65 protein-coding genes and 1 pseudogene (1 of these 66 running past the window's edge) are annotated in these 53568 nt (G+C 70.0%); 36 read left to right on the top strand and 30 right to left on the bottom strand.

Annotated features, from left to right (window positions below):
- Together HQQ78_RS15080 and HQQ78_RS15075 are read right to left on the bottom strand one after the other, a co-directional pair.
- A protein-coding gene (locus tag HQQ78_RS15080) for a PTS glucose transporter subunit IIA (protein ID WP_173154547.1) crosses the window boundary here: on the bottom strand, nt 1–363 show its 5' portion. 96 nt of this gene lie to the left of the window's left edge; 363 of the gene's 459 nt are visible here — the first part of the coding sequence; its start codon is at nt 361–363; the stop codon falls past the left edge of the window.
- Nucleotides 360–593, bottom strand: a complete 234-nt coding sequence (locus HQQ78_RS15075) for a glucose PTS transporter subunit EIIB (protein ID WP_054145886.1) — start codon at nt 591–593, stop codon at nt 360–362. The genes HQQ78_RS15080 and HQQ78_RS15075 overlap by 4 nt, the downstream gene beginning before the upstream one ends.
- A 217-nt stretch (nt 594–810) precedes the next feature.
- Between HQQ78_RS15075 and HQQ78_RS15070 the strand changes: the two genes are divergently transcribed.
- The 10 genes from HQQ78_RS15070 to HQQ78_RS15025 all read left to right on the top strand — a co-directional run bounded on the left by HQQ78_RS15070 (nt 811) and on the right by HQQ78_RS15025 (nt 9087).
- On the top strand, nt 811–2070 hold the full coding sequence (locus HQQ78_RS15070) for a PTS transporter subunit EIIC (RefSeq protein ID WP_056049777.1): 1260 nt from the start codon (nt 811–813) through the stop codon (nt 2068–2070).
- 159 nt (nt 2071–2229) lie between these two features.
- Nucleotides 2230–3231 carry a metal ABC transporter solute-binding protein, Zn/Mn family gene (locus HQQ78_RS15065; RefSeq protein WP_173154523.1) on the top strand — a complete coding sequence of 334 codons (1002 nt, stop codon included), beginning with the start codon at nt 2230–2232 and terminating at the stop codon, nt 3229–3231.
- A complete protein-coding gene (locus HQQ78_RS15060) occupies nt 3228–4109 on the top strand; it encodes a metal ABC transporter ATP-binding protein (protein WP_369794407.1) in 882 nt (293 codons plus the stop codon). Before HQQ78_RS15065 ends, HQQ78_RS15060 begins: the two co-directional genes overlap by 4 nt.
- Nucleotides 4106–4996 carry a metal ABC transporter permease gene (locus HQQ78_RS15055; RefSeq protein WP_056049779.1) on the top strand — a complete coding sequence of 297 codons (891 nt, stop codon included), beginning with the start codon at nt 4106–4108 and terminating at the stop codon, nt 4994–4996. Before HQQ78_RS15060 ends, HQQ78_RS15055 begins: the two co-directional genes overlap by 4 nt.
- Before the next feature lie 101 nt (nt 4997–5097).
- Entirely contained in the window at nt 5098–5511 is a 414-nt protein-coding gene (locus tag HQQ78_RS15050; RefSeq protein ID WP_054145907.1) for a Fur family transcriptional regulator, read from the top strand.
- Nucleotides 5512–5795: 284 nt separating this feature from the next.
- Nucleotides 5796–6032, top strand: coding sequence for a 50S ribosomal protein L28 (rpmB, locus tag HQQ78_RS15045; RefSeq protein WP_043595945.1), 237 nt, complete (start codon nt 5796–5798; stop codon nt 6030–6032).
- Entirely contained in the window at nt 6032–6199 is a 168-nt protein-coding gene (rpmG, locus tag HQQ78_RS15040; RefSeq protein WP_043595944.1) for a 50S ribosomal protein L33, read from the top strand. The genes rpmB and rpmG overlap by 1 nt, the downstream gene beginning before the upstream one ends.
- Nucleotides 6200–6201: 2 nt before the next feature.
- Entirely contained in the window at nt 6202–6507 is a 306-nt protein-coding gene (rpsN, locus tag HQQ78_RS15035; protein WP_043595941.1) for a 30S ribosomal protein S14, read from the top strand.
- A 105-nt stretch (nt 6508–6612) separates the two neighbouring features.
- Nucleotides 6613–6900 (top strand): HU family DNA-binding protein, encoded by a 288-nt coding sequence (locus HQQ78_RS15030; protein ID WP_043595940.1) that lies wholly within the window; start codon nt 6613–6615, stop codon nt 6898–6900.
- 201 nt (nt 6901–7101) lie between these two features.
- Complete coding sequence (locus tag HQQ78_RS15025; protein WP_173154520.1) at nt 7102–9087, top strand: cytochrome c oxidase assembly protein; 1986 nt, start codon at nt 7102–7104, stop codon at nt 9085–9087.
- A 170-nt stretch (nt 9088–9257) separates the two neighbouring features.
- Here HQQ78_RS15025 and HQQ78_RS15020 read toward each other — a convergent pair whose 3' ends face one another.
- Complete coding sequence (locus tag HQQ78_RS15020) at nt 9258–10292, bottom strand: LLM class flavin-dependent oxidoreductase (RefSeq protein WP_056049785.1); 1035 nt, start codon at nt 10290–10292, stop codon at nt 9258–9260.
- A gap of 206 nt (nt 10293–10498) precedes the next feature.
- Nucleotides 10499–11257 carry an HD domain-containing protein gene (locus tag HQQ78_RS15015; RefSeq protein ID WP_173154517.1) on the bottom strand — a complete coding sequence of 253 codons (759 nt, stop codon included), beginning with the start codon at nt 11255–11257 and terminating at the stop codon, nt 10499–10501.
- Between the two features lie 228 nt (nt 11258–11485).
- On the opposite strand from HQQ78_RS15015, the gene HQQ78_RS15010 reads away from it, so the two are divergent.
- The 4 genes from HQQ78_RS15010 (at nt 11486) to HQQ78_RS14995 (ending at nt 14523) form a co-directional block, all read left to right on the top strand.
- Entirely contained in the window at nt 11486–12493 is a 1008-nt protein-coding gene (locus HQQ78_RS15010) for a GlxA family transcriptional regulator (RefSeq protein WP_173154514.1), read from the top strand.
- Nucleotides 12494–12566: 73 nt separating this feature from the next.
- Nucleotides 12567–12926 carry a GntR family transcriptional regulator gene (locus HQQ78_RS15005; protein ID WP_173154511.1) on the top strand — a complete coding sequence of 120 codons (360 nt, stop codon included), beginning with the start codon at nt 12567–12569 and terminating at the stop codon, nt 12924–12926.
- Nucleotides 12923–13816, top strand: coding sequence for an ATP-binding cassette domain-containing protein (locus tag HQQ78_RS15000; RefSeq protein WP_173154509.1), 894 nt, complete (start codon nt 12923–12925; stop codon nt 13814–13816). The genes HQQ78_RS15005 and HQQ78_RS15000 overlap by 4 nt, the downstream gene beginning before the upstream one ends.
- A complete protein-coding gene (locus HQQ78_RS14995) occupies nt 13813–14523 on the top strand; it encodes a hypothetical protein (RefSeq protein WP_173154507.1) in 711 nt (236 codons plus the stop codon). The genes HQQ78_RS15000 and HQQ78_RS14995 overlap by 4 nt, the downstream gene beginning before the upstream one ends.
- A gap of 10 nt (nt 14524–14533) precedes the next feature.
- On the opposite strand, the gene HQQ78_RS14990 is transcribed toward HQQ78_RS14995, so the two are convergent.
- Nucleotides 14534–15547 (bottom strand): hypothetical protein, encoded by a 1014-nt coding sequence (locus HQQ78_RS14990; protein WP_157485563.1) that lies wholly within the window; start codon nt 15545–15547, stop codon nt 14534–14536.
- 103 nt (nt 15548–15650) lie between these two features.
- Here HQQ78_RS14990 and HQQ78_RS14985 point away from each other — a divergent pair, with 103 nt between their 5' ends.
- A complete protein-coding gene (locus tag HQQ78_RS14985) occupies nt 15651–16985 on the top strand; it encodes an ATP-dependent RecD-like DNA helicase (protein ID WP_371740493.1) in 1335 nt (444 codons plus the stop codon).
- A gap of 90 nt (nt 16986–17075) precedes the next feature.
- Here the strand turns inward: HQQ78_RS14985 and HQQ78_RS14980 are convergent, their stop codons facing one another.
- Both HQQ78_RS14980 and HQQ78_RS14975 read right to left on the bottom strand, forming a co-directional pair.
- Entirely contained in the window at nt 17076–17720 is a 645-nt protein-coding gene (locus tag HQQ78_RS14980) for a heme oxygenase (biliverdin-producing) (protein ID WP_173154504.1), read from the bottom strand.
- A 142-nt stretch (nt 17721–17862) separates the two neighbouring features.
- Entirely contained in the window at nt 17863–18315 is a 453-nt protein-coding gene (locus HQQ78_RS14975; protein WP_159825625.1) for a DUF4383 domain-containing protein, read from the bottom strand.
- 183 nt (nt 18316–18498) lie between these two features.
- Here HQQ78_RS14975 and HQQ78_RS14970 point away from each other — a divergent pair, with 183 nt between their 5' ends.
- Entirely contained in the window at nt 18499–19428 is a 930-nt protein-coding gene (locus tag HQQ78_RS14970; RefSeq protein WP_043595950.1) for a diacylglycerol kinase family protein, read from the top strand.
- A 96-nt stretch (nt 19429–19524) separates the two neighbouring features.
- Here the strand turns inward: HQQ78_RS14970 and HQQ78_RS14965 are convergent, their stop codons facing one another.
- Nucleotides 19525–20484, bottom strand: a complete 960-nt coding sequence (locus HQQ78_RS14965) for a helix-turn-helix domain-containing protein (RefSeq protein ID WP_056049799.1) — start codon at nt 20482–20484, stop codon at nt 19525–19527.
- Between the two features lie 118 nt (nt 20485–20602).
- Between HQQ78_RS14965 and HQQ78_RS14960 the strand changes: the two genes are divergently transcribed.
- The gene (locus HQQ78_RS14960) at nt 20603–21085 is read left to right on the top strand and encodes a glutathione peroxidase (RefSeq protein ID WP_056049801.1); all 483 of its coding nucleotides are present in this window, start codon (nt 20603–20605) and stop codon (nt 21083–21085) included.
- 19 nt (nt 21086–21104) lie between these two features.
- On the opposite strand, the gene HQQ78_RS14955 is transcribed toward HQQ78_RS14960, so the two are convergent.
- Nucleotides 21105–22583, bottom strand: coding sequence for a signal peptidase I (locus HQQ78_RS14955; protein ID WP_173154502.1), 1479 nt, complete (start codon nt 22581–22583; stop codon nt 21105–21107).
- 114 nt (nt 22584–22697) lie between these two features.
- The gene (locus HQQ78_RS14950) at nt 22698–23297 is read right to left on the bottom strand and encodes a hypothetical protein (RefSeq protein WP_056049806.1); all 600 of its coding nucleotides are present in this window, start codon (nt 23295–23297) and stop codon (nt 22698–22700) included.
- 277 nt (nt 23298–23574) lie between these two features.
- Between HQQ78_RS14950 and HQQ78_RS14945 the strand changes: the two genes are divergently transcribed.
- Nucleotides 23575–24105: a MarR family winged helix-turn-helix transcriptional regulator gene (locus HQQ78_RS14945; RefSeq protein WP_159825878.1), complete on the top strand. Its 531-nt coding sequence runs from the start codon at nt 23575–23577 to the stop codon at nt 24103–24105.
- A 54-nt stretch (nt 24106–24159) separates the two neighbouring features.
- Here HQQ78_RS14945 and HQQ78_RS14940 read toward each other — a convergent pair whose 3' ends face one another.
- The 3 genes from HQQ78_RS14940 to HQQ78_RS14930 are packed head-to-tail and all read right to left on the bottom strand — an operon-like array spanning nt 24160 to nt 27642.
- Nucleotides 24160–24999 carry a hypothetical protein gene (locus HQQ78_RS14940; protein WP_371740412.1) on the bottom strand — a complete coding sequence of 280 codons (840 nt, stop codon included), beginning with the start codon at nt 24997–24999 and terminating at the stop codon, nt 24160–24162.
- The gene (locus HQQ78_RS14935; protein ID WP_371740413.1) at nt 24996–26171 is read right to left on the bottom strand and encodes a DNA adenine methylase; all 1176 of its coding nucleotides are present in this window, start codon (nt 26169–26171) and stop codon (nt 24996–24998) included. Before HQQ78_RS14935 ends, HQQ78_RS14940 begins: the two co-directional genes overlap by 4 nt.
- Nucleotides 26172–26190: 19 nt before the next feature.
- Nucleotides 26191–27642, bottom strand: coding sequence for a GAF domain-containing serine/threonine-protein kinase (locus tag HQQ78_RS14930; RefSeq protein WP_082460653.1), 1452 nt, complete (start codon nt 27640–27642; stop codon nt 26191–26193).
- A gap of 141 nt (nt 27643–27783) precedes the next feature.
- Here HQQ78_RS14930 and HQQ78_RS14925 point away from each other — a divergent pair, with 141 nt between their 5' ends.
- Entirely contained in the window at nt 27784–28494 is a 711-nt protein-coding gene (locus HQQ78_RS14925; RefSeq protein WP_256415794.1) for an NADPH-dependent F420 reductase, read from the top strand.
- 85 nt (nt 28495–28579) lie between these two features.
- Here HQQ78_RS14925 and HQQ78_RS14920 read toward each other — a convergent pair whose 3' ends face one another.
- A complete protein-coding gene (locus tag HQQ78_RS14920) occupies nt 28580–29005 on the bottom strand; it encodes a DUF4307 domain-containing protein (protein WP_056049814.1) in 426 nt (141 codons plus the stop codon).
- Nucleotides 29006–29209: 204 nt separating this feature from the next.
- Nucleotides 29210–29380: a hypothetical protein gene (locus HQQ78_RS14915; RefSeq protein WP_173154500.1), complete on the bottom strand. Its 171-nt coding sequence runs from the start codon at nt 29378–29380 to the stop codon at nt 29210–29212.
- 343 nt (nt 29381–29723) lie between these two features.
- Here HQQ78_RS14915 and HQQ78_RS14910 point away from each other — a divergent pair, with 343 nt between their 5' ends.
- The gene (locus tag HQQ78_RS14910) at nt 29724–30524 is read left to right on the top strand and encodes a GDSL-type esterase/lipase family protein (RefSeq protein ID WP_173154498.1); all 801 of its coding nucleotides are present in this window, start codon (nt 29724–29726) and stop codon (nt 30522–30524) included.
- Here HQQ78_RS14910 and HQQ78_RS16540 read toward each other — a convergent pair.
- Nucleotides 30521–31366 carry a septum formation family protein gene (locus tag HQQ78_RS16540; protein WP_173154496.1) on the bottom strand — a complete coding sequence of 282 codons (846 nt, stop codon included), beginning with the start codon at nt 31364–31366 and terminating at the stop codon, nt 30521–30523. The genes HQQ78_RS14910 and HQQ78_RS16540 overlap by 4 nt on opposite strands.
- 179 nt (nt 31367–31545) lie before the next feature.
- On the opposite strand from HQQ78_RS16540, the gene HQQ78_RS14900 reads away from it, so the two are divergent.
- A complete protein-coding gene (locus HQQ78_RS14900) occupies nt 31546–31818 on the top strand; it encodes a hypothetical protein (protein ID WP_148053659.1) in 273 nt (90 codons plus the stop codon).
- A gap of 24 nt (nt 31819–31842) precedes the next feature.
- Here the strand turns inward: HQQ78_RS14900 and kdpC are convergent, their stop codons facing one another.
- Genes kdpC through HQQ78_RS16530 form a run of 5 tightly spaced genes read right to left on the bottom strand, consistent with a single transcriptional unit; the run spans nt 31843 to nt 36541 of the window.
- Nucleotides 31843–32448, bottom strand: coding sequence for a potassium-transporting ATPase subunit KdpC (gene kdpC, locus HQQ78_RS14895; protein ID WP_173154493.1), 606 nt, complete (start codon nt 32446–32448; stop codon nt 31843–31845).
- Between the two features lie 31 nt (nt 32449–32479).
- Nucleotides 32480–34639, bottom strand: coding sequence for a potassium-transporting ATPase subunit KdpB (gene kdpB / locus HQQ78_RS14890; RefSeq protein WP_173154490.1), 2160 nt, complete (start codon nt 34637–34639; stop codon nt 32480–32482).
- A 2-nt stretch (nt 34640–34641) separates the two neighbouring features.
- Entirely contained in the window at nt 34642–36315 is a 1674-nt protein-coding gene (gene kdpA, locus HQQ78_RS14885; RefSeq protein ID WP_173154487.1) for a potassium-transporting ATPase subunit KdpA, read from the bottom strand.
- Nucleotides 36315–36404 (bottom strand): K(+)-transporting ATPase subunit F, encoded by a 90-nt coding sequence (gene kdpF / locus HQQ78_RS16535; protein WP_071257733.1) that lies wholly within the window; start codon nt 36402–36404, stop codon nt 36315–36317. Before kdpF ends, kdpA begins: the two co-directional genes overlap by 1 nt.
- The gene (locus tag HQQ78_RS16530; RefSeq protein WP_156155567.1) at nt 36401–36541 is read right to left on the bottom strand and encodes a hypothetical protein; all 141 of its coding nucleotides are present in this window, start codon (nt 36539–36541) and stop codon (nt 36401–36403) included. Before HQQ78_RS16530 ends, kdpF begins: the two co-directional genes overlap by 4 nt.
- 210 nt (nt 36542–36751) lie before the next feature.
- Here HQQ78_RS16530 and HQQ78_RS14870 point away from each other — a divergent pair, with 210 nt between their 5' ends.
- The 10 genes from HQQ78_RS14870 (at nt 36752) to HQQ78_RS14825 (ending at nt 44119) form a co-directional block, all read left to right on the top strand.
- Complete coding sequence (locus HQQ78_RS14870) at nt 36752–38062, top strand: cytochrome P450 (protein ID WP_173154484.1); 1311 nt, start codon at nt 36752–36754, stop codon at nt 38060–38062.
- Nucleotides 38063–38368: 306 nt separating this feature from the next.
- Nucleotides 38369–38575, top strand: a complete 207-nt coding sequence (locus HQQ78_RS14865; RefSeq protein ID WP_173154481.1) for a hypothetical protein — start codon at nt 38369–38371, stop codon at nt 38573–38575.
- Between the two features lie 109 nt (nt 38576–38684).
- On the top strand, nt 38685–38957 hold the full coding sequence (locus HQQ78_RS14860) for a hypothetical protein (RefSeq protein WP_173154478.1): 273 nt from the start codon (nt 38685–38687) through the stop codon (nt 38955–38957).
- A 237-nt stretch (nt 38958–39194) separates the two neighbouring features.
- Nucleotides 39195–39842, top strand: coding sequence for a LysE family translocator (locus tag HQQ78_RS14855; protein WP_173154475.1), 648 nt, complete (start codon nt 39195–39197; stop codon nt 39840–39842).
- Between the two features lie 207 nt (nt 39843–40049).
- Entirely contained in the window at nt 40050–40520 is a 471-nt protein-coding gene (locus HQQ78_RS14850; RefSeq protein ID WP_173154472.1) for a universal stress protein, read from the top strand.
- On the top strand, nt 40517–41257 hold the full coding sequence (locus HQQ78_RS14845) for a 2,3-bisphosphoglycerate-dependent phosphoglycerate mutase (protein ID WP_173154469.1): 741 nt from the start codon (nt 40517–40519) through the stop codon (nt 41255–41257). Before HQQ78_RS14850 ends, HQQ78_RS14845 begins: the two co-directional genes overlap by 4 nt.
- Nucleotide 41258: 1 nt before the next feature.
- Nucleotides 41259–42611 (top strand): phosphopyruvate hydratase, encoded by a 1353-nt coding sequence (gene eno / locus HQQ78_RS14840; RefSeq protein WP_173154466.1) that lies wholly within the window; start codon nt 41259–41261, stop codon nt 42609–42611.
- A complete protein-coding gene (locus tag HQQ78_RS14835; RefSeq protein WP_082452596.1) occupies nt 42608–43144 on the top strand; it encodes a CrcB family protein in 537 nt (178 codons plus the stop codon). The genes eno and HQQ78_RS14835 overlap by 4 nt, the downstream gene beginning before the upstream one ends.
- Complete coding sequence (locus HQQ78_RS14830; RefSeq protein WP_307785063.1) at nt 43141–43518, top strand: CrcB family protein; 378 nt, start codon at nt 43141–43143, stop codon at nt 43516–43518. The genes HQQ78_RS14835 and HQQ78_RS14830 overlap by 4 nt, the downstream gene beginning before the upstream one ends.
- A gap of 157 nt (nt 43519–43675) precedes the next feature.
- Nucleotides 43676–44119: a hypothetical protein gene (locus HQQ78_RS14825; RefSeq protein ID WP_056228989.1), complete on the top strand. Its 444-nt coding sequence runs from the start codon at nt 43676–43678 to the stop codon at nt 44117–44119.
- 32 nt (nt 44120–44151) lie between these two features.
- On the opposite strand, the gene HQQ78_RS14820 is transcribed toward HQQ78_RS14825, so the two are convergent.
- A complete protein-coding gene (locus tag HQQ78_RS14820) occupies nt 44152–45300 on the bottom strand; it encodes a TDT family transporter (RefSeq protein WP_123570949.1) in 1149 nt (382 codons plus the stop codon).
- A 42-nt stretch (nt 45301–45342) separates the two neighbouring features.
- Here HQQ78_RS14820 and HQQ78_RS16525 point away from each other — a divergent pair.
- Together HQQ78_RS16525 and HQQ78_RS16075 are read left to right on the top strand one after the other, a co-directional pair.
- Nucleotides 45343–45555: pseudogene (locus HQQ78_RS16525) on the top strand (LysR family transcriptional regulator); the annotation flags it as partial.
- Nucleotides 45556–45639: 84 nt separating this feature from the next.
- Complete coding sequence (locus HQQ78_RS16075) at nt 45640–46278, top strand: LysR substrate-binding domain-containing protein (RefSeq protein ID WP_254065136.1); 639 nt, start codon at nt 45640–45642, stop codon at nt 46276–46278.
- On the opposite strand, the gene HQQ78_RS14810 is transcribed toward HQQ78_RS16075, so the two are convergent.
- Together HQQ78_RS14810 and HQQ78_RS14805 are read right to left on the bottom strand one after the other, a co-directional pair.
- A complete protein-coding gene (locus HQQ78_RS14810; RefSeq protein ID WP_173154464.1) occupies nt 46279–46824 on the bottom strand; it encodes a uracil-DNA glycosylase family protein in 546 nt (181 codons plus the stop codon).
- A gap of 180 nt (nt 46825–47004) precedes the next feature.
- Nucleotides 47005–47613, bottom strand: coding sequence for a DUF6226 family protein (locus HQQ78_RS14805; RefSeq protein WP_173154461.1), 609 nt, complete (start codon nt 47611–47613; stop codon nt 47005–47007).
- A gap of 231 nt (nt 47614–47844) precedes the next feature.
- Between HQQ78_RS14805 and HQQ78_RS14800 the strand changes: the two genes are divergently transcribed.
- Nucleotides 47845–48285 (top strand): hypothetical protein, encoded by a 441-nt coding sequence (locus tag HQQ78_RS14800; protein WP_173154457.1) that lies wholly within the window; start codon nt 47845–47847, stop codon nt 48283–48285.
- 22 nt (nt 48286–48307) lie between these two features.
- On the opposite strand, the gene HQQ78_RS14795 is transcribed toward HQQ78_RS14800, so the two are convergent.
- The 3 genes from HQQ78_RS14795 to HQQ78_RS14785 form a co-directional block, all read right to left on the bottom strand.
- The gene (locus HQQ78_RS14795) at nt 48308–49210 is read right to left on the bottom strand and encodes a hypothetical protein (protein WP_173154454.1); all 903 of its coding nucleotides are present in this window, start codon (nt 49208–49210) and stop codon (nt 48308–48310) included.
- Nucleotides 49211–49285: 75 nt separating this feature from the next.
- On the bottom strand, nt 49286–49528 hold the full coding sequence (locus tag HQQ78_RS14790) for a hypothetical protein (protein ID WP_173154451.1): 243 nt from the start codon (nt 49526–49528) through the stop codon (nt 49286–49288).
- 59 nt (nt 49529–49587) lie between these two features.
- A complete protein-coding gene (locus tag HQQ78_RS14785; RefSeq protein ID WP_173154448.1) occupies nt 49588–49968 on the bottom strand; it encodes a hypothetical protein in 381 nt (126 codons plus the stop codon).
- A gap of 205 nt (nt 49969–50173) precedes the next feature.
- Between HQQ78_RS14785 and HQQ78_RS14780 the strand changes: the two genes are divergently transcribed.
- Entirely contained in the window at nt 50174–50518 is a 345-nt protein-coding gene (locus HQQ78_RS14780) for a hypothetical protein (protein ID WP_173154445.1), read from the top strand.
- Nucleotides 50519–50670: 152 nt separating this feature from the next.
- Nucleotides 50671–51012 carry a hypothetical protein gene (locus HQQ78_RS14775; RefSeq protein ID WP_173154442.1) on the top strand — a complete coding sequence of 114 codons (342 nt, stop codon included), beginning with the start codon at nt 50671–50673 and terminating at the stop codon, nt 51010–51012.
- Between the two features lie 64 nt (nt 51013–51076).
- Here the strand turns inward: HQQ78_RS14775 and HQQ78_RS14770 are convergent, their stop codons facing one another.
- The 3 genes from HQQ78_RS14770 to HQQ78_RS14760 all read right to left on the bottom strand — a co-directional run bounded on the left by HQQ78_RS14770 (nt 51077) and on the right by HQQ78_RS14760 (nt 52638).
- Nucleotides 51077–51577 (bottom strand): GNAT family N-acetyltransferase, encoded by a 501-nt coding sequence (locus HQQ78_RS14770; RefSeq protein WP_173154439.1) that lies wholly within the window; start codon nt 51575–51577, stop codon nt 51077–51079.
- A 117-nt stretch (nt 51578–51694) separates the two neighbouring features.
- Nucleotides 51695–52072, bottom strand: coding sequence for a hypothetical protein (locus tag HQQ78_RS14765; RefSeq protein ID WP_173154436.1), 378 nt, complete (start codon nt 52070–52072; stop codon nt 51695–51697).
- Entirely contained in the window at nt 52069–52638 is a 570-nt protein-coding gene (locus tag HQQ78_RS14760) for a recombinase family protein (RefSeq protein WP_173154433.1), read from the bottom strand. Before HQQ78_RS14760 ends, HQQ78_RS14765 begins: the two co-directional genes overlap by 4 nt.
- Nucleotides 52639–53568: the final 930 nt, after the last annotated feature.

Raw genomic sequence — 53568 nt, 5'->3', positions numbered from 1 at the left:
GACGGCCGAGTAGCCCGCCTCGGCCACGACGGCCGGGTCGAAGCGGACGACGAGGTCGCCCGCCGCGACGGTCGCCCCCTCGGCCACGACGAGCTCGAAGCCCTCGCCGCCGAGCTTGACCGTGTCGATGCCGACGTGCACGAGCAGGCCGGTGCCCGACTCGTCCACGACCACGAACGCGTGCGGGTGCAGCTTGACGATCTCGCCGGCGACCGGCGAGACGACGGAGACCACACCCCCTCCAGGAGGCGCGTTCGGCTCGACCGCGACGCCCGCGCCCACGAGCTGCCCGGCGAAGACGGCGTCGGGCACCTCGGCGAGCGCCGTCACCCGGCCGGTGACGGGCGAGACGACCGTGGTCACGGCAGCAGGTCGTTGATGTCTTCGGCGAGCGAGTCGGCGATCGTGCCGACGATCACCTGGACGCTGCCCCCCGCGTGGACGACGGCGGTGGCTCCCGCGGCCTTGAGGGCGGCGTCGTCGACGAGCGAGATGTCCCGCACGTCGGTGCGGAGGCGCGTGATGCAGCCCTCGATCTCCTCGATGTTGTCGGCGCCGCCGAGTCCGTCGATCATGGCCTGTGCTTTCGACATGAGCTGTTCTCCTCCGTGGGTCGGTCGCTCGCGGCGACGAGGGTGTCGTCCTAGTTGACACCACGCGTCGGCCTGAGGAAACTACCACTCACTGGTCATGACCGGACAGGACCGGGGGCTCCGCGCTCGTCGCGTCCCGCGCCTCCGGAACCGCCCCACCCGCACGACACCCGACCCACCCCGCACCACGGCTGCTCACCGACGAGAGGACCACCTGATGACGACGACGACCGAGTCGGCCCCGACCAAGAAGAGGGGCTCGGCCGCCTTCGCGGTGCTGCAGCGCCTCGGGCGCAGCCTCATGCTGCCGATCGCGGTGCTCCCGGCGGCGGGCATCCTGCTGCGACTCGGGCAGGCCGACCTCCTCGGCGCGATCCCCGGCTTCGAGACGGGCGCCTCGGTGATCGGCGCCGCCGGGCAGGCGGTCTTCACCTGGCTGCCGCTGATCTTCGCGGTCGGCATCGCGATCGGCTGGGCGAAGAAGTCGGACGGTTCGACGGCCCTCGCCGCGGTCGTCGGCTACATGGTGATCGACGGCGTCTTCAAGGCCATGTCGCCGGTCGTGCTCGCGGGCCGCGAGACCCCGACGGGCGACCCCGAGGTCATCAACTACGGCGTGCTGGCCGGCATCGTGATGGGCATCCTCTCGGCGATGATCTGGCAGCGCTTCTACCGCACGAAGCTGCCCGACTTCCTCGGGTTCTTCTCGGGCCGTCGCATGGTGCCGATCCTCACCGCCGTCACGGGCCTGGTCGTCGGCGTCGTCATGTCGTTCATCTACCCCCTGTTCAACAACGCCCTCACCGGCATCGGCCAGGCGGTCGCGTCGAACGACGTGGTCGGCAGCGGCATCTACGGCGTCGCCAACCGCCTGCTGATCCCCACCGGCCTGCACCACATCCTCAACTCGGTCGTCTGGTTCCTGGTCGGCGACTACACCAACGCCAGCGGCGAGATCGTCCGGGGCGACCTGAACCGCTTCTTCGCCGGCGACCCGAGCGCCGGCGTGTTCATGACCGGGTTCTTCCCGATCTTCATGTTCGCCCTGCCCGCCGCGGCCCTGGCGATCTGGCGTCACGCCCGCCCCGAGAAGAAGAAGCTGATCGGCGGCATCATGCTGTCGACCGCGCTGACGGCGTTCATCACGGGCATCACCGAGCCGCTCGAGTTCTCGTTCATGTTCGTCGCCTGGCCGCTGTACGTGATCCACGCGGTGCTGACCGGCACGTCGATGATGCTGGTCAACGCACTCGACATCCACACCGGGTTCACCTTCTCGGCGGGGTTGATCGACTACGTGCTGAACTTCAACATCTCGCAGAACTCGATCTGGCTCATCCCGATCGGGCTCGGCTACGCGGTCGTCTACTACGTCCTCTTCAGCTTCGTCATCAAGAAGTGGAACCTCAAGACGCCCGGGCGCGAGGACGACGACGCCGCCGGCGCCGAGTCCGTCGAGGCCGCCACGAAGGCCTAGGCGCGCTGCGACACCCCCTGTCCGGCATCACACCCTCGGAACAGGGGGTGTCGTGCCGAGCAGGGGGTGTCGCGCTGTCTCGAGACGCGGGAGGCGCGCTCGGCCGACCCGCGCCTCCTCGTTTTGACAATCATTATCAGTAGCAATAGCGTGGCGACCATGAAGATGCGCTCGCTGCCGACCCTGCTCGTCCTGCCCGCCGCCGCGGCCCTCGTGCTGAGCGGTTGCGCCACGGGCGCCTCGGGCTCGACCGACTCCACCGACGGAGGCGCGATCTCGGTGGTCACGTCGACCAACGTCTACGGCGACATCGCCGAGACGGTCGGAGGCGACCTGGTCGACGTCACCAGCATCATCAGCGACCCCTCGCAGGACCCGCACTCGTACGAGGCCGACGCCCGCACGCAGCTGGCCGTCTCGAAGGCCGACGTGGTCGTCGAGAACGGCGGCGGCTACGACTCGTTCGTCGACACGATGGTCGACGCGAGCGGAACCGACGCCACCGTGGTCAACGCCGTCGACGTCTCGGGGCTCGACCCCGAGGCCGGGCACGACGACCACGCCGACGAGGCCACCGACGCCGCGAGCGACGACGCCACCGCAGAGGCCGACGGGCACGACGACCACGACCACACCGCGTTCAACGAGCACGTGTTCTACAGCCTGCCGAGCATGGCGAAGCTCGCCACGGCCCTGGCCGACGAGTTCGGCCGGGTCGACACCGCGAACGCCGACACCTTCACCGCGAACGCCGAGGCCTTCGGCACGAAGATCGCCGACCTGGAGGCGCAGGCCGCCTCGATCAAGACGGCCCACGACGGCGACCCGGTCGCCTACACCGAACCCGTGCCCGGCTACCTCTTCGACGCGATGGGCCTGGTCAACGTGACGCCCGAGGCCTTCTCCGAGGCGATCGAGGAGGGCGACGACGTGTCGCCCGCCGTGCTCAACGACACCCTGAAGCTCTTCACCGACGGGAAGGTCGACCTGCTCGCCTACAACGAGCAGACCTCGAGTCCCGAGACCGAGCAGGTCGAGAAGGCCGCGACCGACGCTGGCGTCGCCATCGTGCCGGTCACCGAGCTGCTGCCCGAGGGGGAAGACTACGTGGCATGGCAACAGAGCAACATCGACGCGATCTCGGCGGCCCTCGGCGAGTGACCGACCCGTCCGGCGCGACCTCCGTCGCCGCCGCCACCCGCGCCTCCTCGGCCGGTGGCGGCGGCGACGCCGTGCTGCGCCTCCGCGACGCCGGGGTCTCGTTCGGCGCCCGCACGCTCTGGTCGGGTCTCGACCTCGACGTGCGGCCGGGCGAGTTCATCGCGGTGCTCGGGCCGAACGGTGCGGGCAAGACGACGATGCTGCGCACGATCCTCGGGCAGCAGCACCTGACCGAGGGCAGCATCGAGTTCCTCGGCCGGCCGGTCGGGCGCGGGCACCGCCGCATCGGCTACGTGCCGCAGCAACGACTGATGGAGTCCGGCACCCCGCTGCGTGCCCGTGACATGATCGCGCTGGGCGTCACGGGCCACCGCTGGGGGCCGCGCCGTGAGACCCCCACCGAACGGGCCCGCATCGACGCCCTGGTCGACGAGGTCGGCGCCACCTCGTTCGCGACCTCTCCGGTCGCGAGCCTCAGCGGCGGCGAGCAGCAGCGCACCCGGGTCGGCCAGGCGCTGGCCGCCGAACCGGCCCTGCTGCTCTGCGACGAGCCCCTCATCTCGCTCGACCTGCGCCACCAGCGCGAGGTCACCCGCCTGATCGACGAGCAGCGGCGGGCCCGCAACGCCGCGGTCGTGTTCGTCACGCACGACGTCAACCCCATCCTCGACGTCGTCGACCGGGTGCTCTACCTCGCCGGAGGCCGGTTCCGCATCGGAACACCCGACGAGGTGCTGCGCGCCGACGTGCTGAGCGACCTCTACGGCACCCCGGTCGACGTGATCCGCACCATGGGGCGCATCGTGATCGTCGGCAGCCACGACGGGCACGACCACCACGTCGACGAACACCTCGACGACGAAGGACTCGTCCGATGACCGACCTGTGGTCGCAGCTGTTCAGCTTCCAGGACTTCGGCGAGCTGCTCGTGCTGGTGCGCAACAGCGTCGTCGCGGGCGCCGTGCTCGGCCTGGTGGGCGGCCTGATCGGGCCCTTCGTGATCACGCGCAACATGCCCTTCGCGGTTCACGGCATCAGCGAGCTCTCGTTCGCCGGCGCCGCCGCCGCCCTGCTGCTCGGCGTGAACGTCGTCAGCGGCTCGCTCGTCGGCAGCCTGATCGCCGCCCTGCTGATCGGGCTGCTGGGCACCCGGGCGCGGGAGCGCAACTCGATCATCGCGGTGCTCATGCCGTTCGGCCTGGGCCTCGGCATCCTCTTCCTGGCGCTCTACCGAGGGCGGTCGGCCAACAAGTTCGGGCTGCTGACCGGCCAGATCGTGTCGGTGGACAACCCACAGCTCGGCTGGCTCGTCGCCATCTCGGCCGTGGTGATCGTCACGCTGATCGTCATCTGGCGTCCGCTGACCTTCGCCAGCGTCGACCCCGACGTCGCCGCGGCGGCCGGCGTCCCCGTGCGCACGCTCGGCATCGTCTTCATGCTCGTGTTGGGCCTGTCGGTCGCGGTGTCGGTGCAGATCATCGGGGCGCTGCTCGTGCTCTCGCTGCTCGTCACGCCCGCCGCGGCCGCGCTGAGGCTCACCGTCAACCCCCGGCTCGTGCCCGTGCTGAGCGTGACCTTCGCCGTCGTCTCGGTCGTCGGCGGCATCCTGCTCGCCCTGGGCGGCGGCCTGCCGATCAGCCCCTACGTCACCACGATCTCGTTCACGATCTGGCTCGTCTGCCGCCTGGTCGGCTGGCGTCGCACGGCCGCCGCCGTGAAGCCGCGCAGGGGCCCGCGGGTACCCTTGGCACCGACCGGCGTCTGAGGCAGACCGGGGTCCGACACACCTGGTCCCGGTGCACCGGGACCCGACGCACCGAGGTCCGACACACAGAGGTCCGACACACAGAGAGGCAGGACGCCGTGGTGGTCCGACGCAACACGTGGCAACGCGAGGCCGTGCGAGAAGCACTCGGCACGAGCGAGGGGTTCGTCAGTGCGCAGGCGCTGCACGCCCACCTGCGCGAGACCGGCATCGGCCTGGCCACGGTCTACCGGGCACTCGCCGACCTCGCCGCCGACGGCTCGGCCGACTCGCTGCAGCAAGAAGGCGAGAGCCTCTACCGCGCCTGCACCCCGGGCACCCACCACCACCACCTGATCTGCCGCAACTGCGGCACCACCGTCGAGATCGAGGCCGACGAGGTCGAGACCTGGGCCCAGCACGTCGCCGCGACGCACGGGTTCACCGAGGCACAGCACGTGGTCGACGTGTTCGGCCTGTGCCCCGCGTGCACGGCCGAGGCCCGCGCGGCCGCCGACGCCTCCGCGATCCGCTGAGCCGCGCCTCCTCGATCCGTCGGCGCGCGCCGACGCGATCGCGTGGCCGCAGCCCCGGGTTCCGAGCGCCGAGCCCCGAGCCCCGACCCCCAGTCGGGGAAACGCGGGTTGCGTGGGTCCGGGCGTGTCGCGTAAGCTCTCCCTTTGGTTGGGCGCTCTCTGCGCCCATGTGCACCGCCTCCCGGCTTCATCGCCCGATCCCTCGATCGGGCAGGGGGACCGGCGCGCCGACAAGTGACCTTGGGTGAGGGCTCCGGCCCTCACGGTATCTACGGAGGAAAACCATGGCAGCAACCTGCCAGGTGACCGGAGCCGTTCCCGGCTTCGGACACAACATCTCGCACTCGCACCGACGCACCAAGCGTCGTTTCGACCCGAACATCCAGAAGAAGACGTACTACGTGCCGTCGCTTCGTCGTAACGTGACCCTTCAGCTCAGCGCCAAGGGCATCAAGGTCATCGACGCTCGTGGCATCGAGTCGGTCGTCAAGGACCTGCTCGCTCGTGGGGAGAAGATCTAATGGCTCGTCAGCAGGACGTCCGTCCCATCATCAAGCTCCGCTCGACGGCGGGCACCGGTTTCACGTACGTGACCAAGAAGAACCGTCGTAACAACCCCGACCGTCTCGTGCTGAAGAAGTACGACCCGGTGATTCGCAAGCACGTCGAATTCCGCGAGGAGCGCTAAAAATGGCCAAGAAGAGCATGATCGCCAAGAACAACCAGCGCGCCGAGATCGTGGCCCGCTACGCCGAGAAGCGTCTCGAGCTGAAGAAGGCCCTGATCGATCCGAACGGTTCCGACGAGAGCCGCGAGGCCGCTCGCCTCGGTCTGCAGAAGCTGCCGCGCAACGCGTCGCCGGTCCGCCTCCGCAACCGCGACTCGGTCGACGGCCGCCCCCGCGGTCACCTCAAGGCCTACGGCATCAGCCGCGTGCGTTTCCGCGACATGGCCCACCGTGGCGAGTTGCCGGGCATCACGAAGTCTTCCTGGTAGGTTTCAACCGGTTCCACAGGGCCCTCGGCTCTCTGGTCTCGACCGCACAGGCATGGTGAACGCCGTGTCTCGTCACACCGAATGAAGTCCGAGGAGGACATTTACATGGCTGACAAGTCACTGAACCGTACCGAGCTCGTCGCAGCTGTCGCATCCGAGTCCGGCCAGAGCCAGGCCGCCGTCAGCGGCGTCGTCGACGCGTTCTTCTCCGTCGTCTCGAAGTCGGTCGCCGACGGCACGAAGGTCACCATCCCCGGGTGGATCGCTTTCGAGAAGACGCACCGCGCCGCTCGTACCGGCCGCAACCCGCAGACGGGTGAGGCCCTCGAGATCGCCGCCAGCGACAGCGTCAAGGTCAGCGCCGGCAGCAAGCTCAAGGCTGCGGTCAAGTAGTCCTCGCTCTCACGAGCACCCGAGAAGGGGCGTGACGACCATCGGTCGTCACGCCCCTTCTCTCGTTCCCCCTCGTCTCGTCCCGCCCCGCCGACAGGCTCGGTCGTGCGTGCGCCGGTCGCCCGGACGGATCACTCGACGTCGAGCGACGCCCCCCACCCGCACCCGTTCACCAGGCGATCCGACTTACCCTGGTAGACGATGCCCAGACTCGCCCGCACCACGGCGCCCGCACTGCTCGTGCTGGTGGCGTTCGCGTCCCTCCTCGCCGCTCTGAAGTTCGGCGGGGCGGCCGACGCGCCCCTCGTCGTCGACCCCGGCGAGGTCGTCCGCTACGGGCTGCCCATGGCCAAGATGCTGGGCAACGTCGGCGCCGCCCTCACCATCGGCACGCTCTTCCTGACCTGCTTCGCACTCACCCGACGCGAAGCGGAATACGACCGCGCCATGGACGTCGCCGCCGCTGCGGCGGGGTTCTGGGCCGTCGCCTCGGCGATCACCACCTTCTTCACCTTCCTCAGCGTCGCCAACGTGCCGGTCACCTTCGACGACCAGTTCGGGCGGACGCTCGCGTTCTTCCTGACGAACACCGAGCTCGGCATCGCCTGGCTGATCACGACGCTGATCGCGGCGACCGTCACGGTGCTCTGCTTCATCGTCCGCAACATCTGGTTGATCGTCGCCGTCACGGTGCTCGCCGCCGGCGGGCTCATCCCCATCGCCGAGCAGGGCCATGCGGCCGGCACGAGTGGCCACGACGCCGCCGTCACCGACCTCGCCCTGCACCTGGTCGGGGCGTCGGTCTGGCTGGGCGGCCTGCTCGCCATCGTGCTGCTGCGCGGGCACCTCTCGAGCGGGCGGCTGGCGATCGTGCTCGCCCGCTACTCGAGCGTGGCGATCGTCTGCTTCGTGGTCGTCGCGGTGTCGGGCATCGGCAGCGCGGCCATCCGCATCGGCGACTGGTCGGCCCTGACGTCGGGCTACGGCGTGCTCGTGCTCGTCAAGACGTTCGCCCTCGTCGCGCTGGGGTTGTTCGGCGTCGTGCAACGCCGCTGGCTCGTCGGCCGCCTCACGACCCACCCCAAGGCGACGACGAAGGCCTTCTGGTGGTTCGTCACCGCCGAGCTCGCGTTCATGGGGCTCGCCTCCGGCGTCGCCGCCGCACTCGCCCGGACGGCCACCCCGGTCGAGCAGGTCGCCGCGGCCGACCTGGCCGACCCGACCCCCGCGGTCATCCTCACCGAAGAGGCGCTGCCACCCGAGTTGACGCCGCTGCGCTACCTCACCGAATGGAACGTCGACCTGCTCTGGGGGCTGCTCTGCGCCTTCGGCGTCTTCTTCTACCTGGCCGGCGTCGTCCGCCTGCACCGCCGCGGCGACCGCTGGCCGGTCGGCCGCACCGTGTCGTGGGTGGCGGGCCTGGCCGTGTTGTTCTACATCACGTGCGGCGCCCCGAACGTGTACGAGGAGTACCTCTTCAGCACCCACATGCTCGCGCACATGGCACTGGGAATGCTCGTGCCCGTGCTGCTCGTGCCGGGCGCGCCCGTGACGCTCGCGTTGCGCACCATCAAGAAGCGCAGCGACGGCACCCGCGGTGGCCGCGAGTGGATCATGATCCTCGTGCACTCCCGGTTCGCGACCTTCGTCAGCAACCCGATCATCTCGGCGGTGCTTTTCGCGGGCTCGCTGTGGGCGTTCTACTACACGCCGTTGTTCAGCTGGGCGACGACCACGCACATCGGCCACTACTGGATGATCGTGCACTTCCTGATCACCGGCTACCTCTTCGTGCAGTCGATGATCGGCATCGACCCCGTCAAGGGTCGACTGCCCTACCCCGCCCGACTCGTCGTGCTGCTCGGGACCATGGCGTTCCACGCGTTCTTCGGCCTGGGCATCATGAGTGCTACCGGGCTCTTCCTCGCCGACTGGTACGGCGCCATGGGGCGCACCTGGGGCCCGACGCCGATGCAGGACCAGTACGTGGCCGGCGGCATCGCCTGGAGCGTCGGCGAGATCCCCACGATCGTCATGGCCATCGCCGTCGCCATCATGTGGAGCCGCAGCGACGGCCGAGAAGCCGTCCGCAAGGACCGCCAGGCCGAGCGCGACGACGACGCCGAGCTCCGGGCGTACAACGAACAGCTCGAGGCGCTGTCCCACCAGCGCGAGCGCACCCGCTGACGCGAGCCGTGAGCCGCGGGCCGCGAGCCGCGAGCCGCGAGCCGCGAGCCGCGAAACAGCAACGCACCGTGTTTCGTGCAGGGCACCGCGACTAGTCGGGGTGCGGTGCACGAAACGCGGTGCGCTGGTCGGGGTCGTCGGGCACGAGCCCCGAGGAGGCGCGGGTCGCGTCAGGCGAGCATCTCGCGCACCAGCGGGACGACCTTCGTGCCGTACAGCTCGATGCTGCGCATCATGAGCTCGTGCGGCAGGCGGCCCATGCTGTACCGCATGTCGAAACGCGTCGCGCCGAGCAGGCGCATGTTCTGCGCGATCTTCGTGGCGACGGTCTCGGGCGAGCCCACGTAGAGCGCGCCGGTCGAGCTGGCGCTGGCCTCGTACTGCGCGCGGCTGTAGGGGGGCCAGCCGCGTTCGCGACCGAGCTGGTTCGTCTGCTCCTCTTGGTAGGGGAACAGCGCCTCCTTGGCTTCGGCGTCGGTCTCGGCCACGAAACCGGGCGAGTGCATCGCGATCGGCTGGGAGTCGTGGCCGAACTCGCCGAGGGCGCGTCGGTAGAGGTCGGCGTACGGCGCGAACTGCGCCGGCTGGCCTCCGATGATCGCGAGGAAGAGCGGGAAGCCGTAGTGCGCGGCCCGGATGACCGACTGCGGCGATCCGCCGACGCCGACCCAGGTGCGGATGGAGCCGCCTTCGGTCTTGGGGTAGACCTCTTGCGCGTCGAGGCCGGCGCGGACGGTGCCCGACCAGGTCGTCGGGCCCTCCTTCAGCAGTTCGGCGAAGAGCTGGATCTTCTCCTCGAAGAGCACCTCGTAGTCCTGCAGGTCGAGGCCGAAGAGCGGGAACGACTCGGTGAACGAGCCGCGGCCCAGGATGACCTCGGCACGGCCGTTCGAGATCGCGTCGACCGTGGCGAAGCGCTGGAACACGCGCACGGGATCGTCCGAGCTGAGGACGGTGACGGCCGAGCCCAGGCGGATGGTCTTCGTGCGGGCGGCGATCGCGGCGAGAACGACCTCGGGGGCCGAGACGGCGAAGTCCTTGCGGTGGTGCTCGCCGACGCCGATGAAGTCGAGACCGACCTCGTCGGCCAGGACGGCCTGGTCGACCAGGTTGCGGATGGCCTGGGCGTGCGTGACGGGGCTGCCGTCGAGGCGGTCGGTGATGTCGCCGAAGGTGTCGAGACCGAACTCGAGGGGGTGTGCCATGCGGGTGCTCTCCTGATTCATACGTTCGCATCATTCTAACCGATGGAGCGCGATCGCGGGAGGGGGCCCGGCGCACGTGGCCGTGGCCCACCCGGTGCTCGGGCGGCGGGTGCTCGTGCGCGGGATGCCCGGGCGGCGGGTGCTCGTGCGCGGGATGCCCGGGCGCCGGGTGCCGGTGCGCGGGCGGCGGGTGCTCGGCGCCGGGGTCAGAGGCGGTCGAGCGGGTTCGCGGCGATCCGGTCGCGCATGCCGCCCCGAATCGTGCGGGCCGCCTCGGACCCGGGCTTCCGGTGCGCCTGCGTCGACATCAGCCCGCCAAACTCGGCACCGAAGCCGTCACGGGGCAGCCGCTCGACCAGGGCGGCGACCAGTTCGGCCGGCCAGTCCTCACCGCCCACCCCCGACACGTCGAGGCTCGTCGCCCGCTCGAGCAGGTGACCCTCGACGTCGAGGTCGGCCGAGACCGCGGGCCACATGTGCCGCACGATGACGTCCGCCAGCCGCTGGGCGCGTGCGGCCGACCAGCCCGCCCCCGCGGCGAACACCCGGGCGACCTCGCCCCCCGCTCGCTCGAACGGCTCGGTGTGGCTGTCGAACGGCGACGCCAGCCCCACGTCGTGCAGGGCCGCCGCGACGAACAGCAGCTCGTGGTCGAAGGCCAGCCCCTCGCGTCGCCCGAGGTCGACGGCGAGCGCCGCCGAGCGACGGCTGTGCGCGAGCAGGGCCGGGCTCGACACGGCGGCGGCGGCCTCGAGGGCCCGGGCGGCGACGAGCGAGGGAGGCGCGAGCAGCTCGTCGAGGACGGCGGCGGCGGCGGTCGATTGCGGCTCGGGCGTCGGGCGGGGCTCGGCGGTCGATCGCGGCTCAGGCGTCGGGCGGGGCTCGGCGGTCGATCGCGGCTCGGGCGTCGGGCGGGGCTCGGGCGTCGGGCGGGACTCGGGCGTCGGGCGGGGCTCGGTGGTCATGGCAGGAAACCTACGGGTGGACAGGTCCTGCCACGAGTGGCAGTGTTGCCACCACTCGTCGACATCCCGCCACCCCGCCCTCCCGCCACACCGCCAGCCCGCCAGCCCGCCAGCCCGCCAGCCCGCCAGCCCGCCAGCCCGCCACGATGTGATCACCACGCCACGAGAAAAGATGGCGCGGTGACCACTTCGTGGCGGCGTGCGGCTCGACCCACCCCAGGAGTCCCGATGCCCCCGTTCCGCACCGTCGCCACGATCGTCGCCGACGGCGTCGCGCCGTTCGAGTTCGGCGTGCTCTGCGAGGTGTTCGGCCTCGACCGGACCGACGAGGGCGCGCCTCCGTTCGAGCACCGCATCGTGACCGAGCACCCGGGGCTCGTGCGCACGAACCAGGGCTTCTCGATCACGGTCGACCTCGACCTGGGCGCCGCGGCCGACGCCGACGTCGTGTGCGTGCCGGCCCTGTGGAACCGTCCCGACCAGGCCGAGCTCGTCTCCCCGGCGGTGCGCGAGCTGCTCGTCGCGGCCGAGGCCCGGGGGGCGTGGCTGCTCAGCGTCTGCAGCGGGGCGTTCGTCCTGGCCGAGGCAGGGCTGCTCGACGGCCGCCGGGCGACGACGCACTGGCGGTACTCCGACGCCCTGCAGCGCGAGCACCCCGCGATCGAGGTCGACGCCGACGTGCTCTTCGTCGAGGACCGCCGGATCATCACGAGCGCGGGCACGGCCGCCGGCATCGACGCCTGCCTACACCTCGTCCGCCGCGAGCACGGCGCCGCCGCGGCGAACGTGATCGCCCGCCGGATGGTCGTGCCGCCGCACCGCGACGGCGGTCAGAGCCAGTTCATCAAGACGCCCCTGCCGGTCGAGGTCGACGACTCGCTCGCGCCCCTGACCGACTGGATGCTCGGACACCTCCGCGACGACCTGAGCATCGAGGGGTTGGCCGCGAGGGCGCACATGTCGCCGCGCACCTTCGCCCGACGGTTCAAGGCCGAGCTGGGGGCGACGCCGGGGGCGTGGCTCACCCGCCAGCGCCTCCTGCGGTCGCAGGAGCTGCTCGAGGCGACGGGGCTCGGCATCGACGCGATCGCCGACGAGGTCGGCTTCGGTTCGGCAGCCGTCCTGCGACACCACTTCGCCCGCGTCCTCGGCACCACCCCGCGGGCCTACCGAGCGACCTTCGGCGGCGTCGACGACCTGCGCGACTTCGAGCGGGCCGGGGCGGCCACCGCCTGACCAGGACGGACCTTGACAGGCCGATCCGCGCCTCCTAGGTTAACTACTCAAGTAGCTAACCAGAGGAGCTTTCGTGCTCGACGACGGGACGCCGATCTTCCAGCAACTCGCTGCGCAGATCGAGAAGGACGTGCTCGACGGCACCTATGCCGACGAGGCACCGGTGGCGTCGACCACCGAGCTCGCCGCGTTCTACCGGATCAACCCGGCCACGGCCGGCAAAGCCGTCAACCTGTTGGTCGACCGCGGCATCCTCTACAAGCGCCGAGGCGTCGGCATGTTCGTCACGACCGGCGCCCGCGAGCGCCTGGCCGAACACCGACGGGCCCGCTTCGCCGACGAGTACGTGCGCCCCCTGGTGGCCGAGGCTCGCGCGCTGGGCATCGACGTCGCCGCCCTCCACCACCTGATCGAACAAGAGGACCAGTCATGAGCCCCGTGATCGAGATCACCGACCTGAGCCGTCGTTACGGCTCCTCCCTCGCCCTGGACGGCGTCGACCTCCACGTCGACGAAGGCGTCATCTGCGGCCTCCTCGGCCGCAACGGCGCCGGCAAGACCACGTTGATGGCCTGCGTCGCCGGGCAGGAACGACCATCAGGAGGCGCGGTGAGGGTCTTCCGCCGAGAGCCCGCCGACCACGCCGACGTCCTGTCGCGGGTGTCGTTCGTGCGCGACAGTCAGCGGTACCCGGACGGTTTCCGGCTCAAGCACGTGCTGTCGGTGGCGCCGGCCTTCCACCGCGGGTGGGACGCCGCGCTCGCCCGCGACCTGGCCGCCGAACTGCGGGTGCCCGACAAGACCGACCTGAAGAAGATGTCCCGCGGGCAGCTGTCCGCCGCGTCGATCGTGATCGGCATGGCATCCCGGGCCCCGTTGACGATCTTCGACGAGCCCTACCTCGGCCTGGACGCCACGGCCCGGCAGCTCTTCTACGACCGCCTGCTCGCCGACTACTCGGCCCACCCCCGCACGATCCTGCTCTCGACCCACCTGATCGACGAGATGGAGGCCCTGCTCGAACGGGTGGTCGTGCTCGACGAGGGCCGGGTGCGGCTCGACTCCGACGTCGACCAGGCGCGGGCCTCCGCCTACCAGGTCGCCGGTACGGCATCCACCGTCGACCGGTTCACGAGTGGGCGCCGCCTCCTGTCGCAGCACGCGGTGGGCGGGCTGAAGACGGCGGTCGTGGACGGCGTCGCCGACGGCACCGCGCGCGCCGAGGCCGCCACCGCGGGCGTCGAGCTCTCGGGGGTCTCACTGCAACAGGTCGTCGCGGCGCTCGGGTCGCGCGACACCGAACTCGAAGGAGCCGCCTCGTGAACCGCATCCTGCCCGTCGTCCGCCTGCAGTTGGCCCGTCGACGCAGCGTCCTGCTCGTACCGTTGCTCATCGTGGCCATCACGGTCGCCGTCACCGTGGTGATCCAGGTCACCCTCCAACGCTCGGGCGCCTACGACGACGGCACCTCGTACGCCACCGGCGCGCGCTTCAACCCGGGGGTCGTGTGGGCCCAGTCCGGGTACCTCGTCGCCATGGGCGTCGCCTCGGTCGCCTCGACGTTCCCCCTCGCCGCCTCGTTCGGGGCGACGCGGCGCGCGTTCGCGTTGGGCACGGCCGTGACGCACACCCTCGTCGCGCTCTACCTGACCGGCGTTGCCGCCGCCCTGCTCGCGCTCGAGATCCTGACCGGCCACTGGTTCGGCGGCTTCTACGTCTTCGACGTCAACGTCCTCGGTGCCGGCGACCTGGGCGCGCTCGTCCCGATCGTGTTCCTCGGCGCCCTCGTCGCCCAGACGGCCGGTGGGGTGTTCGGAGCGGCCTGGCTGCGGTTCGGGCCGCGCGGTCCGCTCGGCATCTCGATCGGCGTCGTCCTCGTGCTGGCCGTCGCGCTCCTCGCCTCCGGCCCCTCGCTGCCCACCGTGTTCGCGAACTACCAGAGCTGGTGGTCGGCCCTCACGGCGGCGCTGCTCGCGGCGGCCGCGATCGCGGGGACGTACGCGTTCCTGCGCCGCGCCTCCGTCCGTTGACCGGGCGGGCCTAGTCGAACGTCAGCTCGTCGGACGTGCTGATGCGCATCAGGTACGTGACGGTGAACGGGACGTCCTCGTCGATCGTGTATCGCTTCCCGTCGAAGAGCGACTGGGCGCCGACGACGAGGTGGGCGGTGCCGGCCACGCCGGGCACCTGCCACTGCCCCGACGGGCCGGGGACGATCGAGACGACCGGGTGGACGGGCACGGTCCACGTCGGGTCGTCGGTGACCCGGTCGTCGACCTGGCGGCCGAAGGGGCACCCGGCCGGCAGCAGCACCTGCTGCGGGACGCACTGCTCGTCGAGCTGCTGGTCGACCATGTCCTGCACGGCCTCGACGAACTCGTCCCGGGGCTGCACCTCGATCGACACCCCCGACGTCGCCCCCACGCTGAGCACGTCGGCCTCGACGGTCGGCGCCTCGAGGTAGCGCGACGCGTGGTCGAGCTCGAACCGCGAGGGGGCGAGCACCGTGAACCGGGTCGCGACGTCGGGCGCGTCGGTCGTGACGTCGCGGCCGTCCACCGTGAAGCGGGAGTCGTGCTGGGGCGTCACGTCGAGCTGCGCGGTGGGTGCCTGCACGAAGCGCCAGGCGTGGAACAGCCCGAACCGGGTGCCGGCCCGCTGGACGACGAACTGTGACTGCGCGGGCGCCTCGGCCGTGGCCGACGTGCCCTGCATCGAGTACGAGAGCGTGATCGCGTGCGTGTCGTCGCCGAGGTCGACGTCGCCCACCTCGGTCACGTCGTCGACGCCGCCGAGCGAGGGCACCTCGAGCAGGGCGTCGGCCAGCTGGTCGGTCGGCGTGACGCCGGCGAGGGTCAACGCGCTCGACGTGTCGCCGCGGTCGACCGCCGCCACGTAGCCGCGGACGAAACCGGCGCCGCTGTAGACGGTGGCGTTCAGGGCCACGACGGTGACCCAGAAACCGATCAGCACGAAGAGCAGCGCCCCGCCCCAGATCGCGACGAAGGGCCAGCCGAGCGGTGGGCGCGTCTCCTCCCCCACAGACGACGACATGACGACAACAATAGGAGGCGCGGGTCACGAAGAACCGAGCGTCACGCCCGTCACGGGTAGATTGGTGGCCTCCCCCGCCCCCTCCCGAAAGGTGCTCGTCGTCGTGAGCGTGGCCCTCTCCGCCGAACAGCAGGCGCTGTACGACGCGATCGAGAACACCCGCGAGCACATCTTCGTCACGGGTCGGGCCGGCACGGGCAAGTCGACGCTGCTGAACCACCTGTCGTGGAACACCTCGAAGCAGATCGTCATCTGCGCCCCCACGGGCGTCGCCGCCCTCAACGTCGGCGGCCAGACGATCCACTCGCTGTTCCGCCTCTCGGTGGGGCTCATCGCCGACCACGACATCGAGCAGAACGCCGAGCTGCGCAAGCTGCTGAACACCATCGACACGCTCGTCATCGACGAGGTCTCGATGGTCAACGCCGACCTGATGGACGCCATCGACCGCTCGCTGCGGCAGGCGCGGCAGCGCAAGCACGAGCCGTTCGGCGGCGTCCAGGTCGTGCTGTTCGGCGACCCGTACCAGCTGCCGCCGGTGCCGGGCGACGCCGAAGAGCGCGAGTACTTCCGCGACAACTACCGCTCGATGTGGTTCTTCGACGCCAAGGTCTGGGCCGAGGCGAGCCTGCGCATCTACGAACTGGCCTTCATCCACCGCCAGACCGAGGGCGACTTCAAAGAGATGCTCAACGCCGTGCGGCACGGTCGGGTCACGGCCGAGATCGCCGGGGCCCTCAACGGCGCCGGGGCACGCCCCGTGCCGACCGACGGCGGGGCCATCACCCTGGCCACGCGCAACGACACCGTCAACCGCATCAACAAGGTCGAGCTCGATCGCCTGTCGGGCAAGGTGATGACCGCCAAGGCCGAGGTCAGCGGCGAGTTCGGCGGCCGGGCCTACCCGGCCGACGAGGCCCTCGAGCTCAAGGTCGGGGCCCGGGTGATGTTCCTCCGCAACGACCCCGAGCAACGCTGGGTGAACGGCACGACGGGCGTCGTCACCCGGGTGCGCGACACGGTCTTCGTCGAGGTCGACGGCGAGGTCCACGAGGTGCAGCCCGTCGTGTGGGAGAAGCACAAGTACTCGTACTCGGCGACCACCAAGCAGCTCAAGAAGGACGTCGTGGCCGAGTTCACGCAGTTCCCGCTGCGCCTCGCCTGGGCCGTCACGATCCACAAGTCCCAGGGCAAGACCTACGACCGGGCCATCGTCGACCTCGGCTCACGGGTGTTCAGCGCGGGGCAGACCTACGTCGCCCTCAGCCGCATCACCTCGCTCGAGGGTCTGTACCTGTCGCGCCCGCTGCGACCGGCCGACATCATCGTCGACCTCGACGTGCGCCGCTTCATGAGCGAGGCGTCACGCGTGCCGGCCATCGAGGCAGCCGCCGACGCCGGCGTGGGCGACGACGCGACGACGGCCGCCACGGGCTGACGACCCGGTCCGACCACGCGGTGGCCCGGGACCCACCCCGTCGGCGAACGTCTAGGCCGCGGCCTTCGCGGCGGCGAGGTCGGCGAACAGCTAGGCCGCGGCCTTCGCGGCGGCGAGGTCGGCGAACAGCTCGGTGCTGAAGCGGTACGCGGCGCACACCTCGTCGAGCACGTGCTCGCGCTCGTCGGCCGACCAGGCGACGGCGTCGAGCTGGCGGCGGTAGGTCGTCTTGAACGACTTCGGCTCGGCGATCTCGGCGAACAGGAAGAACCCGACGCCGTTCGTGTCGAATCCGAACCGACGCTGCAGGATGCTGCGGATCAGGTGCCCGCCCGACAGGTCACCGAGGCAGCGCGTGTAGTGGTGCGCGATGAAGCCGCCGGCCCAGGTCGACGCCTGCTCGATCCGATCGACGTACGCCTGCGTGGTCGGCAGCGGTGAGACCCGGGCCCGCCAGTCGGCACCGAGCAGGAACGCCAGGTCGGCCTCGATGGCCGGCAACCGGGTCAGCCCCGGGGCGAGGAACGGAGCCACCACCGGGTCGCCGGACCACCCCGCGGCGGCGTCCTCGAGGGCGGCGTAGACGAAGTAGTGCTGAGCGAGCAGCTGCACGTAGTCGTCCCGCGTGCCCCGGCCGATCAGCAGATCGGTCATGAACGAGCAGCCGACGTCGGCGGGGACCCGCTCGGCCGTACGCTCGCGCACCGCCTCGGAGAAGGGGATGACGACGGTCATGGTGCGCACCTCCTGGTCACCTGGGTTAGGTGACCCTAACCCTAGCCAGGGAGGCGCGGCGCCGGTAGCCCCCGGGGCCGATCCCGGCGGACGTGCAGCCGGATCGCAGCGCGTCGAGAGGTGCGGCGCCCTGCGGCAGGGGTCAGCGGCGGCGGCGCTCGGCACCCACGGCGGTCGCGAGCAGCAGCAGGCCGCCGACGAGGTGCGTGACGTTGTCGCCGAGGTTGAACGCCAGGAAGTTGACGTCGGTGCCCTCGAGGAAGAATCCGGCGACGCCGAAGATGACGAAGATCAGGCCGATCCAGGTGTTGATGTACCGCGCGCTCGCTCGCGACGACGCGCCGGCGATGATCAGCGCGGCACCGGCCAGCACCCAGACGACGACCAGCGCGGGGTTGAGGTTCCAGACGAACCAGAGCGACGCGCCCTGCGTGGAGAAGAACGTGCCCATGTCCTCGACGAGGAACCCGATGGCGCCGAGCAGGAGGAACACCGTGCCGACGAACAGGCCGGCCCCGCGGTTGGGCGACTCGCGGATGGTCGGCTCGTAGGGGGCCGGGGTCGCGGTCGTCGTGGTGCCGTGGGTGCTGCTCATGGTGAAGATGCCTCTCGTCCGTGGGTCAGCGTCCAGTATGCCCGCCGTGCGTCGCACCCGCCTCGGCGTCACACCCCCGGCCCGGCGTGACACCCCGGGAACGCGGGGTGTCGCGCCGGAACAGGGGTGTCACGCGGCCCGCGCGGGGCGCGGGGGGCGCGCGGGGCTGGCAAGATCGACGCCATGACCCCGACGCCCCTCCGCCTGGTCGTGGCGATCAACCCCGGCGCCTCCGCCGGCGGCCGGAAGCACCTCGCCGACGGCGTGCTCGCCGGGCTCCGCGGTGCCGGCCACACGGTCGTGCCGCTCACCGAGTCGAGCTACGACGACCTCGTGGCCGCCGCCCGTCGCGAGCTCGACCCCGACCACGGCGAGCGTCCCGACGCCCTGATCGTCGTCGGCGGCGACGGCATGGTGAACCTCGGGGCCAACCTCGTCGCGGGCACCGACGTGCCGCTGGGACTGGTGCCGACCGGCACCGGCAACGACACGGCCCGGGCGTTCGGGCTGCCCCACGACGACGCCGAGGCGGCCACGCGCCTCCTGGTCCGGCTGCTCGAGGGCGAGCCGACCACGATCGACGCCGGACGCGTGCTGCAGGCCGACGGCCGGGCCACCTGGTTCGCCTGCATGGTCTCGGCCGGCTTCGACGCCGTCGTGAACGAGCGGGCCAACCGGCTGAGCTGGCCGAAGGGGCGCCGCCGCTACGACGTCGCGCTCGCCATCGAGCTGGTGCGCCTGCCGCGCATCTCGTACCGCCTCGAGCTCGACGGGGTCGCCTCGACGGTCGAGGGCACCCTGATCTCGGTCGGCAACGGCCAGTCGCTCGGCGGCGGCATGAAGGTCACGCCCGACGCCGTGCTCGACGACGGGCTGCTCGACGTGCTCGTGGTGGAGCGGCTGACGCGCTGGCAGTTCGTCCGGCTGTTCCCGAGCGTGTTCCGCGGCACCCACCTGAGCCACCCGAACGTGACCGTGCACCGCGTGCGTCGGGCCGTGATCGAGGCCGACGGGGTCGCCGCCTACGCGGACGGCGAGCGCGTCGGGCCGCTGCCCGTCACGGTCGAGGTCGTCCCGGGCGCCCTGCGCGTCTACGCCGCCATCGGTCGCTGACCGCCGGATCGAGCCCGGGAGGCGCGCTCGGCGGCGAGGCGGCCCGGGAGGCGCGCTCGGCGGCGAGGCGGCCGCACGCTCCGGGCACCCCCGACCTCAGCCGCGGTGCAGCGTCTCGCGGGGGTACTCGCCGAACCGCTGCTGGTACGCGGCCGAGAACCGGCCGAGGTGGGCGAAGGCCCAGTGTCGGGCGACGTCGGCGACGGTCGTGGCGTCCGGGGCGGCCGCCCGCAGCGCGTCGTGCACGCGCTCGAGGCGGATCTCGCGCAGGTAGGCCGTGGGCGTGGTGTCGAGGTGACGACTGAACGCCTGTTGCAGCCCGCGCGGGGTGAGCCCCGCCTCCCGGGCGATGTCCACGGCCGAGATCGGCAGGTGGGCGCTGGCGTGCATGTATTCGACGGCGAGGCGGAGGCTCGCGTTGCGCGGTGCCAGCAACGCCGCGGGCATCTGGCTCGAGGTGTGGGCGAAGGTGTCGAGCAGGGCCACCGCGGCCATCCGGGCCATCTCGGTGCGCATCAGGTCGCTGGGCTCGCCCGAGCCCAGGTAGGCGCGTCCGATCAGACGGACCGTGGCGTGCCAGGCCTGCATCGCGGCGGACGAGACGGGGGCGGCGTGGTCGAAGCGGAGCGTGCCGGGCATGATGCCGTGCTGCTCGGCCGCGACCTCGTCGACGACCGACTTGGAGAGGTGGAGCAGGCTCTGGTTGACGTCCTCGGTGGTGAACTCGAAGTCCCGCCCCTCGGGGAAGAGGATCGGTCGCCCGACGGCTCCGGCCACCTCGTCGCGACCGTTGTCGATCGTGGAACGCCCGTCGAGCAGCCAGTGGACGACGTGCTCGTCACCCGCGGCCGCCTGCCCGTCGACGCGACCCATGAACATCGTCGACCGCAGGGTCATCGCCCCGTCGCCGACGATGGTGTGGCGGAACGAGAAAGGGGCCTCGGTGGGAGCGACGCGGAAACCCCGGCCGTTGTACCCGGCCTGCAGGATGTCGACCGCCTCGTCGAGATCGCGCCCCCGCGCGTCGAAGCGCATTTTGTCGTCGCGGGCAGCCATCTCAGCGAATTGTTGCACGCACTCCAAACCCCGCACCAGTCGATCCCAGGGGGGTTGACAGTCGCTCGGCGACGTGCCTGAGGGCCGGCTCGCAGCGGGCGGGCCTACGGTCGGACCCATGACGCTCGACGACATCACCCTGACCACGATCCGCGGCGAGTCCACCACGTTCGGCGCCTACGCCGACAAGGTCGTGATGGTCGTGAACGTAGCCTCCCGCTGCGGCCTCGCGCCCCAGTACGAGAAGCTCGAGGCGCTGCAGAAGCAGTACGGCGAGCAGGGCTTCACGGTGCTGGGCTTCCCCAGCAACCAGTTCTTCCAGGAGCTCTCGAGCGGCGAGGCCATCGAGGAGTACTGCTCGGCGACCTGGGGCGTGACCTTCCCGATGATGGAGAAGGTCAAGGTCAACGGTCGGGGTGAGCACCCGCTCTACACCGAGCTGAAGAAGGCCACCGATGCCGACGGCAAGGCCGGCCGCGTCAAGTGGAACTTCGAGAAGTTCGTGATCACGCCCGGCGGCGCCGTGCACCGCTTCCGTCCCACGACCGAGCCCGACGCCCCCGAGGTCGTCGCGGTGATCGAGGAGGCGCTGGCCGGCTGAGCAGACCCGCTGCGGTCGCTCAGTGGCCGGCCGCGTACCGGGCCTGCACGGCCGAGGCGCTCTGGGCCGAGTTGTTGTAGATCGTCGTGCCGTCGACCGAGCCGACGAAGTAGCCGTTGGTCGGAGCCGACGGCAGCCCGCTGAGCGGGGCGTAGCCGACCCGCCAGTAACCGGTGGCCGTCTGCACGGTCTTGTTCGTGCTGTCGGTGACGACGGCGACGCCGTCGACGTAGACCACCGTGCTCGTGCCCGAGAGGGTGGCGACCACGTGGTGCCAGGCGCCGTCGTTGTACGAGGCGGGCGTCGTCGTCGCCTTGGTCGTGGTCGTGGTGGGGCGCACGCCGAGGACGATCTTGCCCGCCGTGGTCAGGTACAGCGCGCGGTCGGCGGTCGTGTTCGTGCCGGTCTGTGCCGTCGTGAAGGCGGCCAGGGTGCCCCCGGCCGTGCTGGTCGTGCGGAACCAGGTCTCGATCGTGAAGGCGGCCTGGCCGGTGAGGTTGACCGCGGTCGTGACCTGACCCGTGCCGTCGAGCTGCAGGTAGGGGCTCTGGTTGGTGGCGCACGAGCCGGCGACGAACGTCGCCCCGCCGCTCAGGGTGCCCACTCGGGCGAACGAGCTGCCGTCGGTGGTGGTCGTGCCGGACGTCTCGTTGTACGGGAAACCGTACGAGGTCTGCGAGTTGTAGGTGTCCTGCAGGCAGTCGTAGTTCCCGGCACCGAAGCTCGAGGTCGGGTTGGCGGTCGGGGCGGCGAACGCGGCGTGCGCGCCACCGGACACGACGAGGGTGAGTGCGAGACCGCCACCGATCGCTGCCAGGCCGATCGCGCCTCCTGCGGTCCTCAGGCGACGGAGGCGCCGCTCGCGACGACGCTGGACGCGGCGGCCGGCGGGGACGGTCACCCGAGGCGACGCGGAACGCTCGTCACGCAGCAGGTACCGGTCGTTGCGGCTGAGCAGGACGACGAGGATCAGCAGTCCGCCGGTGACCAGCAGGTGGCCGTACTGGTGGGCCGCGGCCCAGACGAAGGGCGTTCCGACGTACGGCACGCGCAGGAACCCGACGCCGATGACGGCGCTGCGCTCGATCGGCGTCGAGTCGACGCTCAGGTTGGCGTCGCCCTTGGTGACGATCTGCCCGGCCTGGCCGTTGTCGTGGTAGCGGTGCAGCCGCAGGTGCCCGGCCTGGTCGGGGTCGTCGAAGAGGAGGACCTGACCACGGTGCACGTCGGACGCCGCCACGGGCTTCGCGACGACGACGTCGCCGGGGTGGATGCGGGGCTCCATCGAGCCGGTCATCACGGTCGTGGGGCTCCAGCCGAGGGCGGCGGGGGCGGCCGCGTAGACCATCAGGCCGAGCAGCGAGTAGAGCACGACGCGTGACGCGGTGCCGAGGGCCAGGCGCGTCCAGTCGAGCCACGGGCGAGAGGCACCCAGGGGCACGGTGATCGAGGCCGCGGCCGCGGTGGTGGGCCGCAGTTTCAGGTCGATCGTGCTCATGGGTGCCTCTGCTCGGGGGTGGTGCGGATGATGCGGTCTCGGGCCGCCTGGTGCGGTGGTGCGCGGTGCTGGTGCGGTGTCGCCGTGACGCGGGGGTCAGCCGCGGGACGGGCCTCAGCTGTTCTGGGCCTCCCAGGTGAGGCCGAGGCTCGCGGTGCCGCCCTGGGTCGTGTTGGGGGCGGTGTTCGAGACGGTGTAGGTCACCTGGTAGGTGCGGGTCTCGGACGCGGTGCCGGTGGGGGCCCAGGTGCCGACGCCGTTGGAGTAGTTGGTGTAGCTGGTACCGAAGGCGGCCAGCGTGCCGTTGTAGAGGCTCGAGCCCGCGGAGAGCGGGGTGAAGCCGGTGCACGAGCCGAAGCCGCCGCCGGTGCCCTGCACGACGCTCAGCGTGATGTTCGACGCGAGGTTGTTGGTCGTGGCGGCGCCCGTCCCGTAGAGCTTGACGGCCGAGGCGAGCGAGCCCGTGCTGGTGACGGCGATGCAGTTGCTGCCGGTCTGGCCGGGCTTGAGGTTCGTGGCGGTGAAGAGCGCGGTGTTGCTGTCGTCGTCGGTCAGGGCGACGGTGCCGGCGGTCCAGTTGCTGGTGGGGTTGACCGTGGTCGACGAGAAGGCCGAGTACGACGCCGTGGAGACGACGATGCCCGAGGCGACGAGGGCGGCGGGGATGGCGATCCAGGCGGCGATGCGGGCGATGCGGGGCGTGGGACGGGACATGGTGTGCTCCAGGGCGAGAGGGTGGAAAGGGGGGATGTCGGGGGCCACCCCGGCGAGGTGATTCAGGGGCTTCGCCGGTGAGAAGCTCACCTCCCGAACCGTTCCGGTTTCGAGTGGTCGTTGTTCTCAAGTGGTACGACAATCAAATTACTTGGACTCCGAGAGGCACGCAAGGCGAACCATGTCCCCAGTGGTGGGGGTGTCACGATCGTCGAGATTCTTGTTGACTGAGCCGGTGCCATGGACGGCACGCCCACACGCGTCACGGAGGACCCCCTTGCTCATCTCCCCACCCCGGGCCGACCCCGGCCTCATCACCGGCCCCGGCCTCACGCCCGACCCCGGCCTCGCCCCCGGCGACCTCGGCCGCCTGCTCGACTCGTTCCGCCTGTTGATGCTGAACCACTCGCGGGTGCTCGACCACCAGGGCGACCTCTTCGGGCTGGGCGACACCGACATCCGGTTCCTCTTCTACGTGTGGGCCACCGGCGACCTGGTCACCCCGAAGCGGGCGGCCGAGCACCTCGACCTCTCGTCGGGCGCGATGACCAACCTCGTCGACCGCCTCGTCGACGCCGGGCACCTCGACCGGCGCCGCAACCCGGACGACCGCCGCAGCGTCATCGTCAGCCGCACGCCACGCGGCGTCGAGGTCACGACGGCCATCGCGAGCGCCTACGCCGCCGCGTTCGCCGAGGTCGTGCCGGCGTCGCGACACGGTGCCCTCGCCGACACGCTGCTCGACCTCGGCCGGGCGTTCGACCGCCACGGGGTCGGCACGCGCGACGCACCCCACGCCGCCGCCTGACCCGCCTGACCCGCCTCGGCCGCGGGCCGCGGGCCGCGGGCCGCGGGCCGCGGCCTAGGGGATGAGGCGGCGCAGGCGTGCGGCGTCGGCCAGGTCGACCCGGAAGCGGTCGAGCGTCGACAGCGTGTAGAGCCCGTCGATCTGCTGGTCGACCCAGAGCTGGTGGATGCGCTTGAGGTCGGCCTGACGGCTCTTCCAGCCGATGCCGTCGATCACGGCCATGACGGTCTGTCGGGGCAGCCGCACGTCGGCCATCTCCTCGATCTCGCGGACGGCGTCGGTCAGCTTCGAACCGGTCGAGTCGAACCCCTTCGCCGCGACCACGATGGCGGGCTCCTCCGCCGAGGGGATCACCAGGTCGCACGGCGCCGTGCGGTTCGCCCGGCCGGTGAACCGCGTCCGCGTGCCGCAGGCGAGTCCGAGGTCACGGGCGATGGCCTCGATCTCGTCCTCGAGCCGCCGACCCGACACCCCGGCGCGGATCGCCGACGCCCGGGTGCCGGCCCGGGCCGAGAGCAGGTCGCCGAAGTCGTACGTGCGGTGCCGCTGGGACGCGACGAGACGGACGAGCTCGAACTCGTCGTCGAGGTGGGCGACCAGTTCGTCGGCCCGTCCCCGCGCGAGCGTCAGCCAGCTGGGGGTGTCGAAGGCGTGCCGCAGCGAATTGCGCAGCTTCTCCTGCGACAGCCCGACGGCCAGGCCGAGGGCGGGCACCCACGCCGGGTGCTGCCGGGTCCACTCGGCGAGGTGGTCGCGGTCGACGACGGGCAGGTCGCCGAGGCTCGCCGCGGCCCGGCCGAGGTCGGTCGCCGCGGCCGACGGAGCGGTCGGGTCGACGTGCGGGGTCATGCGGCCGAGCGAGGCGACGTACTCGTCGAAGGTGGGGATCGTCACGGTCGGTCCCTCCCGACGAAGACGTACTCGGTGGCCGCCGTGCGGGTCGCCGCGCGGTGCGTGCCGAAGCTGTAGGTGTGGTCGACCACGCGCACCTCGACGTGCGGCTTGACCGTGCGCATCAGCTGCTCGATGCGCTCGCGGCTCGGCACGGCGTTCGACGAGTACGACAGCACGAGCGCTCCGGCGTCGGCGAACTGCTCGAAGGTGCGCACGAGGGCGTCGTCGACCGTGCGCGGGTAGGCGAACGGCGTGAACAGCTTGGCGATCTTCTTCGTCTTGGTCTCGGTCATGATCGTCTGCCCCCGCCAGTACACGGCCAGCCCCTGCAGGAAGTGGTACCGCTTCATGTAGTCCGTGTCGTCCCGAGGAGGCGCGTAGGGCGGATCGAGGTACACCAGGTCGGCGGGTGGTCGCCCGAGGTCGGCGACGTCGCCCTCGACGGCCTCGTGCGCGAGCCCGTCGTCGAACACGGTGGCGCCGTAGGCCCGGACGGCCGCCCGGAACTGCTCGGCCATGGTCAGCCGCAGGTCGCGGCGTCCGTCGTCGTAGCGCGCCCCGGTGAAGGTGAAGACGCCCCGGGGCTGCTTGCGCGCCGCGGCCAGCACGAGGCCCGCGATCGCGAGGTCGCGCTCGGCACCGACGAGCCGGTCGACGTGCGACCAGGCCGAGTCGAGGAACGCCCGGTCGTCGGCCGAGAAGAACACGCCGTCGAAGGTGCGGCGGACGACGTCGCGGTCGTCCGCGGGCGGGCCGCAGATCTCGTCGACGAGCTCGTCGGACAGCGTCGTCGACCCGTTGACGACGGAGGCGCGGGCGATGACCGCGGGGAACGCCAGGAAGTCGTTGCTCACGACCTGGCGACCTTCCGCCTTCATCAGGTACGAGACGACGCCGGACCCGCTGAAGGCGTCGATCGCGGTCGAGGGCCGCACCGCGCCTCCTCGGCCTCCGGGTTCGCGGCTCGACACGGGCGCGACGCTCGAGAAGACGTCGTGCAGCACGGGCAGCAGCGCGTACTTCGAGCCCATGTAGCGCAGGCGGGGGAAGGCGGCGACGCGGGCGGGCACGGGGGCGGCCCCGGTCGCCGTGGCCCCGGGGGCGGCCCCGGTCGCGGAGGGCTGCCTCGCGGTGGGCCGGCTCGCGGCGGAGGGCACGAGCTCGACGGTCACCGGGCAAGTCTGCCGCACGTCAGCGGTCGGACGGGCTCCGGGTGCGGGAGTCGAGGTCGACGCGCTCAGCGTGCGGGACGCTGCCGGTGGTCGTGCCGGCGATGCGCAGGCTCTCTTGTCGCAGCTCGAGCTGGGCGACGACGAGCGCCGCGAGGTCGGCGAGGTTAGCGACCTGCTCGTCACTGGCCGTGCCCGGCTCGCGCCCGATCACCGAGAGGGTGCCGATCGTGTGGCCGTCGCGCCGGGTGAGGGGCACGCTGACGTAGAACCGCATGCCGAGCGGACCGGTGACCAGCGGGCTCGACGCCACGCGACGGTCGGTCGCGGCGTCCTCGATGACCAGCGGCTCGGACGAGTGGACGGCCCCGAGCGAGAGGTCGATGTGCCGGGCGATGTCGCCCACGGCGGGGTCGTAGTGGGTCGTGAACCACGTGCGGTCGTCGTCGATGACGGTCGCCAGGGCGATGGGCGCCGAGAACAGGCGGGCCGCCATGGCGGTGACGCGGTCGAGCGCCTCGTTGGGCAGGGTGTCGAGCACCTCGCTGTGGTCGAACGGCTCGGTGTCGCCCCCGCGCATCGAGCCGTCGCCGGTCGACAGGTCGCCCACGGCGTCGCGGTGCTCGGTCGTCTCGGTGATGACCACGTCGCGCATCATCGCGACGAGCTCGGCCCGCGTCGGCCGCTCGGCGGGGTCCCGGCGGGTCATCGCCCGCAAGGCGTGACGCCAGTGCTCGGGCAGCGGGTCGGGCAGCACCGGGTCGCGCGACAGCCGGGCCACGGCCGACTCGACGAGCGACCCCGGGAACTCGCGTCGACGCGTGAAGCACTGCAGCAGCACCAGACCGAGGCTGTAGACGTCGCTCGGGGGACCGACCTGGCCGCCCACGGCCTGCTCGGGGCTGAGGTACGCCGCGGTGCCGGTGGTGACCCCCTCGGCGGTGAGTCGTTCGACGTCCTCGGTGAGGGCGATGCCGAAGTCGGCGAGCTTGGCCCGGGCGCGGGCCGCCTCGTGGTCGCCGTAGTCGACGAGCAGGATGTTCGACGGCTTGATGTCGCGGTGCACGACCGCGTGGCCGTGGATGTAGTCGAGCGCCTCGGCCATGTCGTAGCCGATCTCGGCGATGTGCCGCGGGGCGAGCGCGCCGTGCCGCAGACGGTCTTCGAGGTTGAGGCCGGCGATCAGCGGCATCACGAGGAAGCGTTGCGGACCGTTCGGCCCCTGCTCGACGCCGGCGTCGAAGAGACCGACGAGGCCGTGGTGCTCGAGGCTCGACAGCACGCCGAGCTCGGCCTCTTGTCGGGCCGGGTCGACCATCGCGCTGTGGAAGACCTTGATCGCGACCGTGCGGTTGAGGCTCTCGTCGACGGCCTTGTAGACGGTCGCCATGCCGCCCCGGCCCACGACGGACTGCAGGCGGTAGCGCTCGGCGAGGACGCGATCGAGCGCGTCGTCCTGCTGTGGCGCGGCCATCGCCTCCCCCTCGTGACTGGTGTGTGGTCCATCCTGTCGCATGCGGGGCGATCTCGTGACGGTCCGGCGGATGACGATCGCATCACGACGAGGTCACGCCCACCGCCCGGGGACCCCGGCGCGAGCGGACCGGACCTTGCGATGCCCTGGGAGAACGCCGTCGTCGGGAAGGCATCGGGCGGGCCATCGGTTGCGTTGCGCATGACAACTTACGGAATCATCGGAGCAGGCAACATCGGCAGCCAGGTCGCCCGGGCGGTCATCGCCCACGGCCACGACGTCGTGATCAGCAACTCGCGCGGCCCCGAGACCCTGGCCGACCTCGTGGCCGACCTCGGCCCCAAGGCCCGGGCCGCCACGGCGACCGAGGCCGGCGAAGCGGGCGACGTCGTCGTCGTCACCGTCCCCCTCAAGAACGTCGACCAGGTGCCCGTCGAGCCGCTCGCGGGCAAGACCGTGATCGACACGAACAACTACTACTTCGAGCGCGACGGCCACATCACCGCGCTCGACGAGGGCACCGACACGACCGCCGAGATGCTGCAGCGCCACCTGCCCACCAGCACGGTCGTCAAGGGCTTCAACCACATCCCGGCCGACGACATCACGACCGACACCGCCCCGGCCGGCACCCCCGACCGCCGCGCGCTGGCCACGTCGAGCGACTCCCCCGAGGCCGTCGCGCTGATGACCGACCTCTACGACGAGCTCGGCTTCGACACCGTCGACGTCAGCCCGTTGTCCGAGAGCTGGCGCGTCGAGCGCGACCGCCCGGCCTACGTCGTCCGTCAGACGAAGGACGAGCTCGTCGCCAACCTGGCGAAGGCGAACCGGGTGCCGCAGGCCTCCTGACCCGGCCGGGCGGTGACGCCGCCTGACGAACGCGACCCGCGCCTCCTGCAGGAGGCGCGGGTCGCGTCGTTCGTGGAGGTGCCGGTCAGAGCACCCAGCAGCGGTAGGCCGAACCGGTCACGGCTCGCTCGCTGGTCACGAGCGAGGTCGTGTAGGTCTGGGTGAACGTGTCGACCGCGGGCAGGTCGACGACCTTCCACCCGACCACCGCGCGGTTCTCGTTCAGCGCCTGCACCGCGCAGCCGACGTCCGTGCCGCCCGCGACGTTGATCGTGTACTGCACCTGGACGGCGTCGTCGCCCGCGACGGTGAAGCCGTAGTGGCTCACCTCGAGCTCGGCCGAGTCGCCGTCGAACGCGACGAGCACGACCCAGGCCGCCACCACGACGGCCACGACGGCACCCGCGACGAGAGCGATCAGTCGCGATCGACGGGTTCGGCCCGGCCGCCGGCCGTACCGACTGTCGAGCCGTGAGGCCGGATCGGCGCGCGCCGGGTCGAGGGTCTGCATGGCGTCAAGGGTAGGAGGCGCCGGCTCGGAACCGCATGGACGTCACGTCCCGCGGTGGCCGGCCCGCCAACACGGGCCGCCTGGACGGCTCGGGCCGCCTGAGGGGTCGGGCCGCCTCGAGGGGTCAGGCCGCCTCGGCCTCGAAGAGCGTCGACAGGTCGAGGGGCTCGGTGGGGGCGAGTTCGACGTAGACGAGGTCGTCGTTCACAGGAAGAGCCCGTTGCTGAGGAAGAGCGCGGCGACGAGGCTCGCGCTGGCGCCGACGGCTGCCGTGGCGATGACGAAGAGGGTCGCCTGGCGTTCGGTCTCGCGGACCTCGGAGAAGGGGCTGTGGTCCGCGTCGATGCGGCGACGCGACGGCGTGAGGAGTGTCAAGGTGTGTCCGATCTCGGCAGCCCTGTGCTGCCTGCCCGTGATGCTGTTGCCGGAGGGGGCGCGACCCGGTCGCATCCCGCACCGCCCGTGAAGTTGGTGCACAGGAATGAAACCACGGGATAGCTAGTCCCTCTAACTACTCGACCGGGCTGTTCGCATTGCGGACAGCGCCCCCTCTCCGTCGTCGACGACGCCAGCCCCGAGGCCTGATTTCCCGGCCTTCTGCGCCACCCACCCCCGAAAGGGGAATGTCCTCATTTCGGGGGACCGGCAGACTGACCTCGGTCTCGGGACGAGACCGGCGGAGGCCGCGCCTCCTGCACTGCACGGATTGCGAACGCACATGCCCCTGGTCGAGACCCCGACCCCCCGCCCGCACGGCCGCCTGATCGCGGCCGTCCTGCGCGCCTCCCAGCCCCTCTTCCGCCTGCACCTCGCGCTGTACCGGCGCGAGGTGGCGCGGGCGCCCTACCCCCGCGACGCCCGCCGCATGACCGTCGACGGCCCGGACCCCGTGCACCTGCTCTTCGTCGGCAGCATCGCCGTCGAGGGCTTCGGCGTGCTCGCGCACGACCTGACCTGCGCCAGCCAGACCGCCCGCCTCGTCGGCTCGGCCCGGGGCCGCGGCGTCACCTGGCGCGAGGTCTCGGCACCCGTGCTCACCGCCGCCGAGGCCGCCTGCGTCGAGCTGCCGACCGAGCCCGCGGAGGCGGCGGTGGTGCTGCTCGGCATCTGTGACGTCCTGCTGGCGACCGGGGGCGCCTCCTGGGAGGCCGACCTCCGCCGTCTCGCCGACCGGGTGCGCGAGACGGCCGGCCCCGACTGCCGCATGGTCTACGTCGGCATCCCGCCGATGGCCGAGTTCCGGCCGATCCCCCCGGTCGCCAAGCGACTGCTGACCCGCCAGATCGAACGGCTGAACGCGCTGACGGCCCGGGTCGCCCTGACCACGCCCGGCGCGTCCTGGGTGCCGTTCCCCGAGTGGCGGTCCGAGGGGATGTACCACCAGGAGCTGCTGTCGTGGGCCACCATGCACCGACGCTGGGGGCAGGCGATCGCGCCGGCCGTGGTGAGGTCGCTCGGGGGCGTCACCGCCGCCGAGGCGCGGCACGAGACCCACGCCGAGCCGGGAGTCCCGGCCTAGACGCCCGAGTCCGCCAGGCTGCCGACGCGGGTCGTGCCGTAGGTGTACGCGTAGCAGACGACCGAGCGCTCGCCGTCGTCCCAGCCCTTCTCGGTGGGGGCGAGCACGCCGTAGTCGGCGAGGGACTCGTCGTACGAGGCCCCGACGTAGTCGCTGAAGGCCGCGTCGCAGAGGTCGGCCGCCTCGTCCAGGACCTCGTAGCCGCCGGGGAACGCCCCGCCGTCCAGCTCGTCCACCAGGTAGGCCTCTTCGTCGTGGGCCTCGTCGCACGAGGCGGTCTCGACGTCGCCGGTGCCCTCGCGACCGAGGTCGCCGACGGTGAAGCAGGTGCCGACGTCGAGCCCGTCGACGCCGGTCACGCCCGAGAAGTCGAGGGGGTAGAGGTAGTCGCCGTAGACGGCGTCCGAGCCGAAGTACGTGGTGGGGTCCTCGTCGGCGTACGACGAACCGTCGTCGTATCCGTAGCCGGCCGCCCCGCCGGCGAGCGACATCCCGCCGAGCAGGCCGGCCCCGCCGCCGACGATCAGGGCGACGACCGCCGCACCGACGATCGCGAGGACCCAGGGGGTCCTCGACGGCTGCGACGGCAGGGCGGGGAGGAACGCGGGAGACGCGGCGTAGGGGTCCTGCGTCGGCCACGCCTGCCAGGGGGCCTGGGCCTGCGGCTGGGGCTGGGGCTGGGGCTGCTGCTGCTGCTGCTGCGGCCACCCGGGCGACTCAGACCCGGGCTGGGGCCACCCCTGCGGCTGCTGCTGCGGCTGCGGCTGCTGCTGCGGCTGCTCGGGCTGCTGCCATCCCTGCGGTCGCTGCTCGGGTGCGCCCGGCTCGATCGGTGTGCTCACGGTCGTCCCCTTCGTGGACCGGGCGGTCGGATCACCGGGTCACGCCGGATCATATCCAGCCCCGGGCACCCCGCTCGACCCCCTGTCCGGGAAGACGATCGTGATCTGGTTGCCCGCCCTCCCGGCCTGACCTACACTCGATCCGTTCGAACACACGTTCGAACGTGCAGGAGGACGACATGAGCACCCAGACCACCCACGAGCCCGTCGCGCTGTGGTTCGAGCGCGACCTGCCGGCGCGGCTGGTCTGGTCCTGCCGACGGTGGCGGGTGAGCGACACCCCGACCGAGCTGCGGGTCGAGCCGGCCGTGACGCCCCCCTTCATCACGCACCCGCCCCGTCGCTTCGTCGGCTGGCGTTTCCAGGCCACCGACGACGACGACACGACCCACATGTTCGAGGTCGTCCTCGGCACCGACGGCGGGTGGGTGCTGGGCCGCGTCTACGACTGACCTGGAGGTCGCGGCGCGCCGGCCTCAGCGTCCCGTCTCGGCCAGGGCTGCGTTGAGCTCGAGCACGTTCACGGTGGGCTCGCCCAGGTAGCCGAGGTCCCGGCCCTGGGTGTGCTCCTCGACGAGCGCCTCGACGTCCGCGACCGGCAGGTCCCGTGCCGCGGCGACCCGATCGACCTGGATGCGCGCGTACTCGGGGCTGATGTGCGGGTCGAGCCCGGACGCGGAGGCGGTGAGCGCGTCGACGGGGACGTCCTCCGGGGCGACGCCGTCGCTCTCGGCGATCGCCGCCCGTCGCTCCTCGACGGCGGCGACGAGGTCCGGGTTCTCGGGACCGAGGTTGCTGCCGCTCGACGCCGAGGCGTCGTAGCCGTCGCCGGCGGCCGAGGGCCGCGACTGGAACCACTCGGGCAGGGCGGCACCATCGGCGTCGGTGAACGACTGCCCGATGAGCGACGAGCCGACGGTCCGCCCGTCGACCCGGACGGCGGAACCGTCCGCCTCACCGCCGGGGACGAGCTGGCCGATCCCGGTGACGGCGGCCGTGTAGGCCACGCCGAGGACGGCGGTGAAGACGAGCATCGCGCGGAGGGCGACGCCGTACTGGCGGAACAGGGTGCGGGTGTTCATGGTCTCTCTCTCGTTGGTCGTCCGCGCCGGCTCAGAAGCCGGGCAGCAGGCTGACGATCAGGTCGATGATCTTGATGCCGACGAACGGGGCGACGACGCCGCCGAGTCCGTAGACGAGGAGGTTGCGCGACAGGATCGACGACGCCGACGCCGCCCGGTACGCCACGCCGCGCAGGGCGAGCGGGATGAGCACGACGATCACGAGAGCGTTGAACACGATCGCCGACAGGATCGCCGAGGCCGGAGAGGACAGCTGCATGACGTTCAGCAGCCCGAGGCCCGGGAACACCCCGGCGAACATGGCCGGGATGATCGCGAAGTACTTCGCGACGTCGTTGGCGATCGAGAACGTCGTGAGGGCACCCCGGGTGATGAGCAACTGCTTGCCGATGCGGACGATGTCGATCAGCTTCGTCGGGTCGCTGTCGAGGTCGACCATGTTGCCGGCCTCCTTGGCGGCCGAGGTGCCGGTGTTCATCGCGACGCCGACGTCGGCCTGGGCCAGGGCCGGGGCGTCGTTGGTGCCGTCGCCGGTCATCGCGACGAGCGCGCCTCCTTCTTGTTCCCGGCGGATGAGGGCGAGCTTGTCCTCCGGGGTGGCCTCGGCGAGGTAGTCGTCGACGCCGGCCTCGGCCGCGATCGCCTTGGCGGTCAGGGGGTTGTCACCGGTGATCATGACCGTGCGGATGCCCATGCTGCGCAGCTCGGCGAACCGTTCGCGCAGGCCGGCCTTGACGACGTCCTTGAGGTACACGACGCCGAGGACGCGAGCGTCCGAGGCCGTGCTCTTGATCGCGACGACCAGGGGGGTCCCTCCGGCGTTCGAGATCTCGTCGATGCGGGCCTGCAGTTCGTCGTGCTCGGCGCCGGCGAAAGGGCGGTCCTCCTCGACCCAGGCGATGACGGAGGCGCCGGCGCCCTTGCGGATCTGCGTGCCGTCGGGCAGGTCGAGGCCCGACATGCGGGTCTGGGCGGTGAAGGGCACGATCTCTCCCGGCCGACCGTCGGCGTCGTGCCACCCCGTCGTGAGGGCGAGGTCGACGATCGACTTGCCCTCGGGGGTCGGGTCGCTGAGCGAGGACCGGGCGGCGGCGTCGACGAGTTCGGCGCGGGCGATGCCGTCGAGCGGGGTGAACTCGGCCGCCTGCCGGTTGCCGTAGGTGATGGTGCCGGTCTTGTCGAGCAGCAGCGTCGTGACGTCACCCGCGGCCTCGACCGCGCGGCCCGACATCGCGAGCACGTTGCGCTGCACGAGACGGTCCATGCCCGCGATGCCGATGGCGCTGAGCAGCGCACCGATCGTCGTGGGGATGAGGCAGACAAGCAGGGCGATGAGCACGGGGATGCTCACCGACGCGTCGCTGTAGGCCGCGATGGGGTTGAGCGTCAGCGTCACGACGACGAAGACGATGGACAGGCTCGCGAGCAGGATGTTCAGCGCGATCTCGTTCGGCGTCTTCTGACGCGAGGCTCCCTCGACGAGACGGATCATGCGGTCGACGAAGGTCTCGCCGGGCTTGCTCGTGATGCGCACGACGACCCGGTCGGACAGCACGCGGGTGCCGCCGGTGACCGCGCTGCGGTCGCCGCCCGACTCGCGGATCACCGGGGCGGACTCGCCCGTGATGGCCGACTCGTCGACGCTCGCGATGCCCCAGACGATGTCGCCGTCACCCGGGATCAGCTCGCCGGCGGTCACGACGACCGTGTCGCCGAGCGTCAGGTCGGCCGAGGACACCGACTCCGAGGAGGCGCGCTCGGCATCGGCGTCGGACGTCGCGTCGTACGAGACCACGCGCCGGGCGGTGGTGCTGGTGCGGGTCGCCTTGAGGGTCTCGGCCTGTGCCTTGCCGCGCCCCTCGGCGACGGACTCGGCGAGGTTGGCGAAGACGACGGTGAGCCAGAGCCAGACGGCGATGGCCCAGGTGAAGGAGCCGGGGACGGGCGAGCCGCCCGAGGTCTCGGGACCGGTGAAGAGACCGGCGATCGCGAGGACCGTCGTGTAGGCGGCGCCGACCTCGACGATGAACATGACGGGGTTGTGCCACATCTCGCGCGGGTCGAGTTTGCGGAAGGCGCCGGGCAGGGCCGCGACGAGTTGGGCGGCGCCGAACGCGCCTCCTCGGTTCGTCGGGGCCTGGTCGCCCTCGCGTTCGTGGTCGGTGGTGGGGGTGTCGGTGGATACGGACATGGTCACTTCAGCCCTTCGGCGAGCGGTCCCAGTGCGAGGACGGGGAAGTAGGTCAGCGCGGTGATGATCACCGAGACGCCGGTGAGCAGGCCCACGAACTGCGGGCGGTGGGTGGGCAGGGTCCCGGCGGTGGCGGGGACCCTGTCCTGTGCGGCGAAGGAGCCGGCGAGGGCGAGCACGAGCACGATCGGGAGGAACCGTCCGAGCAGCATCGCGACGCCGAGGGTGGTGTTGAACCACGGCGTGTTCGCCGTCAGGCCTGCGAACGCCGAGCCGTTGTTGTTCGCGGCGGAGGTGAAGGCGTAGAGCACCTCGCTGAAGCCGTGCAGGCCCGGGTTCCAGATCGACGTGCCCTCGACGTCGGCGCGCACGGCGGGGATCGCGAAGCTCAGTGCCGTGGAGGCGAGCACGATGGTCGGCGTGACGAGGATGTAGAGGCTGGCGAGCTTGATCTCGCGCGGCCCGATCTTCTTGCCGAGGTACTCGGGGGTGCGGCCGACGAGCAGGCCGGCGATGAACACCGTGATCACGGCGAGCACGAGCATGCCGTACAGGCCGGAGCCGACGCCGCCGGGGGCGATCTCGCCGAGCATCATGTTCAGCATCGCCATCATGCCGCCGAGCGCGGTGTACGAGTCGTGCATCGAGTTGACGGCACCCGTCGAGGTCAGCGTGGAGGTGGTCCCGAAGAGGGTCGATCCCCAGATGCCGAACCGCGCCTCCTTGCCCTCCATCGCGCCGCCGGCGAGTTGGGTCGCCGTGCCGGCGCCCCGCAGCTCGAACCACGTCATGGCGCTGAGCGAGACGGCGAAGATCGTCGTCATCACCGCCGCGATCGCGACGCCCTGCTTCGTGGAGCCGACCATGCGGCCGAAGGTGCGAGGCAGCGAGAACGGGATGACGAGCATCAGCACGACCTGGAACACGCTCGTCCAGGCGGTCGGGTTCTCGAACGGGTGCGAGCTGTTGGCGTTGAAGAAGCCGCCGCCGTTCGTGCCGAGCAGCTTGATCGCCTCCTGCGAGGCCGCGGGGCCGCCGGGGATCGTCGCGCTGCCGCCGGTGAGGGTCGTGACATCGGTGAATCCCGCGAAGTCCTGGATCACGCCGCCGGCGACCAGGACGATCGCCGACACGAAGGCCAGGGGCAGGAGGAGACGCGTGATCGAGCGGGTCAGGTCGACCCAGAAGTTGCCGAGCGTGCCGCTCCTCGCCCGGGCGAGCCCGCGGATCAGTGCGACGGCGACGGCGATGCCGACGGCCGCGGAGACGAAGTTCTGGACGGCGAGTCCGCCGAGCTGGACGGCGTAGCCGAGGGTCACGTCGGGCGAGTACGACTGCCAGTTGGTGTTCGTGACGAAGGAGGCCGCGGTGTTGAACGACAGGCCCCCGGGCACGGCCGGGAAGCCGAGCGAGTACGGCAGGAACGCCTGGAGGCGCTGGATCGCGTAGACGAGGAGGACCCCGACCACCGAGAACGTCAGGACGCCTCGGAGGTAGGCCGGCCAGGTCTGTTCCGACGTCGGGTCGACGCCGACGAGGCGGTAGAAACCGCGCTCGACGCGGGCGTCCCTCGCGGTGGTGAAGATCCTCGCCATGTGGTCGCCGAGGGGGCGGTACGCGACGACGAGGACCACGACGACCGTGAGGATCTGGAGGATGCCGAACAGAGCGTCCATCAGAAGCGCTCGGGCTTCACGAGGGCGTACACGAGGTACGCCAGGGCGGCCACGGCGAGGACGGCGGCCCCGATGCTGAACACGATCACAGCTTCTCGACCCCCTTCGCCACGAGGGACACCACTGCGAACACAGCGATGACGGCGAGCACGTACACGATGTCGAGCACTACGACTCCAAGGAGGACGATCGACGGGCCGGACGGCCCGGTGCCCGTCGTGGGCACAGCGAGTCAGTAGACACCGCGCCGCCTCGCCGATCGCGGGCCCTTACGTCTTCCCTACGGCAATCGCCGTCTTCCTCACGGACACCACACGCTCACCACACGCCCACCGGGGACGGGAGGCGCGACGACGGCGACGACGCTCCGACGGATGGCCGTGACCTCGGCGAGATCGCCTGGGCGCGAGTGCGCGAGCGCTGGCACGATGGCCGCATGTTCCCCTCGACACCCAGGACGAACCCGCTTCGCGACGACTCGATCGCCCTGCTCACCCGGGGTTACGGTTTCGGTGCGCGCCTCTGGGAGCGAACGCGGACGGGCGCCCGGGCCGTGCCTCTCCGCCTGCTCGGGCGGGAGGCGCTGCTGGTTCGGGGTGCCGAGGCCGTCGAGCTCTTCTACGACGAACGGCAGATCGCTCGGCACGGGGCCATGCCCGCGATCGTCCAGCAGACGCTCTTCGGCACCGGGTCCGTGCACAGCCTCGACGGAGCGGAACACCGGCACCGCAAAGCGACGTTCCTCGACGTCGCGTACGAGGACGAACAGGTCGCCCGGCTGACGCCCCTGCTCGAACGGGAGTGGCGGCACGAGATCGATGCCTGGCTGTCCGGGGGTCGACGCTCCGCCTACGATGCAGCCGTCGGGGCGTTCGGTCGCGCGAGCATGAGGTGGGCGGGCCTGCCGGGAACCCCGGAGGCGCGGACCCGCTGGTCGGCCCGCCTCGCGCAGATCGTCGACGGCTTCGGTGTGCCGTACTCCCCCGAGTACCTGCTGGCAGCGGTGAACCGTGCCTGGTCCGATCGGCACGCTCGCCGCCTCGTCGAGGCGGTTCGCGCCGGCGCTCTCGAGCCCGGGGAAGGCACGGCCCTCGACGAGTGGGCTCGGCACCGGGACCCCGAGGGCGAGCTGCTGCCCGCGAAGCTGGCGGGGATCGAGCTGCAGAACAGCGTCCGCCCGATGATCGCGGTGGCCCGCTTCGTCGCGTTCGCCGCGAAGGCACTGCACGACCACCCCGAGTGGCGGAGGCGGATCGCCGAGGAAGCCACCGACCGTGGAACGTCGACCGGTGGGCCGCTCGCCGTCGCGTTCGCGCAGGAGGTCCGGCGGACCGCGCCGTTCGTCCCGATGCTGCCCGGCTGGGCGCGCCACGACGTCGAGATCGACGGACGGGAGCTCCCCGCCGGCGGGCGGGTCCTGCTCGACATCCTCGGCACCGACACGGATGACGCCTCCTGGAACCGCGCCTCCGAATTCGATCCGGAACGTTTCGTGGGCGTCGACGACTACGAGGCGATCTCGACGTTCATCCCTCACGGTGGCGGGGACCCTGCGGGCGGACACCGATGCCCCGGTGAGAAGCTCGCCATCGCCGGCCTCGCCGCCGCCGTCACCGCGCTCAGCGACCCTCGCCTGGCGATCCTCGACGACGGGCTCGACGTCGACCGGCGACGGCTGCCCACGAAACCGTCGTCCGGCGGCCGGGTCCGCGCAGCCGGAGCGCCTTCCCGGTGCCCGTTCCACTGACGGCACCGCGACGCGATCGGCCTTACCTCCGAGCGGGGGTTCTCGGCAACCCCTCTTCGCGCATCCGGCCCCGGGCATAGACACGATCCATGCCGATCCCCACCCGCGGTTTCGCTCACCTCGTCGCCTTCGTCCTGCTCGTCGCCGTCACGGGACGAGCCGACTCCGTCGCCGGCCACGTGCGACATCGGCTCGCCCACGAGGCCGCTCCCACCCACCACTCTCGTGGCGCCCGGGCGCCATCGAGATCCGAGAGGCGACCACGATGATCGAGCAACCCCTGCCGCCGGCCGCCTCCCCCGCGCCATGCCCATGATCTTGCTCGACCCGATCGCCGAGGGCACCTGGCGCGTCCTCGACTACCGGAACGGCAAGACCGGGATCGACGTCCTCGTCGGCTTCGTGCAGAGGGTGACGGACGCCTACGCGGTGACCGATCTCTCGCAGCCCGACGAACAGCGCCTCTGTCATACCCTCGTCGAAGTCCAGGAGCTGTTCGGGGCGGAGGGGTGAGGAGTAACGCTGCGACGATCCTGGAAGAACGAAGGCCGCTTGAGTCACCTCCCCCTCGCAGCCCTCGAATATGCTCGCGCGTGTGAGCAGGAGGATTCGACCCGGTCGCATGCCCAGGAGAAGCACGGAAGCGAACCTGGAGCCTCGCGACGCATCGACCCGTTTCCGGGAGATGCCCGTCATCGAGCTACTCGAGGCGCTGGAGTGGGTGCAGTCCATTCGCGACGACTACATCGCCGGCCAGGACCGCCGACGGGACCAGCTCGTCAATGACATCAACACCGTGGGTTTCGACACGCTGCGGGAGCGAGAAGACGACCTCCGAGCTGCCGGGTTGACGCACCGCGCCGACCGTTGGCTGCACTGCGAGAACTACCTGTAGCCCCTCAGCTGGCGGGTGGTCCAGATGACGATCGGCCCGCGGTCATGATCGGGGAGTTCAGCTGGTGGGCTGCCGAAGGCAGTCTTCCCGCGCGCTCCAGCAGAGTTCAGGAACGCGCATCGACCGCCTGATGATCACCGGGGGGCCTTGGTTCACCTGAGGCCAGGGCGTGCGCCAAGCTGGGAGCACGACGGGTGCCGATGAAGACGCCTCCACCCCCTCGAGAAAGACACCGGCATGATCTCGCTGACCGCCGCCTCCGCCATGGCCCTCGTCGCGCTGGGCATGGTGCTCACCCCCGGGCCGAACATGATGTACCTCGTCTCGCGCAGCATCAGCCAGGGCCGTCGCGCGGGCCTGGTGTCGCTGGCCGGCACCGCGATCGGCTTCGTCGTCTACATGACGATGGCCAACGTCGGCCTCGCCGCGGTGTTCCTCGTCGTGCCCTGGCTCTACACGGCCCTGAAGGTCGCCGGCGCCGCCTATCTGCTCTGGCTGGCCTACAAGACGCTGCGACCCGGAGGCGTCTCCGTCTTCGACACTCGTGATCTGCCCCGCGACTCCACGGCCAAGCTCTTCCGCATGGGGCTCGTGACGAACCTGCTGAACCCGAAGGCGGCGATCATGTACCTCGCCCTCATCCCCCAGTTCGTCGACCAGAACGCCGGCGGCGTCGTCGCCCAGGGCTTTCAGCTCGGAACCGTCCAGATCGCCGTCAGCCTCACCGTCAACGCCGGCATCATCGTCGCCGCCGGGTCCATCGCGGTCTTCCTCCGCTGCAAGCCGAGCTGGATGCGCTGGCAGCGGTGGGCCACCGGAACCCTCTTGGGCGCCGTGGGCGTCACACTCGCCCTCGACGCACCCGCGCCGGCGGTGGCCGGATAGCGATCCCCTATCGGGACAGGCCACCACACCCTTTTCTTGGTCGAAAAGAATGTTGTATCAGCAGGTGCAGCTTGGTCGGATCAGTGCTTGACTGAGCCTGGCGGAGACGCCACGGCGGTGGGGCTCGCCGTCACCAACCTCGACTCAGGTCGACAACAGTCCCTATCTCATCCACTGGCGTGCCCAGGAACCGAGATAGGAGACCAGATGACCACCGACACCATCGTCGTCGGAGCTCATACCCGGACGGCCGACACCGTTCTCTCGAACGCCGCCCGGTTCGCGGCCCGGCTGTCGGCACAACTCGTCGTCGTGCAGGTCGACGACTCCCGCGTCCCCGCTGACCCCGACGACGCCAGCGGCCGAGGGGCGACCGTTCCCCTCGACCCAGACGAGTACGACGACGTCGCCGCCGCCAGATCTGCCCTCGAGGCGACGGCAGCCCGGCTCCGCACCGACGCGCAGATCACGGTCGACGTCCGTGTCCTCGCCGGTGACCCCGCGAAGGCGTTGGCCCGCGTCGCCGCCGACACGCACGCCGTGATGATCGTCGTCGGATCCTCGAACGGTCTCGCCGCGGGCCTGAAGGCTGCACTGCACGGGTCCACGGCATCGTTCCTCATGCACCATCAACCCGTGCCGGTGCTCGTGGTGCCGGTCTCGAAGGCCCGGCCGTGACGACCCGGATCGCCCTCGTGCGACACGGCCAGAGCCAGGCCAATGCCGACGGGCTGTTCACAGGCATCACCGACTCACCCCTCACGACCGGAGGCCGTGAAGAAGCCCGCCGTGCTGCACACCTGCTCGACGAGACGGGTTTCCGCCCGGCATCGATCCTGTGCTCACCGCTGGCCCGTGCGACCGAGACTGCCCGCATCATGGTGTCCGAGAACCAGTGGACCGTGCCCGCCACCGTCGACGTGCGACTCCGGGAACGCGACTACGGCGACCTGACCGGACGGACGAAGGCGGATGTTCGCCGCTCAGCCGGCGAGGAGGACTTCACCCTGTGGCGGCGCTCACTGGACATCCCGCCCCCGCCGTCCTCCGACGCGCAGTTCGCGAAGCTGTGGGCTCAGGACGCCCTTCGTCAGGTGGATCCCTCGAACCGCACCCGGGCCGAGAGCCTGCTCGACGTCATCGTCCGGGTCCGCCCCGTCGCCGAGGCGGTCAAGGCCGGTGCCCCCGGCGGCACCGTGCTCGTGGTGGGCCACGGCAACAGCCTCCGCGCACTCTGCCTGTTGCTCGACGCGCTCACCCCACTCGAGGTCGCCGCACTCAACATCCCGACCGGCCACCCCCTGATCTACGACCTCGCCTCCGACGGGCATCCGCTGACGCGGGGCGGCACGTATCTCGACCCGGCCGCAGCGGCCCTCGCCGCCGCGGTCATCACCCACGAAGGAGGAACCTGACATGAACGACTACATCAGCAACCGCACCGTCCACACCCATGACGTCGGCACCTACGTCACCCACGGCGGTGCACACCCCGTCCAGATCGTGTCCGCCCTCGGGCGGTCGATCTTGGACTCACGCGGATTCCCCACCGTGCAAGTCGACCTCGAACTCGCCGACGGCACCCTCGTCTCGGGCGCCGCCCCCGCAGGAGCCTCGACCGGTGCCCACGAGGCCGTGGAACTCCGAGACGGAGGTGCAGCGTTCGGTGGCAAAGGCGTCCGGAAAGCGGCAGAGATGGTCACCACCGAGATCAGCGACCTCTTGACCTCACGCCCCTGGGCCGGGATCAGCGAGATCGACCGTGCCCTCGCCGACCTCGACGGCACCCCGAACTGGTCGCGGCTCGGCGCCAACGCCGTCGTCGCCACGTCGATCGCGGCGTCCCGAGCGCTGGCCCGCGAAGCCGGCCTGCCACTGCACCGGTGGATCGCCCTGCTGTCGGGGGCGAACGAATCGCTCCCCGTCCCGCACTTCAACGTCCTGAACGGAGGCGCCCATGCAGCCAACGACCTCGATTTCCAGGAGTTCATGATCGCTCCCGTCGGGGCGACCAGTGAGGAGGAAGCGGTGCAGACCGGCGCAGAGGTCTACCACGCCCTGAAAGCGCTCGTACAGACCCGCTACGGCACCGCGGGCCTCGGCGACGAGGGCGGCTTCGCCCCGGCGATCAGCAGCCCCGAGGACGCCCTCGACCTCATCGTCCAGGCGATCACCGACGCCGGCCACCGGGCGGCGCTCGACGACGTCGCGATCGCCCTCGACCCTGCCGCGAACGGGTTCGGCGACGGAGACGGCCGGTATCGGGTCGCCGGGCAGGACCTCGACCGTGCGGCCCTCGCGGACCGGTACGGTGCACTGCTCGACGCGTACCCGATCAGGAGCATCGAGGACGCGTTCCACGAGGACGATCACGACGGGTGGGCGCTGATGGCGTCGAGGTTCGGCGGCCGCGTGCAGCTCGTCGGCGACGACCTCTACGTGACCGACCCCGAAAGGATCGCCGAAGGTGCCGAGAAGGGCTGGTCGGACGCCGTCCTCATCAAGCCGAACCAGATCGGCTCCGTCAGCCAGACCCTCGACGCGATCGCCACAGCTCGGTCGCACGGCATGGCCTGCATGGTGTCGCACCGCTCCGGGGAGACCACCGACACGTTCATCGCCGACCTCGTCGTCGGCACCGGGGTCGGCCAGATCAAATCCGGTGCCCCCGCACGCGGGGAGCGGGTCTGCAAGTACAACCGCCTCACCGACATCGAAGCCGATCAGCCCGGACTCCCCTACGGCCTCAGCACGAAGGACGATGCATGACCACCCCCTCACCCGACTCACCGTTTCCGCCGCTGCCCTCGAGGAGAGGCGACGAGTTCGACGGGCTGGGCCAGAACCCGGACCTCGATGTCGACGACTCCACGGGCACCGAAAGGCCCGTGCACCTGCGGTGGCGGTTCATCGGATTCGTCACCCTCGGCGGCACGATCGGCACGGGATTGCGCGAAGCCCTGGCGTTGAGCTTCCCCGCGGCCCCGGGCAGCATCCCCGTCACGATCCTGCTGATCAATGTCGTCGGTGCGTTCGCGCTCGGGCTGCTCCTTGAGTCGCTGGTGCGACGAGGGTCGGACGCGGGTCGCCGACGCGACCTGCGCCTCCTCGTCGGAACAGGCGTTCTCGGCGGGTTCACCACCTACAGCGCCCTCGCGGTCGACACCGCGACCCTGCTCGGTGACGCGCTGCCAATCTCGATCGCCTACGGTGTGGGATCGGTCGTGCTCGGCGCCGTGGGTTCCTGGGCCGGCATCACCGGCGGTGCCGCCCTCCATCGCCGTTCTGAGGCGGCGTCGTGATCGCCCCGTGGCTCTTCGTCGCGATCGCGGTCGCCGGTGGCGTGGGTGCGGCCCTGCGCCTCGTCGTCGACGGCGTCGTCCGCAGCACGTGGTCGGCCCCCATCCCGCTGGCGACCCTGGTCATCAACGTCAGCGGGTCGTTCGTGCTCGGCTTGCTCACCGGTCTCGCCGACCACGCGGGGATGCCCCGAGAGTGGCTGCTCGTCGCGGGCGGCGGGCTCATGGGCGGCTACACCACGTTCAGCACCGCAAGCGTCGAGACCGTGCGCCTCGTAGCCGAGAAGAAATGGGTCGCGGGAATCGCCAACGGCGCGGGCATGCTGCTGCTCGCCGTCGCTGCCGGGCTCGTCGGCCTCACCATCGGCACGTCATGACACCCTTCTGCTGACGAGTCGCGAATGCTCGTGGGGGCTGCCGTCGGGGCATGCTCGTGGTTGCATCAGGTTCGCGGCCGCTTCGTGCAGCCGCACCAGTCGGCGGCCGCCGACTCCCCTTTCCGTTTCGACATACAAGTGCGCAGGAGAAAGCATCATGAGCAACACCGTCATCCATGACTTGGTTTCCGAGATGCTGGGTCGGCTTCCGTCCGGTGGAGGCATCGTGGCTGTGGATGGCGATGCTGGCGAGCAACTCTCGGACATGGGCAGTCAGTTGGCTCGGGAGATCAGCGCGAGAGGCCTCACGTCGTCGGTCCGATCATTCACGGGCGCAGACTTCGAGTCTTCACCCGCCGGCACGGACGTGCTGTTGGTCGTCGGCGAAGGCGCGTTGCAGCCTGGCGTCCGGACGCGGTGGAACTGGACTCTGTGGGTGGAGGCCTCCGGGGTGCGTGATCCGGCGAGCAACGACCGCAGTGCGGTGGCGTTCGAGAGCTACCGGTCGCGTGACGAGCCCAAGGGCGCCGCCTCGGCCATCGTCGACGTCAGTGACCCCGAGGCCTATCGCCGTGACTGGAACGACGCCTGTTCGATCTGAGTCGCTCCCCCACGCACCCTCGTCGTCCGTGGTCAGGGCAGGGGACGGGGAGGCGCGAGGAGCGTTCCGCGGATGACGCTGCCGTGGAAGGTGCGCGCGGCGACCGTGATCCAGGCCCCGACGAGCCCGATGTAGAACACGACCGCCAGTACCTGCAGCGTGACGAGTCCCGTGTGCAGGGCCAGACCGTTCAGGCCTGTCACGCAGGTGCCGACGGGGAAGGTGAACGACCACCAGGTGAGTGAGAACGGGAGCCCCTGGCGGATGGTGTGGAGGGTGATGGCCGATGCCAGTGCCGCCCACATCAGGGCGAATCCCAGGGTGGGCACACCGTAGACGAGCCCGAAGACGAACAGGGCGTGCGAGGTTTCCTGGTCGACGGCGAGGTGGGCGTTGCCACCGAGAAGGTTGGCCGCGGTGATCGACTGCCCCAGGGGGCCGAGGACGATCCAGAGGGTCGGGACCATGCCGGCCGGGCCGATCTTGTGCTGGGCCAGGCGTGACCAGATCAGCGTGATGATCACGATCGACGCCAGCAACGACAAGCCGAACATCGCGTAGCACCCCCAGAGCATGTTCTGCCTTGCCTGCCCCGCGGGCAGGAAGGGCAGCAGCAGCGCACCGGTCGAGGCAGACACCATCGGGGGAACCACGGGCATGAGCCAGCCGCCGAACGCACTGTCGGGGGCCGTGTCGTGCCGGGTGAACGTCAGGTACGGGACCGCGATCGCGCTGACGAGGCCGAGCACCGTACCGATGGTCCACAACACCCAGTCGATGCCGACCGCCAGGGGCGTACCGAGGACGTCTTTCCCCAAGAGCAGGGTTCCCGCGCCGACGGTCAGCAGCGCCATGGGCGGTGCCCCGTAGAAGTGCGCCATCACCGGATTGAGTCGATGCCCCCGCGCGGTGGCCCGGTAACGCACCCAGTGCAGGACGGTCGCCGTGCTGAGAGCGACCAACAACACGCTGGCCAGTGCCCAGACGATGGTCGCGGCGGGGCGCAGCCCCGGGAACTGCAACGGCAGGGTCGCCGCGGCGTTGGCGACGATGCCCGTCCCCATGATCGACGCGAACCAGTTCGGGGTCAGGTTCGACACGATCTGCCCGCGGTGCTCGAGCTGGCGGAACAGACCGCGTGTGCGGGGTGGGGCGACATCCGGTGTGATCGTGGCAGGCATGCCTCGATCTTCGTACGTGCGTCCGGCTGCCGATACGGGCGGATGCTTGTGGTGTCACAATCGACTCTTGTGACCGGACTCCCTGTTGACCTCGAGACGCTCCGACTGCTGGAGGCGATCTCGAGATCGGGCAGTCTTGGCCGTGCCGCGACATCGGTGGGCATCAGCCAGCAGGCGGCATCGTCTCGCATCACGAGCGCCGAGCGGCGGCTGGGTCGCACGTTGCTCGTCCGCTCTCGGGCCGGCTCGGCGCTCACCGAGCACGGACTCCTGGTGTGCGAGTGGGGCCGACCCCTGCTCGAGGCGGCGACCACCTTCGAACGATCGCTGCACACCCTGATGACCGGCGCCTCCGACGCTCTCCTCGTCGCGGCGAGTCAGACGGTGTCAGAGGCGCTGATGCCCCGCTGGATGACAGCGGCAGCGGATCGTGTCCGGGTGCGCCTGGAATCGGGCAACAGCGACTGGGTCGTCGACGAGGTCCGTTCGGGGCGCGCGCACCTCGGGTTCACCGAGACCCCCGATGAGGCCGACGGGCTCGCCACGACCGTCCTGGGTGTCGACGAACTGCTCGTCGTCGTCTCGCCCGGGCACGCATGGGCATCGAGGTCCGAGCCCGTGACGGCAGCGCATCTCGCATCCACACCGCTCGTGTCTCGGGAGTCGGGCTCGGGCACCCGCCGGACCCTCGAGCTCGCCCTGGGGATCGACCCTGCCCTGATGGCAGAACCCGCTGCGCAGTTGTCGTCGACGGGCGCCATCCGGGCGGCCATCGCCGGCGGTGTGGGCCCGGGAGTCATCAGCTCGTTGCTGGTCGAGGACGACCTCCGCGCCGGGCGCCTCGTCACCGTCCCGGCAGCCGTCGACCTGAGGCGACCGTTTCGCGCCGTGTGGTCGGCAAGTCCGAGCGCCGGGGCACGGGATCTCCTCGCCGTGATAGCCACGTTGCAGCACAGCCCCCACTCCTCGGCGAGATGATCAGAGAAGCGATGCGTGCCGTAGGGCCGTGACGGCCCGCAGGTGCTTCTCGCCGGCACGGGTGGCGTTCGCCGGCGACAGATGGGGTGCCGCGAGCACGGGAAGGACCCTCGCACGCGGTTCCAGGGTGAAGTACCTCATCACGCCCGTCAGGGCCGGAGTGCCGAAGGTCACGATCGCTCGCAGCTGCGGCAGAGAACCGAGCAGCTGAGCGAGGGCAGGGCGTGCGTCTTCGAGATCGGTGACGGTCGGCGCCCGACCAAGGGCCCACGGGACGATGTTCCATCGCAGGTAGACGCTCCTGCCCAGACCCGACTCGATCCGTGCTCGCCTGAACGCTGACGCCGTCGGCCCCGGGTTGTCCTCACTGCTGATCGCGTCCTCGCCCTGCCTGATCGTGGCAGGACCGGGTGATTCCATCAGCACGAGAACTTTCGCCGCTGCTCCTCCACCTGATGGGTCGAAGCCCGGCACGAAGCGCGCACCTCCTGGTCCGAAGCTCCGCCATTCCGATACGAGCCGATCGAGGCCGCTGGGCTGCTGCATCCCTCGACGGTACGACCGTGAGCACCGTTTCCGCCCACGTTCACCGACGATGCGGAACGACCACGACGGCCTCCACTCCGAGTGCGCTCGCACCACAGCAAGTGACTCAGTGGGCGATCCCCTATCGGAACGGAGCACCTCGCGTTAAGTTGCGTGGTCTTGATCAGCGTGGCGCAGGACCTACGGGCGTGGGGTCCACCCGGACCAACGACCTTCGGACAACTCAGTCAGACGCTCAGCCCAGAGGCGTCGCTCACGCCTGCGAACGCCCTTGAGTGGCATGACGCCTGACCAGTCCCTGCTCGAGCTAGTCAAAGACCACCGAGCTTGTCCAGACCGCCCCGGCTTAAGGCCTTCAGCCACGCCACCGCGGGCCAGCTGCAGGAACACTTCCTCCAAGGCGTCGGCGACCTCCTGCCAGGTCTCATCGCACAAGTCACAACCGCAGAACCACATGTCGAACTGGCTGAAGAGCCCTACGAAAACAGAGATGACTCCTGGCGCCGCGCCGAATACCAGCCACACCGTGACCTCGCCGGAGCGACGCGACGAGATGCGAACAATGCGTGACACGTCGTGGCCGAGCCCCCGGGCGTGTGTGGGCGGCAGCACGATCGGAGCATCGATGACGACGTCGTACTCCCGATCGACATACTCGATGAGAGCCTGCGCAACAGCGCCAACGGGGCGGAACCGCTCCCCAGAATCCCAGGTCGGCTGGTCGCCCATGTTGTGGGAACGCTCCCCTTCGCGGACGCCTGCGAAGACAGGACGGGCGTACTCGTTCACGTCGGAAGAATAGCCCGCGAGAGCCCACCGTCCAGGCCGATGATCCAACGCCCCCCAATGGCCCCTAATCGAGGAAGCGTCCCCAGGACTGACCGTCCTCACGACGGCACAAACCACGTCCCTCTTGGCGATCCCCTATCGGACACGCTCTGGAGTCGAGTCATCGAGGATGCGAGGCAAATTCGAGGGCGCTAACGCGGCCGGTGGCCACGCCAGCGCTAGGGTCAGGGCATGAACGAGGCCGACCGCGAATTGCTCCGCCGGGCTGAGGCGGAGGTGGCAGCGCTCCCCCACCGTGACTCCCTCGCTGACTCGTCGGCCTGGTCGGAAGGCGGCCCCGCCGCCGAGTCCGAGCCGACCGGTCGGGCTCGATTGCTCGCCCCGCTGACCCTCATCGTCTGCTTCGTCACGGCCTGCGCCGAGGGTTCGTGGCTCTGGTTCTCCGCCGCAGAGTGGACCTCAATAGTCTGGTTCGCCGTGCCATTCCTGCTGGTCGCCTCGATTGTTCTCGCGCATCGCCGGCGCGCTAGGCGGCCGCACTGGCCGATGGGCCGGCGTCTGTGGTGGCATCGCGATCGTGCCGCCCGTGTGTTTCGTGGTGTCGCTTCCCCTGGCGCTTTTCACGTAGGCCGCTGCGGCTTGCGCCGCGGCCGCTCGGCGGCCTCCCGGTAGCCGATCGTCTATCGGGACACCTTCATCCTGCCGGTCCGAGCTCGGCGCACCTGACCGAGTGTTCTGCTGCCAACATAAAGCCGCCGACGGGTACCGGCCCTTCGGACCTTCTCCAGTCCCATGCAGAAGCGCCGGCCGCTCGACGGGATGCGACCACAGCCCGGTCACGGTCCGCGAGCAGCTCACGCCCCTCTGGCGAGCGAGGTGGCATCAGTTCCGCGAGGCGGTACAGAGCACGTTCATGCTCGACCTCTACGCCCGCCCGCGCCGCGGCAACCCTGGCAGTCGCTCCCCCCGACACCGCGAGGCGGCGTCGGTGACCCCGTGACCACATTGCCAATGCCGATCCCGCAAGCACGAGGAGCATCAACGACCACGTGCCGAGCCACGGTGCGATGTGCTCGTTGACTGCCGTGCCTTCATCGAACACACCGATGACCGCAGACGGCATCGACAGCGCCGCCGCCCCTCCGAGCAGGTATGGCGGCCGCGACCGATCTGCCGCCATGACCCCGATGAAAGCGCCGAGCAGCGCCACCCCAGCCCACGCAGCGGCCCAGATGTCGAGAGGATGCGGGATGGGGGCCGTAATGTTCGAGAACGGGACAGCCCGCGGCTGATACCTGCCACCACTCAGGTTTTCGAAGACCAAGAACGTTGCGAGGAGAGAGACGGCACCGGGAATACCTCGCACATTCAGCCAGCGGACCGAGCGAACGTCTCTGACTTTGTCCGCATCCCCTGGTTGGAGCCGCTGCTTAATGATCCTCGACGTCGTGGTCCCGTACTCGTCGATGACTCCAACAACACGCTGGGACAGATCCGGGTGCTCCGAGAGGACGCTCCGTTCGGCAGCCGCCGCCATCTCGTCCCTGCTACGGAATTTCGATCTCCGCAGCGGGGGCGATTCCTCGGGGACCGTCATGCGTCCATCATCCAGCACACACGCTCGCGAGATGGGACCACGTTCAAGCCATCGAGTAGGCCGGCAGGCGATCCCCTACCGGGACACTTTCCTTCTGTCGGCCCGCGCCGGAATGTAAAGGATCAGATCGACCAACAGCAGTATCAGGCCGATAAGAGCCACTGGTAGGCCAGCGAGTAAGAGGATTCCGGCACCAATGTTCGCTCCCCCGTTGGGATCAGATAGCCAGTTGAAAACCAGGCCGCCGCCGCTGAGTAGCGCAGCCAAGGCGAGGACGATGCCACCGACTAAGAAGTAAGAACGGCGCGAGTTGGTCATGCCTTCATAATGGCTGACGAAAGCTCGTGCCCGGCAACGGAACACCGCAAGACGATCCCTTATCGGACGCCGTCCATGAGCCCGTTCAAGCGATCAACGAGCTGTGCCATTCGGGGCGGTCCAAGTCGAAGGACGAGCGACTCGGAGAACCAGCGCATCCAGACCGCCTCGACATCAGGGGTCGTGACGGCGCCGGCTTTGAGGAGAAGGCGAACCAGGTCGATTGCCTCCATCTCGTACTCATCCGAAGGAGCACCGTCCGGCGTACCAGGCTCGAGACCGTACGGGTCGACATCGCTGAGAACAGCCAAGACACCAGCGAAGGTCTTCCTGTACGTGACTGTTCCCGCTCTCATGCCCCAATGATGCCTTGGGCCGTCTCGACCGGTGACCGATCCCCTAACGGGCGCATAGCCAGAGGTGACCTTGAGTTGTGCCACGCTTGCCAGCGTGAGCGAAGTTGTGCCCTCAGAAATGGATGATGGGTTCTATAGCCCAAGACACCGGCGCCCTGACAGAACTTGCCACCGTTCGGGCCCCTGGACGCGCGCCTGGCATCTCATGGTCTACGCCGGGGCCGCTCTAGCAGCGCTGGTCGTCGCTCTACTTCTCGCCTCAGCCGTCCACGACTCGACTCAGGCGCATGTGGCAGGCACGTTCACCGAGGAGAGTTGCGAAGGCGATGGCCGGTACGGCTGCCAGAGCGTCGGCACGTGGACGAGCGACGACGGTCAGTTGACCTACCGCAGCGTCGGACTCGACGGGGCAGTGGGAACGGACGGCACCTCCCGTTCCTACGCGATACCCGATGCCATCCTCGGCGGCACCGACACCGTCCACGACAGCACCAGCAGCCCCCTCATCGGAGTCCTCGTCGCCACCATCTTGCTCGTCGTGCTCGCTCTCGGCGTCCTGCGTGCAGCCGAAAAGTGGGGCGACTTAGCGCGTCTGAGAAATTCGTGGAGACGCCGCAAAGCGTCCAGGCCCTGAAGTCTGACCGACGAAAAGACGAAAGCCACGTGGCCCGTGAGATTCCCGTGACCAAGAGTGGGCTTGCCCTATCGCCGATCGTCTAACGGGCACCTTCTTGTGAGGCTCTACGGGGCTGTCGGCGACATTGACGAGCCGTCTAGTCTCGGGTCATGAGCACCGCCGAGCCGCTGGCGCCGCCGCGAATCTCAGCCAGGGTCGACGCGGGAGCGATCATGGTCCTGATCGTCGGCTTCGCAGCGACCTTGGTCGTCATCGTCGTCGCAGTTCTCTGGCGCGACATCATGGGCGACGTCTTCCTGTGGGCTAGGCCAATTCTGGTAGGCGTGCAGTTGTCGCTGTGGCTCCTGGCGTGCGCACTTTCTGGGCGCCGCATGCTACGTGGCCACCGCGCACTTGTTCCGGCGCTCTGGCTGACTGGCGCTGCTGCTGTGGCCTTCCACGCGAGCATGTTCCTGCTCACAGCCAGCCTCCCCTGCCCGTCTCTCTGTTAGGGGCCTGAGCCGGAGGGACGATCCGTGGGACGGGCCCCTAGGGCCTCGACCGCTGACCGATCGTCTATCGGACGTTGAACCGAGCCCAGGAGTCGGCCGGCATCTCCGGGCGGCCAGGGACATCGCGCTGTTCGAAGCTGCACGTTGGGTCGATCTCACTCGCTACCTTGCGCCAGAACCTCGCTGCGACGTCGTTGCGTTCTTGGTAGGCAACGGCCCACCGCCCAGGGTGTGCCGCGGTCAGTTCTGTCACGGCGACTTGTCCGATGCGAGAACGCCGCGCGCCGTGCGCGACGAAAAAGCTGCTGATTATGTGCTCGTCAGCGTCGAGCCCGCGCAGGACCGCGAACCCGACCGGGTGCGATCCCGAGCGGAAGATGTGGGCCGACCAGCCCGGTTGCGAGAGGCCGGCGTCGAGTCGTTCCTGCCGGAAGCGGCCGCGCTCGTCAGGAAGTGTGCCGGTGAACGCGGACATCTCGTGGCGGAACATGGTCCAGAGCTGTTCGAGCTCGGGGCGGTGCCGCTCGTCAGCGGTGGAGATGGTGGGCGGCTTGAGAGTGGTCATACAAGAAAACCTCCACCGAGCCGGTAGAGGTTTTGTTGCTGTCAGTCTACCGCTCCGACCGGTTCGCCATCCCTTATCGGCCCTCTCAAGGCAGGAGTGTCGAGGATCGAGAGGCCATCACCAGAAAGACGCCGGGAACCGTTGCTGCAGGCTCCGGAGGATGCGAAAAGTGGACTCGTCATCCAAGCCCGTGACCGTCTGCCACAAGGAGCCGGCTCCGACGATGGCCGAGGCGAACACGATCTCAGTTGCCAAGAGGATGCGTCGCCAATCCTCCGGAGGCAGCGCAGCCTTCGCCTTCAGCGCAGCCGACAACCTCTCCTCCTCCTCGAAAAAACCAGCCGTGCTGGTGAACCCCATCGCGACGGCCATCGCATCCGTGAGATCAGCAGGGCCTCCCCATTGCCCGAGGCCTTGCCATAGCAACGTTCGCTCGTCATCGCTCAGCTCGAAGTGGACAGGCTCGGAGGCCGAGCCCTCATCAAACGCGTTCACGACTGCTCCCCCCGTTGAATCGCGCGGTAGACCGTCGAGCGGGCGACGCCGAATAGCTCCGCGATCTCGCTCGTCGTGTGGGCGCCTGTGCGATGCAGCTGCATCAGGTGCTTCTGCTGCGAGGAAGTCAGCTTCGGCTTACGGCCACGGAGCTTGCCAGCGGCCTTGGCGATCGCCATGCCCTCACGGGTGCGGGCTCGGATGAGGTCGGCCTCGAACTCGGCGACCATGCCGAGCACGTTGAAGAGCAGTCGGCCGACAGGGTCCGTGGGGTCGTAGACCGCTCCCCCGAGGTTTAGGGCCACGCCCTTCTTCGTCAGCTCGTCCGCGATGTCCGTCGCGTCGCGCAGTGAGCGGGCGAGGCGATCGAGCTTCGTGACGACCAGGACGTCGCCAGCACGGCACGCTGCCAGCGCCTCGCGGAGGCCAGGCCGAGCGCGAGTGGTGCCCGACAGCCCGTGGTCAACATGGATGTGATCATCATCAACACTTAGCGCCCTGAGACCGTCACGTTGTGCTGCGAGGTCCTGCCCCGAGGTCGAGACACGGGCGTATCCGATGAGCATCTGATGACTGTAGCGTTTAGCCCCCCCGTCACCGGGCTTTTTTGCGGGACAGGCATACGCGAATCCGCAGGTCAGGAGCTACTTGCCCTCAGACGGCCAAGAACGGCCCGCGAAGGTGTCCCGATGAACGACCGTCTATCGGACACTGAAATCGAAACGTAGAGACCCCGGTGCACATTCGAGGTGCGGGTATTCCGACGCATGTGGCGCATTGTCGCTCTGCCAGTCGCGGCCGTACCGCATAGTTGGGGACGTGCCGGCACCCGAGATCATCTCCCTAGACCCAGCGGCAAGAGCGTTTTACGGTCTTCTGGCGGCTGGGATGGTCGTTGTTTTCGGGGGCACGACCATCTTCATTTCTGGGCTTCCCGGGCAAATCGCGTTCGGTGTTCTGGCAGGCGCGTGCATCGTCTTACTTGTTCGCCTCCTGCGTTTATCCCTCACTCTTTCTGACGACGAAGCTGTCATCCGTGGCCTGTTCCGAACGACTCGCATCAATCGGGAGCACGTCAGGTTGTTGCGAGAGCACGCATATCTCGAGTGGACGGATGAGCTGGGCTTCGGACACTCCACACCCGTGCTGGCCCTCATGCTGAGCTTTTTGCAGCCAACGTCTCGTCGCCCTGCGGGCAGAGGGCACGAAGTCGCGCGACGCATCGACTCGTGGATTGACGGAACTGTAAAGCGGGCCTAGCCGAAGCTAGGCCCGACCTTTCCTGTCTAGCTACTTCTTCTTGCGATGCTGGATGACCAACACGGCGATGAAGACAATCGTGACGATGGCGACGTTGATGGGCCACCAACCATTTGCACCAGCTGCATACACGGGCTTATCCCTCCGAAATGATTGCTCCGGCCGTTTCGGCCAGAGAGTATCCATACTTCACGGCTGCCGTAGCTGCGCCCTTGACTTTCTACGCGACCGGATGA

Origin of the sequence: Frigoribacterium sp. VKM Ac-2859 (assembly GCF_013204925.1) — a bacterium.
Lineage (GTDB): Bacteria > Actinomycetota > Actinomycetes > Actinomycetales > Microbacteriaceae > Frigoribacterium.
The sequence above is the reverse complement of the archived record's forward strand: the minus strand, read 5'-3'. Positions and strand labels throughout refer to the sequence as shown.

Bases quoted from the DNA above. Each gene is read 5' to 3' on its own strand.
- HQQ78_RS15075 (WP_054145886.1), bottom strand. From the start codon at position 593: ATGTCGAAAGCACAGGCCATGATCGACGGACTCGGCGGCGCCGACAAC.
- HQQ78_RS15070 (WP_056049777.1), top strand. From the start codon at position 811: ATGACGACGACGACCGAGTCGGCCCCGACCAAGAAGAGGGGCTCGGCC.
- HQQ78_RS15065 (WP_173154523.1), top strand. From the start codon at position 2,230: ATGAAGATGCGCTCGCTGCCGACCCTGCTCGTCCTGCCCGCCGCCGCG.
- HQQ78_RS15055 (WP_056049779.1), top strand. From the start codon at position 4,106: ATGACCGACCTGTGGTCGCAGCTGTTCAGCTTCCAGGACTTCGGCGAG.
- rpmB (WP_043595945.1), top strand. From the start codon at position 5,796: ATGGCAGCAACCTGCCAGGTGACCGGAGCCGTTCCCGGCTTCGGACAC.
- rpmG (WP_043595944.1), top strand. From the start codon at position 6,032: ATGGCTCGTCAGCAGGACGTCCGTCCCATCATCAAGCTCCGCTCGACG.
- rpsN (WP_043595941.1), top strand. From the start codon at position 6,202: ATGGCCAAGAAGAGCATGATCGCCAAGAACAACCAGCGCGCCGAGATC.
- HQQ78_RS15030 (WP_043595940.1), top strand. From the start codon at position 6,613: ATGGCTGACAAGTCACTGAACCGTACCGAGCTCGTCGCAGCTGTCGCA.
- HQQ78_RS15025 (WP_173154520.1), top strand. From the start codon at position 7,102: ATGCCCAGACTCGCCCGCACCACGGCGCCCGCACTGCTCGTGCTGGTG.
- HQQ78_RS15020 (WP_056049785.1), bottom strand. From the start codon at position 10,292: ATGGCACACCCCCTCGAGTTCGGTCTCGACACCTTCGGCGACATCACC.
- HQQ78_RS15015 (WP_173154517.1), bottom strand. From the start codon at position 11,257: ATGACCACCGAGCCCCGCCCGACGCCCGAGTCCCGCCCGACGCCCGAG.
- HQQ78_RS15010 (WP_173154514.1), top strand. From the start codon at position 11,486: ATGCCCCCGTTCCGCACCGTCGCCACGATCGTCGCCGACGGCGTCGCG.
- HQQ78_RS15000 (WP_173154509.1), top strand. From the start codon at position 12,923: ATGAGCCCCGTGATCGAGATCACCGACCTGAGCCGTCGTTACGGCTCC.
- HQQ78_RS14990 (WP_157485563.1), bottom strand. From the start codon at position 15,547: ATGTCGTCGTCTGTGGGGGAGGAGACGCGCCCACCGCTCGGCTGGCCC.
- HQQ78_RS14980 (WP_173154504.1), bottom strand. From the start codon at position 17,720: ATGACCGTCGTCATCCCCTTCTCCGAGGCGGTGCGCGAGCGTACGGCC.
- HQQ78_RS14975 (WP_159825625.1), bottom strand. From the start codon at position 18,315: ATGAGCAGCACCCACGGCACCACGACGACCGCGACCCCGGCCCCCTAC.
- HQQ78_RS14970 (WP_043595950.1), top strand. From the start codon at position 18,499: ATGACCCCGACGCCCCTCCGCCTGGTCGTGGCGATCAACCCCGGCGCC.
- HQQ78_RS14965 (WP_056049799.1), bottom strand. From the start codon at position 20,484: ATGGCTGCCCGCGACGACAAAATGCGCTTCGACGCGCGGGGGCGCGAT.
- HQQ78_RS14960 (WP_056049801.1), top strand. From the start codon at position 20,603: ATGACGCTCGACGACATCACCCTGACCACGATCCGCGGCGAGTCCACC.
- HQQ78_RS14955 (WP_173154502.1), bottom strand. From the start codon at position 22,583: ATGAGCACGATCGACCTGAAACTGCGGCCCACCACCGCGGCCGCGGCC.
- HQQ78_RS14950 (WP_056049806.1), bottom strand. From the start codon at position 23,297: ATGTCCCGTCCCACGCCCCGCATCGCCCGCATCGCCGCCTGGATCGCC.
- HQQ78_RS14930 (WP_082460653.1), bottom strand. From the start codon at position 27,642: ATGGCCGCGCCACAGCAGGACGACGCGCTCGATCGCGTCCTCGCCGAG.
- HQQ78_RS14925 (WP_256415794.1), top strand. From the start codon at position 27,784: ATGCCCTGGGAGAACGCCGTCGTCGGGAAGGCATCGGGCGGGCCATCG.
- HQQ78_RS14920 (WP_056049814.1), bottom strand. From the start codon at position 29,005: ATGCAGACCCTCGACCCGGCGCGCGCCGATCCGGCCTCACGGCTCGAC.
- HQQ78_RS14910 (WP_173154498.1), top strand. From the start codon at position 29,724: ATGCCCCTGGTCGAGACCCCGACCCCCCGCCCGCACGGCCGCCTGATC.
- HQQ78_RS14900 (WP_148053659.1), top strand. From the start codon at position 31,546: ATGAGCACCCAGACCACCCACGAGCCCGTCGCGCTGTGGTTCGAGCGC.
- kdpC (WP_173154493.1), bottom strand. From the start codon at position 32,448: ATGAACACCCGCACCCTGTTCCGCCAGTACGGCGTCGCCCTCCGCGCG.
- kdpB (WP_173154490.1), bottom strand. From the start codon at position 34,639: ATGTCCGTATCCACCGACACCCCCACCACCGACCACGAACGCGAGGGC.
- kdpA (WP_173154487.1), bottom strand. From the start codon at position 36,315: ATGGACGCTCTGTTCGGCATCCTCCAGATCCTCACGGTCGTCGTGGTC.
- HQQ78_RS14870 (WP_173154484.1), top strand. From the start codon at position 36,752: ATGTTCCCCTCGACACCCAGGACGAACCCGCTTCGCGACGACTCGATC.
- HQQ78_RS14865 (WP_173154481.1), top strand. From the start codon at position 38,369: ATGCCCATGATCTTGCTCGACCCGATCGCCGAGGGCACCTGGCGCGTC.
- HQQ78_RS14860 (WP_173154478.1), top strand. From the start codon at position 38,685: ATGCCCAGGAGAAGCACGGAAGCGAACCTGGAGCCTCGCGACGCATCG.
- HQQ78_RS14855 (WP_173154475.1), top strand. From the start codon at position 39,195: ATGATCTCGCTGACCGCCGCCTCCGCCATGGCCCTCGTCGCGCTGGGC.
- HQQ78_RS14850 (WP_173154472.1), top strand. From the start codon at position 40,050: ATGACCACCGACACCATCGTCGTCGGAGCTCATACCCGGACGGCCGAC.
- eno (WP_173154466.1), top strand. From the start codon at position 41,259: ATGAACGACTACATCAGCAACCGCACCGTCCACACCCATGACGTCGGC.
- HQQ78_RS14835 (WP_082452596.1), top strand. From the start codon at position 42,608: ATGACCACCCCCTCACCCGACTCACCGTTTCCGCCGCTGCCCTCGAGG.
- HQQ78_RS14825 (WP_056228989.1), top strand. From the start codon at position 43,676: ATGAGCAACACCGTCATCCATGACTTGGTTTCCGAGATGCTGGGTCGG.
- HQQ78_RS14820 (WP_123570949.1), bottom strand. From the start codon at position 45,300: ATGCCTGCCACGATCACACCGGATGTCGCCCCACCCCGCACACGCGGT.
- HQQ78_RS16075 (WP_254065136.1), top strand. From the start codon at position 45,640: ATGACCGGCGCCTCCGACGCTCTCCTCGTCGCGGCGAGTCAGACGGTG.
- HQQ78_RS14810 (WP_173154464.1), bottom strand. From the start codon at position 46,824: ATGCAGCAGCCCAGCGGCCTCGATCGGCTCGTATCGGAATGGCGGAGC.
- HQQ78_RS14800 (WP_173154457.1), top strand. From the start codon at position 47,845: ATGAACGAGGCCGACCGCGAATTGCTCCGCCGGGCTGAGGCGGAGGTG.
- HQQ78_RS14795 (WP_173154454.1), bottom strand. From the start codon at position 49,210: ATGACGGTCCCCGAGGAATCGCCCCCGCTGCGGAGATCGAAATTCCGT.
- HQQ78_RS14790 (WP_173154451.1), bottom strand. From the start codon at position 49,528: ATGACCAACTCGCGCCGTTCTTACTTCTTAGTCGGTGGCATCGTCCTC.
- HQQ78_RS14775 (WP_173154442.1), top strand. From the start codon at position 50,671: ATGAGCACCGCCGAGCCGCTGGCGCCGCCGCGAATCTCAGCCAGGGTC.
- HQQ78_RS14770 (WP_173154439.1), bottom strand. From the start codon at position 51,577: ATGACCACTCTCAAGCCGCCCACCATCTCCACCGCTGACGAGCGGCAC.
- HQQ78_RS14760 (WP_173154433.1), bottom strand. From the start codon at position 52,638: ATGCTCATCGGATACGCCCGTGTCTCGACCTCGGGGCAGGACCTCGCA.